Below are 57,671 nucleotides of genomic sequence, written 5' to 3'. Positions count from 1 at the left end.
AAACTCCCTGTGGTGGAATGTGTACTGGTCGATGTGCGTGAACGTGAACTGACAATCAAGGGCCAGGAAATTCTCACGGCTGACAAAGTGGCAATCCGCGTAAGCATTCTGGTGCAGTTTCGCGTGACTGACCCGAAATCAGCGATCCATACTGTGGATAACTTCGAGGATCGGCTTTATAGCGATGTGCAACTCGCCGCACGCCGTTCGCTTGCCTCGATGAACCTGGAAGAAATCCTGACGAACCGTAATCGACTCAGTGAAGACATTCTGTCGGATGTTACTGAATCAGCTGGCAGTTATGGAGTGACGATCCGACGTGCCGATGTGAAGGACTTGATCTTCCCGGGTAATCTGCAGGAGATCATGAATCGTGTACTGGCAGCAGAGCGTCATAGTCAGGCGCAGCTTGTCGAGGCACGAACTCGAGCCGAAGTAGAACTGATTGAAGCCAATTCTCGTGCCGAGATCACACGTCGTGGTGCGCAGGCGGAAGCCGAAGCGCGGCGTTTGCGTGAACAGATCGATGCAGAAGCGACGCGAACCCAGGCGGAAGCCGAGACGCAAGCTTATGCAGAACGAGTTAAAGTCGCCGAAGCCCTTGAAAAACATCCCGCACTGCTGCGACTTGCAGAACTCGAAACTTTGCGTGATCTAGCAAAGAACAGCAATGCAAGACTGTATCTCGGGATGGACAAGATAAGCCTCGCATCAGCCGCTCAAGGATAGCAGGAGTCGTATTGTTGAGCGATCTTCTGCTGTAGAATCTAGCAGCTGCAGGAGTGAAACACATTGACTTCCCTTCGATGAGGATGAGTGCATCCAACAGGTGGCAGGTACGCATCCTATGGGGAAATGAATCTCCTCAAATTCCTCATCAACACCAAGACAAACGATCGACTGCCGAGTTGGAGTACAGCCTGATAAGCCGGAAGTCGTGGGTTCGAATCCCACTGGCGCAACTTTGATGCAAATCATTGCGCCGTAGCTCAGTGGTAGAGCGCCGAAAACCCTCTGACACATCATTTCGTCGATCGTTTTGAAACAGCACTTGACTGCCGGTTCGGAGTACATGGTTTAGCAGGTTCGAATCCCGCCCGGTCCACTCGTTGTTGTCACAATGGGCCGGAACCTCGAAGGTCGCCTGGCGTCCGTCGAGGGAATATCTCTGGCCACAACCTCGTCAGGTGTTTTCGTAAAAGGAGGAGATTGTGATCGCTTGCGTCGACGTTAGATACCACATGCAATCGGCGCTGGCGGCGTGCGTCACAATCTCCGACTGGAAGGCAGAATTGCCACAGGGGAGTCACACGGTCGAGATCCCGAGCATCGAAGATTATGTTCCTGGAGAATTTTACAAACGCGAACTGCCATGCATAAAAGCAGTGCTGAATCAACTGATTGTCCGACCAAGCCTCATCGTTGTCGATGGATATGTATGGCTCGATACCCACGGAAAAAAGGGGTTGGGTGCTCACCTGTTCGAGTTACTTCATGGCGAAGTCCCGGTGATCGGCGTGGCTAAGACTTCCTTTGCGACAGCAACGAACGCTATTGAAGTTTATCGGGGGAAAAGTTTGAGACCACTTTGGGTAACAGCAGTTGGAACCAACGAAAACGAAGCGGCAAAGTGCGTGAGCGAGATGCACGGAAGTTACAGGATTCCCACGATTCTCGCACTTGTCGATCGTCTGAGCAGGAATGGACCCGAGCCGATTTCGCAAAGTCAGGATTCTCCATGAACCTCCGCCAGCGCTGGAGCTTCCTATGACGACGATTCCGCGTCTTGGGATCATCCCCTGGAACGACATTGCAGAGTCGTCGATCTCATGGATTGCCAGTTGTATGACTGAAGTGATTGTAGCCGAAAAGTGCCGGATCGCGATAAGCCATTCATTGGGTCGGCAGGCGAGTACATCCGTATCTCCGAGGTCATGGCCTTAGCCAGGATCGATGCGTTGCCGATGCAGACGGATCCCTTCAGCCGTAGAGACGCCTGCAGATTGCTATCGTCTCGGATATCGGTCGTCCCGCTGATCTGTTTCAATAGACCCTTGATTCCTTATTCTACAGGAATGTTCGCCTGGGAGCGGACTCGGCCTCCAAAACCGATGGACAGTGTTCGAATCACTGCGTTCCTGCTCGTAAACCAAAATGACTGCTCATCTTCCTTTACTCCAAATCTCAAAAAACATGCGAAAACTGGCAACCCTACAGACAATTTCAGCCATCGAACCAATCACAAATGCCGACTCGATTGAACTGGCAAGGATTTTGGGTTGGGCGGTTGTGGTCAAGCGCGGAGAGTATCGAGTCGGGGACAAAATCATCTATTGTGAAATTGACTCACTCCTTCCCGAGCGTCCAGAATTCGAGTTTCTCCGCAGCAATTGCTTCAAGCCCGCACAAATCGATGCGACCGGTCGCATTGCGGTACCAGCTGGTTTCCGAATTCGCACGATCAAACTCCGTGGACAATATTCACAAGGAATCTGTTTTCCCGTTTCCCTGCTGCCAAACGGCGATCACATTCCGATCGGCACTGAAGTCACTGCCGAACTCGGCATCGTGAAATGGGAGCCCCCTATACCTGCTGGTATGGTTGGAAAAATCAAAGGTCCGTTTCCTAGCTTTGTGCCCAAAACAGATGAAACTCGTGTTCAGTTGCTCGCAAACGCACTCGAGCGACACAAAGGAAAAGAGTTAATTGTCACCGAAAAGCTCGATGGAAGTTCCTTCACGGCATTCCATTATCAGTCTCAGTTCGGCATCTGCAGCCGCAATCAGTGGATCGACGAAATGGATGGCACATCGAAATATGTCGCCATTGCCGAGTCATTCCATTTAAAGGAAAAGCTGGCTGAGATGTCAAAGCAACTAGGCTTCGACCTGGCAGTTCAAGGAGAGATGATTGGCCCGGGAATCCAGGGCAATAAGTACCGGCTCGAATTTGTGACACTGAGAATTTTTAATGTCGTGAACTTAACGACCGGGATGCTGTTGGACTTCGATCAAATGCAAGAGGTGATTAAGTCGCTTGGTCTCGTGGCGGTACCATTCCTCGAAAAGGTGACACTGAACCATTCCATCGACGAACTGATTAAGCTCGCCGAAGGAAAAAGTGTTTTGAACTCATCCACCTTGCGCGAAGGCATCGTTCTCCGTCCCATATCGCAAACATTCGAGCCGGATACGGGTGGACGATTGAGCTTTAAAGCGATTAACCCGGCCTTTCTTGTGAAGTATGACGAGTGAGAAACATCGATGGCGCCATTCGCTTCAATAAAGAGTTTGTCGATATGGATCGGATAGGACCAGACGTCCATAAAATAAGTATCGACCCTGACGCGAATCCATCTTTCAACTCTAGTAACAGAACCACTCAAAAAATAGTATTTAGGAACTCGTCGATGCGAGCCTGAGCGGTATTCCCGCCTTTATCTCTTCAAAATCGCTGATAGTGAAATGAACCTTTCGTCTGATCAATGAGTCCAACAAGAACTGGAACTGACGGACAGGAGTCCATGACGGGCCTAAGGTAGCGATTGCGGGGTGACCCGCTAGTGAATGGCATGCGAGTCTTTTCAAAGATAAACATGCCTGTCAACGGTCAAGTCACCATGTGACGTGAAGTCGGACGTCCGTATTGCCGAAAGGCGACTCTTGTTCACACCTCGTTCCAGAATTTTACGGTCGAGACAATGATTGCCTGCTGATTCAGAGTACATGCTTCGAAGGTTATGGGTTCAATTCCCATCGCAGGCTCACCCGAGTCTACTTAGCTCAATTGGTAGAGCGTCGAAAGATTTCTGATCGAACACTTCGGCAATCATTTCAACTCCAAACAGTCGACTGCCGATTCGGAGTACATCCTCAATCCTTGCCACGATAGCGGGAGCTATCAAATGACGCACGTCGTCATGGCGCTCTGGTCATACCTCGTCGGCTGTTTTCTGCGAACCTGAGACAATGCACCCGCGTCTCTAAACGCAATCAAGAACTTACAGAATGAATGAGGGGAAGCAGATCAAGCAGTGTGCTTCATTCTGCTTTGCGATTCTCGTTCGACTGCCAGTTGGAATTACATCGTTTGCTAGACGAAGGCACAGAGTTACTGACTACTGGCCTTATTCTCAACAACCCTTCGTCGAACAGTTTTTAGTTGAGGAGATCACTCCTATGGTGAACATGTCTCTTTTCGCAAGCATGCTTGGACGACTCCCGAAGGCCAACACTGTCAACGAAGCCGGTGGCCTCGCATATCAACTCGAACCTAAACACGCGCTGGCCCAGGTGGCTGCTACCGGTACGTTTAACAATGCGTTCTATAGCACGGCTGAAACTCAGTTCGATGAAGTTCTGAAGTTGATCGCCACAGTCGATGACAACCAGTACCTGGCGAAGCTGGCTCTCTACGCTCGTGAGAAGGCGTTCATGAAAGACATGCCGGCTGCATTGCTGGTCGCGCTATCGGTTCGTGACACCGAGTTGATGCATCGCGTCTTCGATCGTGTGGTCGACAACGGTCGCGTTCTGCGAACTGTGTTCCAGATGATTCGCTCAGGTCAGTTCAAGAACAAGGCCGGTAAGAGTCGTGTTGGCTTGTCAAGCTCTGTGCAGCGAGCATTCCAGCGATGGTTGAACACGGCTTCGGTCGGAAAGCTGTTAAGCGCGTCGATCGGTAACGATCCAAGCCTGCGGGATATCCTGCGTATGGCTCGACCAACGCCGCAGGATAACGCTCGCCGAGCGATGTTCGGTTGGTTGACCGATAAGAGCATCGACAAGTGGGCACCGGCGACAGAAGCCGACTTGCCGGCTGAAGTTCAGTCGCTGATCGCATACCGCAAGTCCGAGAGCGAAGAAGCCCAGGCCTTGATCGCTGGTGGACTCGACAACGTCCGTTGGGACTTATTGTCCGATGCTGCGAAGGGACCAAAGGTTTGGACAGTACTGGCTCGAAAGATGGGTCCGCAGGCACTGCGTATGAACTTGAACACGTTGCTGCGACACGATGTGCTCGCCACAAGTGAGATGGTCGACTACGTGGCTGACCGGATCGCTGACGAGTCGGAGATTCGCCGATCGAAGCAGTTCCCGTACCAGTACTTTGCTGCGTACTTGAATGCAGATGACAACGTTCCCCAGAAGATCAAGTCGGCGCTGCACAAGGCCGCCGAGATCGCCTGTGGAAACGTACCGGAGTTGCCGGGGCCGGTGGTGATTGGTCTGGATACGTCTGGATCAATGAGCAGTGCGGTCACTGGACATCGCGGACGAGGTGCAACTTCGAAGATGCGCTGTATCGACGTGGCAGCACTGTTCGCCGCAGCAATCCTTAGACGTAACCCGGCCAGCGTTGTGATTCCGTTCGATACGTCGGCTTACGATGCGAAGATTGATCCTAACGACTCGATCCTGAGCATTGCTCAGCGGCTGGCCAAGTACGGTGGTGGTGGAACGGATTGTTCGCTGCCACTGGTTGTTGCCAACCAGAAGTACGCGAGACGAAAGTTCGCCGGCATGGTTCTCGTGAGCGATAACCAGAGCTGGGTCGGAACAGGACGGCACGGTTCAACGGGTGTGATGACGGCCTGGGAAGCTTTTTCATCGAACCAGCGAAAGCTGAGCCGAAAAGCTGCCCCACCGAAGTTGATTAACATCGACTTGCAGCCGTACCAGACAGTTCAGGCTTGTGAGCGAACTGACATCATGAACATCGGTGGCTTCAGTGACTCCGTGTTCAACGTGATCAGTGCATTCCTCGCTGACAACAACCAGCGATTCGTCGCTGAAGTGGAAGCGATCGAACTGTAAACGCGAATTGGACTCCGGTCCAATGGCCGTATACTTTAGCCAGCACCCGCGGGTCGAAATTCCGGCTCGCGGGTGTTGTTCTTTGATGGGGAGAGACGATCAATGGAAGAAGCCGAAGCCCCAAACATCAAACAGGTCATCGTCATGCGACATGACCTGAAGATGCGCCGTGGAAAGCAGATCGCACAAGGAGCACATGCGTCGATGGCATTCCTGACACGTCGGCTGCAGAGCTCCCCGATGCTGCGTCTGGATGATTTTTCGCCCAATACACGTGCCTGGATTGCCGGCGGCTTCGCGAAAGTCTGCGTTCGCTGCCATAGCGAAGCAGAATTGATGGCCATTCACGACAAAGCGATGGAAACTGGACTTGAGGTTCACCTCATTACGGATAGCGGCCGAACCGAGTTTCATGGCCAGCCAACACGTACCTGTCTCGCCATTGGTCCAGACGAAGGTTCGAAGATCGACCAGGTGACGGGACACCTCGAATTGCTTTGAACCGATTTCTGCAGATGTTCTGATGAAGCCACACGACAGCCTTCATTCCGAAAACTGCACGCCAAAAGCGCCTCCGTCAGACTCGTACAACAGCGAAACGACCCTTTCCGGGAGTAGATCTCGCATCAGCCTGCCGACATGCGTATTCTGTACAGAGAAATCCGTCTTCCCTCTGATGGAAAGTTCCTTGCATGCCATTTGAGATTATCTGCGGCTCCTGTCAAAACCCGATGATGGTGGAGGCCGAAGGAAATGTGGTTGTGGAGTGCCCTGAGTGCGGCGCCCATCTCGAAGTTCAATCAGACCTCTCTCTGGACACCGAGCCTGTCGCCCCGCTAAGTCCCGAAGCTGAGAGCATTGACTCGACATTTGATTTTTCTCAACTGGGAGCTCCTCCAAAGAATGTCCCTGGATCAGCATCAATCCCCGACTTTCTGTCATCCCTGCCTCAGCCTGATTTTTCAACCCACGCGTCTTCCGCCCGGGCCGCCTCAAAAGAGTTCTTGCCTCCATTCACACCTGCCATCGACACCCCGACAGGCTCAACATCGGCAGCGGGCGTCAACTTCGATTTTCTGCAGACGGTTCCCTCCTCGACAGCGGCCTCAGGCCCTGGCGAACATCACGAGGATTTGAAGTCCTTTGTATTTCCGAGCCCACAGCTTCCTGGCGCGGATGAGTTTCCAAATCCAGGTCTGGGATCCATCATCGAGGGAACAGTCCCGGCAGAATCTCTTCCCGGCATGCCGTCGATAGAACCAGCCTATGCCGAGACCGACGAGCCGGAAGAAGAGGTGGTGTTTGACTTCATACCAGACTCACAAACAGTACCTGCCACCAGCTTCAGTCCGCAGGACATCCATGAATCATTCCCTGCCATAACTGCAGAGACGCTGGATCCAACACTTACCAACGACAGCCCAGCCACCCCGGCTGGTCTACCAGGTCATTCCATAGCCACAACGATCGATCCATCCCACAGCAACGATCTTCATGCCAGCGATCTGGAAACAGATCACTTTTCCCAGTCATCACCACAACTGGCCGAACTCATTCGACAGACAGCCGGCGTTGGGCTCATGACGGCAGAGCCTGCCATGAATCTCACAGAACCTTCGATGCCTGTTGACGTAACGACGCAAGGTAAAGGAGATTCAGCAACACCCGATTTCTCAGCCATCGCCACATCGAATCTGCCATCGATCTCGGCCGGTACCGAAATTAATTCCACAGAAAATCATTCGCTCGCTTTTCTATCAAATCTTGATCAGCCGTCGGTGGGTGCACAAACCCCTGAAACAAATCTGGATGCCCAACAGCTATCCAGCTTTTCCCAACTGGCTCAACCTTTTCCAACCAGTGAAGATCTCACTCTGGTTTCCCATGGAGCACCTTCAGAAAAGCGATCAGCGGACAAAGTCCAGGAGGGTGATTTTCAGTTTTCGAGCCAGCCGGTGGCAGTCGGAAGTTTATCCACGCAAGCTGCGGATGCTTTCCAGGAGAATCCTGCAACTCTGCGAAAAGAAGACGTCGTCTCCCGGCAACTCTTTCTCCTGCTTGCAGGCTATGCCAGTGCCTCGACTCTCGCACTTCTCTTTTTCATCGTGCAGTACCTGAGGCAACCTTACCATCAATTGGAAAGCCTGCCGGATATCAAACCGCCAGCGACTGGTATCTCAGTCACACTTATCAATCCCGACAATCGTGTGGCCCCGCTGCATACCCTCCAACTGAATCAGACACGTCGCTTCGGCAACATTGAATTCACTCCGCTGAAAGTCACTCGCGGCCCGATCAGCATTGTGCAGAATGCCTCGAACTCCTCATCAGAAACAACGGAACCAGTTCTGAAGCTGCTTGTTCGATTCAAGAATGTCAGCCGGGATCAGACCATTATCCCTCTGGATCGAGAACTGGTTTTTTTTCGTGATCGACGAGTTAGCAGTCGTGCCAATCAGTTCATCAAATGGGCCGATCAACTGGCGTCAGATACCGGTGTGATCAATCTTTTTGAACTCCCTCTGCAAGATGAAGTGTCGATTGCCAACATGCCTCTGGGGATCGCGCTCGCACCGGGAGAATCGATCGAGACGTTTCTCCCTTCCGAGGCCGGAGGTATCGATGAACTCAACGGCAATCTCATCTGGCGTCTGCAGTTCCGCAAAGGCCAGAACCCCCGCAGTGGGTACCCAGTAACGACACTGGTCGATGTCCAGTTCAACTCCGAGGCCATCGAACGCGAAGCCACAGCCAGTTGATCAACTCTCACCCTCGGCCTGATCATCATCGCCAGTGCAGGATCAGAACATCACGCTGACAACAATCCTCATTTGTAACAGCTGCCCATCATGCCACCACTTTCCGAAGCTCTTGCGGGTCTCATGGGTGGATTGGGGCTTTCGGCGGCCAGTGGTTTAAACACCTACGTTTCTTTAATCACGCTGGGGCTGGCACATCGAAATGGCTGGATCACCTTAGCCGCGCCCTATGACTGGCTCGGCAACGAATATCTGCTGCTGGCGATCACTTTATTGGGGCTCATCGACCTGATTGGGGATAAGATTCCGGCAGTTGACCACGTGCTGCACACTGTTGGCATGTTTCTGGCTCCCATCGCCAGCGCCATTCTCTTTGCCAGCCAGACATCCTCAGTCATCCAGATTCACCCCGTGATTCTCCTCGCTGCCGGTTGCCTCGTCGGGAGCACTGTCCATCTTTCTCGCTCAGCGATCAGACCTGCAGTGAACGTAGCCACGGCCGGAACAGGAACCACTGTCGTTTCGGCGATTGAAGACCTTGTCGCGTTAATGCTTTCAATACTCGCAGTAGTACTGCCGATTCTGGCCGGAATGATCGCGATCGTGTTGCTCATCATGATGAGCTGGTTATTTTTTCGCGTATTGGGCTATGCAAAAGTTCGACTTCGGCAGCGATGGCTTCGCCAAACAGGCGATGCTGCCATTCACGTTGACGAACCTCGTCGAGACCAAGTTTCTGACATCCCTCCGCCAGCAGATCTGGACGGACAAAAATTCCCGCCGGAGTTGCATGACTGACGAGATCAGCCACACTGCGAAGCTCGACGGCCTCTGTCTTTGTCAAAGTGTGTGCTTCGCAAAGCTGAGTAAACAAACTCTGGGACGGCTCAACCCGATGTTCTCTGACCAGTTTGAGTTGATCAACCAGGTACAGCATGAGCCACAAAATCAAAATGGCAACAAGTGCTCCGCCAAACCAGTACAGCGGCATCGCGGCCTGCGTGAACCAGCCCTGTCTCAGCACATTCTCGATCATGTACTGACTTTCAAGCATCTTTACCGGAGCCTCTGAATTTAAAGACTGGTTTATTCAATTGATTGACCGGGTTTCATCAGATGGATCAGCCCATGCCAGAATTCCCGAATCGTCTGTTGGCGAGATAGAACGCTCGGCCGTTTCTGAGTGACTCGACAATTGACTTGCGAGGTTCAATTCTCCCATCGATCCTTTTAGCCGTTGGAAAGCAGCGACAGCCGCTTCTCTGACTCGCAGACTCTCATCACGAGTCAGGTATTGCAGTGCGAGTAAGGAATCCAGACTCGGTAACTTGGCAAGAATATCAACCAGTGTCCTTCTGACGAGCGGGTCGATATCCGTCAACATCTTCAGCAGAAAGGACTGTGTTTCGTGAATCAGTTCCATCCGGTCAATCGCCATTAATGCCCGGATTCTGCGATGACGAATCGCATGGTTTAACTCCAGTTCAATGGTCGCAAGCGCTGAATCGTCAATTTCCAGCAGTAAACGACCCGCATGACGCCCGATCTCGGGAGTCATTGCATCCTGCATTTCAAGCATACGTTCCGCATGAAACCATTCGAGTAACTCAGCCCGGGCGACTTCTCGAACCTCTCGATCGGCACAGCGGAGCTTCTCCAGCAGGAGTCGTGCAGCATCGGGAAACTGTTGCGTTTTCAATTGCGAACAGGCCCAGGCAGCGACAGCACTGTCCGCCGAGTTGAGACTGCTGCGAACGATCTCTTTGACCTTATCGCCATCATGCTGGGACGCACTTTGAACAGCGATTTCGCGGGCCTCCGAGCAACCGTACCTTAACAGCCATTCTTCCACATTCCGCCGGCAATCTCGTGATAGCCTGGTCAGATTAATCAAGTGAATAATCCCTGCCTGATACTCTCCAGGGATCCATGATAAATCGAGTGATTCTCGACTCAGCCAGTTGATCGAGCTGATCTGTCTCAGATTCTGCATCAGCTTTTGAGAGATTGGTTTCGAGATTGTCATCAATAATGAAACCACAAACTCAGGATCATCCCGCTCCTGAACGGCATCGAGTGCCCGGGGATGCGGATAATTGTGGCCAAGAGATCCAATAATCGACCGGAGTATCCCGGGGTGTGTGCCACTCATCATCAGATGACGCACAATTTCCCGGACACTCGGATTTGACGACCAGAGGACTCGTCGTACTTCGGGAGCATCATCCGGGCCGATGATCATAAGACACTCAATAAACAACTCACGAACATTGGCCTTCTGGGGTTCTAAATGGTCAACTTCCAGTTCCAGAGAGCGTGACAACGCTTCGATAATTGGCAGCCGATAGCGCGAAGCCAGTGCCGCTAGCGTCGGGTGTAACCGTTTTTCGCTGCCATGTTCTGTTAACTCGTGAAGCTTCCAGGCCATGCTCCGCAAGAGATTCTCGGCCCGATCCAGAACTGGCTGAGGAACATTAGCCCGAAGTAGCTCAATAACGACAGGGACAGGCTCAAATGTTTCCGTCAGCTCGATTGCATCCAGAGCTGCAATCGCCTGTGTGGGAGTACCGTGAATCAGAAGCTGCCTGAAAGCCACTGAGAGTGTGTCGGCATTCGCCCTGATCTTTTCGCCCAGGCAAACTGTTGGTCGAGCGGCCGCAGCAATCAGTGTGGCCTGAGCTGGTAAAGAGCCCTCAGCCAGCAGCATCTGGGCGCAGGCATCTTCAATCCGATCGACACCAGACCCCAGACCAATGGCCAGAAGATCCAACCTCTGATTTCCAGACGCCAGCTCCAAAGTCATCAAAGTTCGTAGAAATGGGTCTGGCATATCAGATCATGGCACCCACTCAAACTTGATGACTGAACTGTCCACACTCCCGCAACCCGGGCTGCTCGATCCCTTTGAACACAACAAAAGGTTCCGAAGTGACTCAAAAATGAACCCTATGTGCTATCCATGAAAAACAGCGTTGTGTGTGCCATGCTTGCAGTTCTGGGCAAACACATCTTCCCAATCAACAACGCGTAGTTGCTTTCCGGGACCCGCACTAGATGAGTTCACATCGGCACCTCAACAATTGCTTGGTCAATTCACCTTTGGCAACTTCTAACATCGTCATCATTGACCAGCACATCCAGAAATGCCCCGACTCTCGATACAACCGATAAAACAAGAAGACCTTGGCAACGGTGCCAAGGTCTTCAGAACATTTCAATGCGAAGCAAACCAGCCTAGACAGGATCAGCAGCGGGAGCTTCAGGAGAAGCAGTTTCAGTCGCAGGTGCCTCTTGCTTGACCACTGGAGCTGCGCGTCTCTGTCGTTTGAGGCGATCATTCTCACCGACGAATTCGATCAGTGCACGTCGCCCGGCATCGCCCAGACGGAATTCAGCGAGTCGAACAATCCGGAGATAACCACCGGGTCGATCAGCGAAACGAGGACCCAGATCATCGAACAGGATCTCTAAAGCTTCTTTATCACGCAGAGCGGCAAAAGCCCTGCGGCGAAGTGCGACAGCGGGGGCAATGGCATTCGACCACTTCTGCCACTGGTCAGACTTACGCCAGGCTCGCCACTCGTCGGAGTTCTTCTCAGCAGTCGTGGCAAAAGGAGCCGCCGCCTTTTCAGCCTCTTGAGCACGCTTAGCAAGCGTAATGAGCTTTTCCACATGCGGACGCAACTCTTTGGCCTTCTCAAGAGTTGTCACAATCCGTCCGGGAACTTTCGCCTCGCCGTCCTTCTTCTCGGAACGAACTGTCAAAATCAAACTGACAGACATATTCCGAAACATGGCATGACGATGTGATGCATTGCGTCCGAGCTGACGCCCGGCAACTTTATGTCGCATGATAAATCCTAATGTCTCTCACGGGCAGAGCCCGGCAATTCAGTAATGTCGAACAAAACTTACTGCCTGGAGGCAGATCAACAGCCAAAACTAAACACGTGCCGAGTTAGGCAACTTCATCCCTAACCGCAGGCCAATCAATCCCAGGCGCTCTCGAACTTCTGTGAGTGTTGTCTCACCGAAATTTCGCACCTGCAAGAGTTGATCTTCAGTTCGCGTAACAAGATCACGAACGAAATTGATTCCTTCAGATTCCAGACAGTTGGTGGCACGCACTGAAAGGTTCAGTTCAGCCAGACTCTGCCCCAGCTTCTCTTCCAGCTCAAGATCCACAGGAGCATACCCGGTGGCTTCGAGCATATTTCGGAGCCCACCTTCCGGGAACATTTCCGGGCCAGGCTCGCGATACGTAATAAACGGGTTGAGATGCTTCCGCAGAATCTTCGCAGACTCCACAAGTGCAGACTCAGGAGTGACTGTCCCGTTCGTCCAGATTTCGAGGATCAGACGGTCATAGTTCGTCCGCTGACCAACTCGAGTCTCCTCGATCAGATAACGGACACGAACCACAGGTGAAAAAATCGCATCTAGCGGAATGACTCCGAGCTCTTGCTCCGGACCATGATGGTCAGCCGCTGGGATATACCCACGACCATTTTCGACGGTCATTTCCAGATACAGGGGCACATCATCCGTCATCGTGGCGATCACGAGATCGCGATTCAGGATTTCCACCTGATCATCGGTAATAATATCACCAGCCGTCACAACTCCACGTGACGTCTTCTCGATCCGCAGAGTTTTGGTCGAAGGACTGTGATTCTTGACAACGATCGCCTTCAGATTCAGAACGATCTCAGTCACATCCTCGACAATCCCCGGGATCGTCGTGAATTCATGCTGGACACCTTGAATCTTGACCGAAGTCACAGAGCTACCTTCCAGACTGGAAAGCAGAATGCGACGCAAGCTGTTACCGATCGTCGAACCGAAACCACGCTCGAATGGCTCAACGGTAAACTTGCCGTAAGTCGAACTCAATGTCTCGCGCTCAGGAACAACCCGGCTCGGCAATTCCAGTCCACGCCAGCGAATCCGCATCTGTCAATCTCCAAAAGCCACAGGACTCAAACTTAACGTGTACGTCAGGTCAATCTCGTAGAAAGACAGCAGACTACATAGTTTCAACAAATCACCGTTCAGAAAGTGCTTGACCAGCCGTCACGCATCAGACGCGGCGCTTCTTTGGTGGCCGGCAGCCGTTGTGCGGCAGTGGCGTGACATCTTCGATCGAGCGGATGGAGATACCAGCACCCTGGAGGCCGGTGATAGCGCTCTCGCGGCCAGAACCAGGACCCTTAACGCGGATTTCCATTTCCCGAACACCGAACTTGGCAGCACGCTCGGCACATGTCTCAGCAGCACGCTGAGCGGCAAAAGGAGTACTCTTGCGACTCCCCTTAAAGCCCACTGTCCCAGCGGTGGCCCAGCAGAGCACATCGCCATTCGCGTCAGTGATAGTCACTGTCGTGTTATTGAAAGTCGCACGGATGTGTGCAATACCGCGATTCACGTTGCGACGAATCTTACGACGCTTAGTCTTTGCCACTGTCAAACCCTCAGGCGTCAACCGCCATCAAAAAACTTACAGAAATGCGAATAAGCCAAGAATACCCAGCACCAGCACAGACCACAGATAAGTGGCGGCTTAGTGCTTCATATCTTTGACGCCCTTCTTACCGGCGACTGTCTTCTTGATCCCCTTACGGGTACGAGCGTTGGTACGAGTACGCTGACCTCGGCAAGGCAGGCCTCGACGATGACGCAACCCGCGATACGACTGAATATCACGCAAACGCGAAATGTTCTGCTGAATGCTTCGCCTCAAGGACCCTTCCACGAGGTAATCCTTATCAAGCATTGCCGAGATACGAGCCAGCTCGTCATCGCTCAATTCACGAGCTTTTCGCTGAGGATCGATCTCCAGCTTGAAGCAAATCTCAAATGCGCGGAAATCACCCACACCGTAAAGGTATTGCAGCGAAATGTAAGTCGGCTTGTCATTGGGGATATCAACCCCCTGAATACGCGGCATAACGAGCTACTCTCTCAAGCTGTGACAATCGGCAAGTACTGCAATCACAAGCCAGCCCCGACAATCACTGGCGAAATCGATCGCGACAATCAAAAACTAGACGAACACATATGTTGCGGACACTTCCACCGAAATAGCCGCAAGAACCGCATTAACCCTGGCGCTGCTTGTGTCGAGGATTCATCGAACAGATCACATAGACGCGACCCTTCCTCTGCACCATCTTGCAATGCTCACAAATCCGCTTAACACTTGTCCTGACCTTCATAATCTGCCTTCACAAAGACCACTTCCGTTGAGGAAGCGGCATAGTCTATCTTTGAAATTCCCAACTCGCAATCGATACAGGAATTTGTCAATCTCAATTCCGCAAGATCGGCACTCAAGCCGACTTTCTGCCAGCACCACGTCAAATGTGAACAGATAACCAGGTACCGTCTCAGGCCGCGTTATCTGACTCCAGGAGACCGCGGTAATTTCTCATCACAAGGTGACTGTCGATTTTCTGGACCAGGTCAAGTGCGACGGAAACACAGATCAGCAAACCTGTACCACCGTAGAAACTGGCAACAAGTGGATCAATTCCCAGCGCGTTGGAAATCACAGTCGGGATGATCGAGATCAGACTCAGGAAGGCTGCACCCACAAATGTCACACGAACCATTACCGCTTCGAGATAGGCTGCGGTCCTCCCACCAGGCCGGTAGCCAGGGATAAAGCTGCCGTAATCCTTCAGGTTGTTGGCCATGTCTTTGGGGTTGAAAGTGATGGCTGTCCAGAAGTAACAGAAAAAGTAGATCAGTCCGATGTACAGAATGTTATAGATAAAGCCACCATGATTCTGCATGGTCGCCTCAGCCAAACGGAAGAAACCAATGGTCGGGAAGAACTGCGACAGGATCTGAAACAGAAACATCGGGAAAAGCAGCAGGCTCGACGCGAAGATAATCGGCATCACACCCGATTGATTGAGTCTCAGTGGCAGATAAGACCGCTGGCCACCCGCCACGGATCGCCCACGCACATGCTTCGCAGATTGTACAGGAATCTTTCGTTGAGCCTGCGTGATCGCCACGACACCCACGATTACGCCGACGAAGAGAATCCCCAGGAGAAGAAACTTTTCGATACCGGTTTGACTTCCCAGCTTAACCCCATTCTGGAAAGCAGGCTCAAGCAATGCCTGACCTGCCTGGGGCATACGCGCCAGAATACCAGCCATAATGATCAAGCTGATACCATTGCCGATACCATACTCATCAATCTGTTCGCCAATCCACATAAGGAGAAGCGTACCGGCAGTCATGGTCAAGGTGCAGATCAACTGGAAGAAGACTCCGCTGTAAGCGGCAATCAAGAGACTTCCCTCATTCCCCATGATCCCGCCAGAGACGGCAAGTTGTCGGATCCAGAAAAAGCTTTGTCCGAAGGCGATAAAGACTGTCGCAATGCGAGTGTATTCATTGATTTTCTTGCGACCGGCCTCACCTTCCTTCTGGAGCTTTTCCAAAGGTGGATAAACCGTCCCGAGCAACTGAAAGATGATTGAAGCCGAAATGTACGGCATGATCCCCAGACCGAAGATCGTACTCATGCCGATACTCGTCCCCGAGAACAGGGAAATCATACTCATAACCCGACCCATCCCGTCGCTGCCTTGCGACTGAAGGGTCTCAGCCAGTTTCATCTGATCGATAAATGGCAAGGGGATCAAACCGCCCATGCGATAGACGGCGAGCAACACGAGCGTCAACAGGATCTTCTGCCGCAACTCAGGAATGCGAAAAATCATGGCGAGTTGTGAGAACATCTGAGCGATTCCATACAATGATGCGACGCGTGCCCTGTTTCCAAGTCACGCGTCAGAGTCTACTTCAGAGCCTCTACAGTTAAGACAAGTGACATTTGGCAGCCAGAAATCTGAAAATCACAGAATCTCAGATGAACTCCGACGACGAAAAACGGCACTATACCAACTTAACTGTCGATCCACCGGCAGCCAGAATCTTCTCCTCAGCCGAGGCAGAAAACCGATGTGCTGTCACTGATAACGATTTGGTCAAATCGCCATCACCCAAAATCTTAACCTGATCGAAGCGTCCCTTAGCCAATCCACGAACTGAAAGCTGTTCAGGAGTGACGACTTCGCCCACTTCAAAAGCCTTCTCAATTGCGGAAAGATTGACTTCCGCAATCTTCAGAGCAAAGAAGTTATTGCTGAAGCCGCGCTTGGCGATTCGACGCATCAAAGGTTTCTGACCACCTTCGAATCCCAGACGGCGCTTGGTACCACTACGGCTGCCAGCTCCTTTGTGGCCTCGACCAGAGGTCTTACCATGTCCCGAGCCGGGACCACGTCCAACACGCTTGCGTGTCTTGTGGCCATTGATTCCGATGTTCACATCATGAAGCATCATAATTAAATCTTCACTCCCCGCAGACGAGCGACATCTTCGCGTGTCCGCAATTTCTCAAGAGCAGCGAAGGCAGCCTTAACGGCATTCAGCGGATTACTTGAGCCCCTGACCTTCGTCAGAATGTCTCTCATACCCAGTGACTCAGCAATCGCTCGCAGACTCGAACCGGCAATGATCCCGGTACCAGGGTTGGCCGGCATGAACATCACCTGACTTGTTCCATAATTCCCAATCACCTGGTGAGGAATTGTTCCATCAACCAGAGGGACTCGGACCATACGCTTATTGGCCTGCTTGACAGCCTTCTCGACTGCCAGAGGAACTTCAACAGCCTTCCCGTAACCGTAACCAATACGCCCATTCCCATCGCCAACGACGACGAGTGCGGTGAAGCTGAAACGACGGCCACCCTTGACCACGCAAGAACAGCGACGAATCTGGACAACTCGCTCTGGAGATGAATTCTGATTTTCCGAGCTCACACCTATTTCTCCGACTTATCAACTCACCAGAGCATTGAGACTTAACGCGGCCATCAGGAGATGTCACACGACACAAAACCACAGCCGGCTAAAACGACAGTCCAGCTTCACGTGCAGCATCAGCCAATGCAGCAAGACGACCATGATAACGATAGCTGCCACGGTCAAAGGCAATCTCAACGATTCCTTTCTCCTTGGCACGTGTCGCAAGGGCCTTGCCTACAGCAGCCGCAGCCGCGCAGTCGCTGCCATGCCCCTCAGGCAGAACAGACTTCTCGACTGTCGAAGCCGAGACAAGCGTCTGACCTGCGACATCATCCACGATCTGAGCGTAAATATGTTTGTTGCTGCGAAAAACCGTCAACCGGAGGCGTCCTGAAGACCGCACACGATTCTGCACGCGGAATCCACGTCGCTCCTTCTGCTTGGCAGCTCTCTTGATCAGCTTCATAACAAACTCACTTTTCAGACAGATACAAAATCAACAAGGAAGCGTACTGTTGTAACACGCAGACCCGGAAATTACTAACTCATGGCCTTGCCACTCTTGCGTCGAACTCGTTCGTCCGAGTATCGAACGCCCTTACCCTTGTAAGGCTCAGGTGGTCTGACGCGTCGAATGTTCGCTGCAAACTGCCCGACAGCCTGCCGATCAGCCCCACTCACCGTAATGTGTGTGGGGTCAGCGAGTACACAGGAAACACCTGTTGGGACATCCAGCTTGATGGCATTGGCGAAACCAACCTGAAGTGTCAGCACTTTACCAGAGAGTGCCGCCTGGTAACCCACTCCCTGAATCTCAAGCTTCTTTTCCCAGGGCTTATCCACGCCAACAACCATGTTGTTGACGAGAGCTCTCGTCAAACCATGAAGAGCACGACTCTCTCGAGTATCATCAGGACGCTCGACAAGCACCTGACCTGCGTCCACGCGGACGGTGATCTTAGGATGAACGGTGAGCGAAAGTTCGCCAACCTTCCCCTTGACGGAAAGCTTATCGCCAGCAACCTGAACTGTAACGCCAGCGGGAATAGCTACTGGCTTTTTACCGATACGAGACATAGTACACCCTGAGTTCCAACCTTAGCGGTCGGAAATTCTCTCTCTAATAAGCCAATACCAGCGATATGTCAAAACCAGCAGAAAGCGGGCAATAAGGCACTACCAGACTGTGCAAATCACCTCGCCACCAAGCCGTTGTTTGCGAGCTTCGCGGTTACTCAACACACCCTTACTTGTGGAAACAATCGCAATACCCAGGCCCTGGAGCACATTGGGGAGATCGTCGACGCCAGCATAAACTCGGCAACCTGGTTTGCTGATTCGCTTGATCTGCTGAACGACCCGCTCACCACTTGGACCGTACTTCAGACTGATCCTCAATGTCGAACGAGGCTGCCCTTCGATGACTTCCGATTCCCAAACATACCCCTCCCGCTGCAGCACAGCAGCGATGGCGGCCTTCTCGCGTGAATAAGGAATATCCACGAACGGACGCTCGCAAGCCACGGCATTGCGGATTCGAGTCAACATGTCAGCCACAGGATCGGTCATCATAGCAGAAGAAACCTTAACAGCTTCCAGACAAAGAACTTACCAGCTCGCCTTCTTGCAGCCGGGAATCAAACCATCGAGTGCCAGATTGCGGAAACAAATACGGCAGATCTTGAACTTACGATAAACTGCGCGGGGACGACCACAAAGCTGACAGCGATTTTCACTTCGCGTCGAGAACTTAGGGGTTCGCTTTGCCTTGGCAACGTGTGCTGATGTGGCCATATTCCAATCTCGGTCAACTTAAGGAGCTAAGCAGTACGACTCTTCAAACCTAATCTTTGCGGAATGGAATACCCAGCTTTTTCAGCAGGAGCCTTCCTTCATCATTATTACGAGCGGTAGTCACCATGGTAATGTTCATACCCTGGACAAAGTTCACCTTATCAGGATTGACTTCAGGAAACACCAGTTGCTCAGTCAGCCCCATGCTGTAATTCCCGTGACCATCAAATCCATTGGGATTCACGCCACGAAAGTCACGAACTCTGGGGAGGGCAAGAGAAATCAGACGATCCAGAAACTCATACATGCGACGACCACGCAAAGTCACCATACAACCAATTTCCATCCCTTCACGAAGACGGAAACCCGAGACGGCTTTGCGGGATTTTGTAATCAATGGCTTCTGGCCAGTGATCGATGCAAGGTGCTGCGCAGCCTCTTCCAATCGTTTTCGCTCACCAATAGCCTTACCCAGACCCATGCTGACGACAACTTTGGTCAATTTAGGCAATGACAGTTCGTTCTCACGACCCAACTCTGATTTGAGAGAGGGAAGAATCTCAGAACGATACCGTTCCATCAACCGTGCCATGAAACTAGCCTACCTTCCACACAAACATCACTGCGACTGCAGATTCAAACGTACCAGTTTCAATTAACCAGGGACCGTTGCACTCTTGGGAGCTGGACTGATCACACCAATCGATGCGTCACACTTCTTGCAAAAACGCTCTTTTCGACCGTCTGCCAGCAAACGCATTCCAATTCGAGTTGGCTTGCCACAGGCACTGCAGAAGTAAGCGACGTTGGAAGATGAAACTGGCATCTCGCGGGACAGACGACCACCCTGCTGGCTCTTGGGATGTCCACGACGTACGTGCTTAAATACACGGTTGACACCTTCAACAACCACCTTGTCGCCGGACTGAACGACTGACAGAACTTTGCGAGGCGTTGCACTCGCATCATCACCTGTCAGAACTACAACCATGTCACCCTTGCGAATTCGCATGTTAAACCACCTCCGACGCAAGACTGATAATCTTCATATATCGCTTCTCACGAAGCTCACGAGCCACTGCACCAAAAATGCGTGAGCCCTTAGGATTTCCATCATTATCGACAATTACGACAGCGTTCGAGTCGAAACGCACGTAGCTGCCGTCAACTCGGCGAGAGGGCTGACGAACCCTCACGACCACACCCTTAACGACACTGCCCGACTTGACCGAGGATCCTGGCAAGGCCTTCTGGACTGCCAGAACAATCACATCACCCAAAGTCGCAGTTCGCTTCCGTGAGCTGCCGAGAACTTTAATGCAGCGTGCAGTTTTTGCACCGGTGTTGTCAGCAACATCCAGCATAGTCTGCATTTGAATCATGACATCAACTCGCTTAAATCACACAGGCAGCCACAAAGATAAATCGCACAGCCATCCAACGTGTTCAGGAAGCATCGCTCGACGTCGGCAATGCAGTCTTGACCACCGAGACGAGAGCCCACCTTTTGAGGGCCGACATAGGTCGACTCTCAATAATTTCAACGGTATCACCGAGACGGGAAACATTGTTCTCGTCGTGAGCATGGCAAACAGTTCGACGACGAACAGTTTTCCCATACTTGGGATGCTTAAAAATCCTCTCAACTTCGACGCGGCGCGTTTTACTCGCCTTATCGCCTGTCACAACACCAATCACTGTCTTACGCATCTATCACTCCGTCTGCGAATCTGCAGGACAAAAATTTAGACCTTTGCCAGTTCCTGCAGACGCAGAACCGTCTTAATACGAGCAATCTCCCGCCGGGCTCGACGAACAAGACTGGGAGTTTCCAACTTTTCTGAAGCTGCCTTGCAACGCAGATCAAACAATGCCTTCTGCGCCTCATCCAACTGAAACTGTAATTGTTCAGCAGACATTCCACGAAGATTACGGGCACTTGTCATGATCTACATTCCACCTCAAACGAAACACTCAAACTCACTACTGTGCGAAGCAGCGCCTGAAATCCTCTGTGCAAAGCACAGCCTTACGAGCTAAACACAGTCTCAAACCTTAATCGTGCGGCCGACCAGCCTGACCTTCAAAGGAAGCTTGTAAGCCACGCGAGCGAAACACTCACGGGCAGCCTCCTCAGAAACCCCTGCCAGCTCAAACAGAATCTTCCCTGGTCGAACCACAGCCACCCAGTGGTCTGGCTCACCCTTACCTGTACCCATACGAGTCTCCAAAGGACGCGCAGTCACAGGCTTGTTCGGGAAAATTCGAATGTAAAGCTTGCCTTCACCACGAACATACTGCGTAGCAGCAATACGACAGGCCTCGATGGTTGTCCCGCGAATGTGACCAGGCTCAAGAACCTGCAAGCCCCAGTCGCCGAACGACACCTGGATACCACGAGTCGCATTACCTTTTACGCGACCTCTTTGCTCTTTGCGGTGCTTGACCCGCTTGGGCATCAGCGCCATAGCTCTCTTCCTCGTTACGATATTCGCCCAAGTCGATCCACACCTTAACGCCAATCACACCCATCGTGGTCTTCGCTACTGCTAAACCATAATCAATGTGCTTCTGCAGAGTTGAGAGAGGAATCGAGCCTCGGATCGCCTTCTCGGTACGGGACATTTCAGCCCCCCCAAGACGGCCATTCATCTCGATCTTAATCCCCTCAACACCTGACTCCATCACCTGATCCAGTGATCGCTTCATCACGCGACGAAAACTACCACGCTTCACAAGCTGCTGTGCAATATCTTCAGCCACCAGGACCGCACTGCGGTGCGGCTGATGAATTTCAACAATCTTGAGCTCCATCCGACGACCGGTCAGATCTTCAAGTTCAGCCTTCAAACGATCGACTTCCTGGCCCTTTTTACCAATGATGATACCAGGACGAGCCGTATGCAGGTGGACAATCACCTGGTCACGGGTTCGTTCGATTTCAATTCTTGGAATCCCGGCAAACTCATACTTTGTCTTGATGAAACGACGGATCTTCTGATCCTCGATGAGCAGATCACCAAATTCCTTCTTGGTCGCGTACCAACGACTTCGCCAGTCTTCGACGATCCCCACTCGAAAGCCTGTTGGCCGAACCTTCTGACCCATTGCTGGTCTACCCTTCTGATGGATGGAAACCATCCTGATGCTTCACCAAATCGGCAAATTACCCTGCAATTGATTCTTAAACAAACAATGCTCGCCACCACAAAGCTTAAAGCCTGAGGCGGAAATACTACTGACCAGCGACTGGACTTTCAATCGATCCAATAGCGATCGTTATATGAGAGAAACGCTTACGAATCACAAACCCCATTCCACGGGCATGAGGCTGGATCCGCTTAAACATCGGACCACCATCCACCTTGCACTCAATGATCCTGAGCGATTCGGGAAACCTTTCGTCACGGTCTTCGGCGTTGGCGATCGCGCTCCTCAAGACCTTCTCAAGCATTCTTGCACCACGATGAGGCATGTACCTGAGGGTTGTCAGGCCCTGACCAGCAACCTGCCCACGAATCAGATCCGCCAGATGACGAACCTTGGTTGGTGCAATACGAGCAAATTTGTGAACAGCCTGGTAACGCATGATCCACCTAAAAGACGAAAACCATCAACAATTCAAAGCAACAATTCTACTTGTTACCTTTACCACCATGACCACGGAAAATACGGGTCAGGGAGAATTCACCCAGCTTATGACCGACCATCTCTTCTGTCACGTAGACCGAAAGATGTTGCTTCCCGTTGTGAACAAGAAAGGTATGTCCCACAAATTCAGGACTGATTGTGGAGCGACGAGCCCAGGTCTTAATGGGTTCTTTCTTGCCGGCGACGACCAACTTCTCAATCTTCTTGAGAAGTTTCTCATCGACGTATGGGCCCTTTTTCGATGAACGACTCATTCACGTATACCCTATTGCACACAAACACAAACAATTAACTCAAACCGATCAAAATCATCAAAATCAAAGCTTCAACTGGCCATAACGCACTGACTTACGACGCCGAACAATGGCGTTACGGCTTGTCTTGCGTGGATTACGGGTCCGTCCACCCTTGGCCAATTTCCCAGTCGGACTGACGGGGTGACGACCACCAGAGCGACGGCCTTCACCACCACCCATCGGGTGAGCGATCGGGTTCATGGCACTGCCGCGAACATAGGGACGCTTGCCCATCCAGCGAACACGACCAGCCTTCCCGATCACAATGTTCATGTGCTCACCATTACCCAGCACACCAATGGTGGCCCGGCACGATGATGGCACTCGGCGAACTTCGCCTGATGGCAATGTAATCTGAGCCCAGCCTGACTCACGGGCATTCACAACGGCAGAAACACCCGCACTGCGACAGAGCTGTCCACCGCGACCAGGTTGCAATTCGATATTATGCACTGAAGTTCCCGTAGGGATCTTCTCCAGAGGCATGCAGTTACCAACAATCGGCTCCAAACCGTCGTTGGCACTCATAATCTTGGAACCGGCCGCCAAACCCTCGGGTGCGAGAATATATCTCTTTTCCCCATCTTCATACTGCACGAGAGCAATACGACAGGTCCTGTTTGGATCGTATTCGATGTGTGTCACCACGCCCGTGACGTTATCTTTGTTCCGCTTGAAATCAATCAGGCGGTACATCTTCTTATGGCCGCCACCGATATGACGACTGGTGATCTTGCCCTGGAAGTTGCGACCACCAGTCTTCTTGTAAGGAACAACAAGAGACTTCTCTGGCTTCTTCTTACGGTCAGTGATTTCGGAAAAATCGCTGACCATGCCACCGCGTCGACCGGCACTTGTGGGCTTGTAGAAACGGACACCCATAATTCAATTCCAACAGCTCAAATGAACGTGAGTCAGCGGGACAAAATCGACTCGATTTCAATCAACCACAAAAATCAATAACTAGAACCTAAAAGAAAGCAATTCGGTCGTCATCGTTGAGAGTCACAATGGCCTTCTTCCAGGCGGAGGTATAACCCAGCTTCATGCGGTGGCGACGGGGCTTACCAACTCGATTCTGAGTTCGAACCTTCTCAACCTTAACTGAAAAAAGCTCTTCAACAGCTTTCTTAATATCAAACTTTGTCGCCAGAGGATTCACCTGAAACGTATAAGCATTCCGCTTAGACGAAAGGTAAGTCCCCTTTTCTGTAATGAGCGGCTTGAGGATCACCTGATAGGATTCAAGCACTACGCCAGACTTAGGAACAATGGCCATAATAAACTTCCTTACCCGCCAGAACCGCCACCAGCCTCAACTCAACCGATACCTGATCTTCAATACTACTCTGCTGGCTTCCTCAGCAAATCCAACGCATCAGTCGTGACAACCAACTGCTTACGGAGCAGCAACTGATAAGCATTCAGCCCACTAGCGGGTGAAACGCCGACCTTAGGAATATTGCGGGCCGACTTCCAGACATTCGAATCATGTGTGGGAATACTGATAAGACAACTCTTCGACTCCAGACCCAGCTTATTCAGCAAACTTGCCACAACCTTGGTCTTAGGAGCCTCAAGAGCAAGCGATTCGATAATAGTGACTTCGTTATCCTGAAACTTACCGAGCAACGCCATGCGAGTTGCCAATTGCAAAGCCTTGCGAGGCAATCGATAGCTGAAATCGGTAGGACGCTTTGCGAAAGCATGTCCACCGCCACGACGGACTGGCTGCCGCTTATTGCCTTGGCGGGCCCGACCGGTCCCCTTCTGCTTGAACAACTTCTGCTTACTTCCCGCAATTTCAGCACGGCTCTTGGACTTAAAAGTCCCTTGCCGTAAATTGGCCTGGTACATCACCACAGCATCGTGAAGCAACTGCTTGTTGATACTATCTGCCAGCTCCGCTGGATCAAACTCGTAGTTGCGACCCGTCGCCTCACCCGTCGATGTATGAATTGGAAGACTGATCATAATTGAATGTCTTTACTAGGCAAAACAAAGGAGACACTGACTCAATCAGGCAAAGGCACGAGGGAAGAACCTACTTGCAGTTTGTCTTCCGCACTCGCACAAACCCGCCGCTATAACCAGGAACTGCGCCGCGGACCAGCAGCACATTATTTTCATCATCAGCTCTCACAACCTGGAGCCGACGGACAGTGACTTGTGCATCACCGTAATGCCCGGGCATCTTCGTCCCCTTGAAGACTTTACCCGGATCCGTGCTCTGACCAGTTGAACCACCAGAGCGATGCACCTTCTTAACACCGTGACTGGCGCAGGTACCATGAAAATTGTGCCGCTTCATGACACCGGCGAACCCGCGACCCTTTGAAGTCCCCACCACGTCAACGTGCTTGACTTCACCGAAAATCTGAGAAACCGTCAGCACCTGCCCCACAGTGAAAGCAGAGGCCTCTTCGGGAGTAACTCGAAACTCTCGAACAAACCGTTTCGGTTCGCAATCGGCTTTTTCAGCGACTGCCACACCAGCGGCAGCAAGTGACTTCCGCCTCTTGCTATCAATGGCAGCGACATGCCCTCGCTCCGATCGGGACGCCAGACGACGAGGCTTATCAGAAAAACCCAACTGAATAGCTGAGTAGCCATCACGCTCAACAGTGCGAATCTGGAGCACGACACAGGGGCCACACTCAATGACGGTCACTGGAATCGCTTCACCCTGAGGGGTAAAGACCTGAGTCATACCGACCTTGCGACCCAACAACCCGCACGACATATCGAACACCTTAAAACCTAGCGGACTGTTCATCGCCACCACCAGCGCCTGGGGATGCGGACATCATCCGAACAAATCATTCTACCAAACCAAACCTATCGCAAAGCAGCCAACAGCAAAACCTAGCTGGCCGTCGCTTTAATCTTCACATCCACACCAGCAGGGAGAGACAGCTTATTCAGCGCGTCAATCGTCTTGCCAGTCGGCTGAATAATATCAATCAAACGCTTGTGCGTACGAATCTCGAACTGTTCTCGAGACTTCCGGTCAATGTGCGGGGACCGCAACACTGTGTATCGCTCAATTCGAGTTGGAAGCGGAATCGGTCCATGAACGATGGCTCCGGTTCGCTTTGCGGTATCCACGATTTCGCTTGCCGACAGATCGAGAACCGAATGATCGTAGGCTTCCATTCGGATACGAATCTTTTCCTGCTTCTGACCAACCACTCGAACTTCCCTTCAGCCAGCAACTTACGCGTTTTTCAATGAGCGATCCAAGAAGCGAACTCATGGACGGAGCGAAGATTCTAAATTCGCCGCCCTCGAATGTCAATCAACCGGGATTGACAGTTCTTTTGCTTTGGTTCCAAACCCTCAAACAGCAAAGATAGAACAGAAACTTCATTCACCCAGCATCGTCTTAAGGACAGAATCAGGAGCGGGCGCAAATCGCAATGGCTCCATGGAATAGGAGGCTCGCCCCTGCGAAAGACTTCGCACCTGGGTCGAATAGCCAAACATTCCGGAGAGCGGAACCTCCGCCTCAATCACCACGAGATTACCTCGGAGCCCTGTGTTCAGAATCGAAGCACGTCGGGAGTTCAAGTCGGCCGTGACATTTCCGACAAAGTCATTTGGCGTAACGACTTCCAGCTTCATCACAGGTTCCAGAAGCATCACACCCGCATCATCCAGAACTCTTCTTACGGCACTGGCCGCTGCAGCCCGGACTGCAATTTCGTTGGTTTCCCCTTCGCGAAAACCGGCTCCCAGTACCTGCAATTTCATGTTCATCAGTGGATAACCGACGGTTCCTCCACTCTTGGATTCGTCATTCATGGCCTGGATTAAAACCTGCGTCAACTCGGCCGGGAATGCCCCGGGTTTCATTTTATTCTCAACCACGACCGATTGAGCACTTTCCAGAGGCTCAGCCCGAAGCTTGATCATCGCATAGAGCGATGTCGCGCCCGCCTGCCGCTCGAAGACTTCTTCAAACTCCACCGCTTTACAGATCGTTTCGCGATAGGTCACCCGAGGCTTATGAATTCTCATTTTCAGATGGAAGTCACGCTCCATCCGTTTGCTGATAATTTCGAGGTGCAATTCCCCCATGCCGCTGACAATTGTCTGGCCTGTCTCTTCACTGATTTTTGCACGGAATGTGGGATCCTGCTTGGCGAGCAGTTTGAGCGTCTCTTCGAGTTTTTTGCGATCCGCACTCGTTTCAGGCTCAATGGCCATCGAAATCACAGTCTCAGGGAATGTGATTGATTCCAGAAGAATCGGCTGATTCGCTTCACACAGCGTGTCGCCTGTGACAGAAGTCTTGGGTCCCACGACCCCCACGATATCGCCGGCACCGGCCTCATCGAGCTTCACCCGGGAATCGGCCTGCATTTTCCACAATTGACTGATCAGCTCTCTTTCGCCAGTCCGAGGATTGAGCATTCGCGAGCGACTCTTGAGCACTCCCGAATAGACTCGTACGAAGTACAACTCCGAATGCTCGTCGACCTGCACTTTGAAGACCAGACCAGCGAAAGGCTCATCTTCATTCGGCTTGCGAATTTCAACGCTCTCTTTTTTCGGATGCCGACCTTCCACCGGCGGGACATCCAGTGGACTGGGCAGATAATCCACCACAGCATCCAGAATCGGCTGCACGCCGATGTAGTCCAGCGAAGCCCCGCACAACAGAGGTTGAAACTGACCCGTGATCGTCCCCTCACGAATCAGGCGATTCAAATCGGCGAGTGGAATATCCCCGGTTTCGTCATACACCGCAAAAACGGCCTCATCGAGCATGGCCACACTCTCGATGAGCTGAGTCCGATAATCATCCGCCTGATCCTGGCAGGCGGCAGGGATTGGCTCACGGCGAATCTCCCTCCCCTTCGACTCTTTATCAAAGTAGACAGCCTCCATTCGTAACAAATCTACGATCCCCGTAAATCCGTCCGAATTCGTCGCTGGCCCGCTCCCGATAGGAATTGAGAGCACCAGCGGAACGCCCTGCAATCGATCGGTAATCTGACCAACCACACGCTCGAAGTTCGCCCCGATCCGATCCAGCTTGTTGATAAAACAGATACGCGGAACCTTAAATCCATCCGCTTGCCGCCAGACTGTCTCGCTTTGAGCCTCAACACCTTCCACCGCACTGAAGACAACCACGCCACCGTCAAGGACCCGCAGGCTGCGCTGGACTTCTGCAGTAAAGTCCACATGCCCGGGTGTATCGATGATGTTGATGGAACAACCACGCCAGGAGCAGCTGATGGCTGCCGAATAGATTGTGATCCCCCGCTGAGCTTCCTCGGGATCGAAATCCGTAACGGTATTTCCATCATCCACATTTCCGGGGTTATGAATTTCGCCCGCATAGAACAGGATTCGCTCGGTGGTGGTCGTTTTGCCCGCATCGATATGAGCAATAATGCCAATGTTGCGAATCGATGAAATGTCGCGAATCATGACCCGGTTTCCTCTCTCCAGCAGCCAGCGCGAGGTTCAAAACGAACCTCTAGCAGTCAGCTGCTTAGTTTGATCTGACAGACGCTCTCGAACAACTCACTGAGTGAAGACGATGGATCCGAAAAAAAAGTGCGGCGTGATCGATTATCACGCCGCACTTCAAAGTCAGCAGCCGGCTGGACAGACAGAGTGCAACACTTGGACTCAGCTTCCAACCAGTCACAGTCGGAAATTAGTTAGCAAAGTGAGCGAAAGCCTTGTTGGCATCGGCCATGCGGTGCACGTTTTCACGATAAGTTACAGCAGCACCCTCGCGACGGAAGGCAGCCATAAACTCCTCAGCAAGCTTACGATGCATGGGGCGGCCCTTCTTGCCACGGCAAGCAGCCAGAATCCAGCGAATTGCCAATGTCTGCTGCCGCTTAGGCTTCACCTGAGTTGGCACCTGGTAATTGGCACCACCCACGCGACGGGAGCGAACTTCAACGTTGGGTCGGCAGTTATCAACAGCCGTCGTGAAGATCTCGATCGGGCTGCGATCGGGAATCTTCTCGGCAATGATGTCCAGAGCATCATAAAAGACGCCCTCTGCCACACTCTTCTTACCATCGTGCATCAGGCAATTGATGAACTTGGAAGCCAGACGGGAACCATAACGGGTATCGGGCTTAAGCTGATCAGCACTGGCTGTAAATTTGCTGGCCATAAATCTCTCAAACGTTTAGCAAGACGAAAACAAGCTGATATTTACCGACTGCGATCTCTGATCACCAAGAAATTTCTGGCCACCACGACAAGACAGATACCTCTCACAGAAAACTGCGATGCCGACATCCGCCCCAATGATTGCCTACTTAGGCCGCTTGGTACCATAACGGCTGCGAGCCTGCTTACGATTGTTGACACCCAGAGTATCAAGCACACCACGGATGATCTTGTAGCGAACACCCGGCAAATCGCGAACACGACCACCGCGCACGAGCACAATCGAGTGCTCCTGCAGGTTGTGCCCTTCACCAGGGATATAGGCTGTAATTTCTTTTCCATTGGAGAGGCGAACACGAGCAATCTTCCGCAAAGCCGAGTTTGGCTTCTTGGGAGTCATCGTTTTCACCATCAGACACACACCACGCTTTTGCGGACAAGCCTCAAGCACCGGTGACTTGGTCCGGTTAGGTTGTTTCACGCGTGGTTTGCGAACGAGCTGGTTAATCGTAGGCATAAATCAATCTGTCCATCAGGCTGCAGACATCTGCCGCATCAACAAGAACTATTTGTATGTGCTTACCAGATAAGAACTTACAGACTCAAAAGACCAAAAAAGCTTGTCTGCGAGCGGATAAGTCTCTCTGGAAAGTCGAAAAGGATAACGTACGGCTGTTGAGAGTTCAACCTAACCGAGTCACGAACCCGACTTTCAGTTGGTTCTCACGCCTGGCTCTGTGCCAGTGCACATGAACCAGAATTAAAGCAGAGAGAGCCGACACATCGATTCTCTCTGCTTTAATTCACTAAAACTGTATCTGCGTCTTCTCAGGAACTTATTCGAGTCGCCCCAAACCACTGTTGGGCGAAATCTCTGGCTCGTTGAGCAGGTTGGCCCGGGCGGCCAAAATCCTGTCTCTTTCGGCAGTCAGCTCCGCGAGAGCTTCCGGCCGAATTCGAACCTCAGACTTCTGATGGAGCTTGAAGCCAGTTCCTGCAGGAATCAGGTGGCCAAGAATCACGTTTTCCTTCAAACCCACAAGGTAATCGGACTTGCCGGCAATGGCAGCCTCGGTGAGCACCTTGGTCGTTTCCTGGAAACTGGCTGCCGACAGGAAGCTTTCGCTCTGCACAGCGGCCTTCGTAATCCCCAGCAATTGCGTACTGGCAGAAGCTGGTCGCGGCTTGGCTGTCGCAATGGGCTGTCCGCCGGAAGCTTCAATTTCTTCGTTGACTTGAGCAATCGTTTCCAGCGGGACAATGTCGTCCTTATGGAATTCCGAGTCACCAGGATCGGTCACACGGCCGCACTGCTGAAGCTTCTGATTAATCTTGCGGAATTCAAACCGGTCAATCAGCACGCCTGGCAGCAATGTCGTATCGCCGACATCATCGACACGAACCTTTCGCAACATCTGGGCCACGACAAGTTCAATGTGCTTGTCGTCGATGACCACACGCTGAGAGCGGTACACGTTCTGGATTTCATGCAGTAAATAGGCATGGACTGCTTCTTCACCGCTGACTGCCAGAATGTCGTGAGGCACCAGCGGTCCACGAACGAGAGCATCCCCGGCTTTCACCTGCTCACCTGAGTGAACCAGCAGTTGTTTACCATGAGGAATAATGTGCTCGCGTTCGGTCCCGTCAACACCCTTGACCTTGATGATTCGCTTGCCGCGCTTCTTCTCGGCCACCAGTTCCACTTCACCATCAATCTCAGAGATAATGGCAGGTTCTTTAGGCTTACGGGCCTCGAACAGTTCAGTGACTCGGGGCAGACCACCGGTGATGTCCTGCGTACCCATCGATTCGCGGGGATTCTTCGCCAGAATCGAACCGGCAGCCACCTGCTGGCCTTCGAGAACTTCCACCGTGGCCCGTTCAGGCAGGTAGTAGAAGTCCAGAATTTTACCAGCACTGTCTTCCAGCACAATCTGCGGATGGCGATCACCCTTATGCTCGATGATCGTCTTACGAATGTTACCCATCCGATCGGTTTCAGAGCGAACTGTCTGACCCTCGATCAAATCTTCGAACCGCACCTTACCACCCACTTCGCAGAGGATAGGTACCGAGTGCGGATCCCACGAGCAGAGAATCTGGCCCGCTTCAATCACTTCGTTTTCAGCAACCTGCAGAGTCGCCCCGTTTGGAATCGTGTACTTCTCGAGTTCACGATCTTTGCTGTCCACAACGGTGACTTCACCATTGCGCCCCAGCACCACGGCTTTACCATCTGCATTGACAACGCTGCGAACGCGGGCAAAGCGAACTCGACCACCCTTGCGGCACTTAATTTCGCTGTCTTCCACGTCACGAGATGCCGTTCCACCCACGTGGAAGGTACGCATCGTCAACTGGGTTCCAGGCTCACCAATCGACTGGGCAGCAATCGTTCCGACTGCCAGGCCTTCTTCAACCAGTGCACCCGTGGAGAGATCCATCCCGTAGCAAAGCTGACAGATCCCCAGACCTGCCTCACAGGTCATGGGGCTGCGCACCTGAATTTTCTCCAGGCCCATCGCCTCAATCTTGCGGGCAATCTCGATAGTGATCAGTTCATCCTCACGAACGACCACTTCATCTGTCACAGGATTGACGATGTTCGTCCGGCTGACACGTCCACGAATGGCGTCTGCCAGACCAACTTCGACCTTTTCACCACGGTAAATCACGCCGCGGGTAATCCCCTTGGTCGTACCGCAATCACGCATGGTGATGACAAGGTTCTGACAGATATCTGCCAGCTTACGAGTCAGGTATCCCGAATCGGCTGTCTTGAGTGCGGTATCAGCCAGACCCTTACGAGCACCGTGCGTGGAGCTGAAATACTCCAGCACTGTCAGGCCTTCGCGGAAGTTGGCCTTAATCGGCGTTTCGATGATTTCGCCGCTTGGCTTAGCCATCAAACCACGCATACCAGCCAACTGCCGAATCTGTTCGACACCACCGCGTGCACCAGAATCTGCCATGAGGAAGATCGGGTTCACATAACGACCTTCATCGCGAACGTCGTTCTTGAACTCATCCATCATCGAAACGGTGATTGCTTCGCGGGCCTGAGTCCAGCGGTCCAGCGTCTGTTCATAGCGCTCTTTAGCCGTAATCACACCCTTCTCATAGTTCTTCTGGAACTTGAGAACGTGAGCTTCAGCTTCCGAAATCACCTTATCCTTATTGGGAGGAGTCTTCAGATCGCTGGCGGCAAAAGAAAGGCCCGAGCGTGTTGATTCGCGGAAACCAGTCTCCTTCATGCGATCCAGGAGAGCAATCGTTTCGCGACGTCCCATTTCGAGATAGCAATCGGAAATCACACCCGCCAGATCGCGGCCTTTCATGGTGTAATTATAGAAAGCCATCTTCGGCGAGATCATGTCGTTAAAGACCACTCGCCCGACGCTCGTCTCAACCAGGCCACCCTTCTTGTAGGTGTCAGCCCCTTCACCCTTAACTCGCTTGTCTTTCGGCAGGCGAACGCGGATCGAAGTATGCAGGCGCACCTTGCCATGCTGGAAAGCGGTGTAGACTTCCTGCGTTGAGGAGAATGTCATGCCATCGCCAATCAGGCCTGGCTTCTTCATGGTCACGTAGTAGCAACCCATCACAATGTCCTGTGACGGACTGATGATCGGTGCCCCGTTCGACGGGCTGAAGATGTTGTGTGTCGACATCATCAGCGTATGAGCCTCAACCTGTGCCTCAATCGAGAGCGGCAGGTGAACGGCCATCTGGTCACCGTCGAAGTCAGCGTTAAAACCACGGCAAACCAGCGGGTGAATACGAATCGCATTCCCTTCCACCAGTTGTGGCTCAAACGCCTGAATACCAATACGGTGCAGCGTGGGTGCGCGGTTGAGCAACACCGGGTGATTTGTGATCACCTCTTCAAGAATATCCCACACCTCTTCATCGCGACGCTCCAGCATACGCTTGGCCGACTTGATCGTGTCGGCGTGGCCAAGTTCCTTCAGACGACGAATGATGAACGGCTGGTACAACTCCAGAGCAATCTTCTTCGGCAAACCGCACTGGTGCAACTTGAGTGTCGGACCCACCACGATAACCGAACGAGCCGAGTAATCAACGCGCTTACCCAACAGGTTTTCGCGGAAACGACCCTGCTTGCCCTTGATCATATCTGTCAAGGACTTGAGGGGACGATTCGACGAGCCCAGCACTGGCCGCTTGCAGCGATTGTTGTCAAACAACGCATCGACCGACTGCTGCAACATGCGTTTTTCGTTGCGTACAATCACTTCCGGTGCATTGAGATCAACCAGCTTCTTCAACCGATTGTTTCGATTGATGATGCGGCGGTAGAGATCGTTCAGATCGCTCGTTGCGAAGTTGCCCGAGTCGAGCAGAACCAGCGGCCGCAGATCAGGTGGAATTACCGGCACACAGTCGAGCACCATCCACTCAGGGCGGTTGTCGCTGTCGCGGAGTGACTCCACAATCTTCAGACGCTTGATGAGCTCTTTCTTCTTCTGCTGGCTGTTCGTCTTCTTGAGCTCAACACGAAGCTGCTGGGAAATCTCGACGAGATTCAGATCGAGCAGCATCTTCTTAATGGCATCGGCACCCATGTCGGCGTCGAAGCTGCCTTCGCCGAACTTGGTTTTTGCCTGACGATACTCCTCTTCGGTGAGCAGTTGCCCCTTCTTCAGAGTCGTGTCACCGGGATCAATCACCAGGTAGTCCTGGAAGTAGATCACCTTCTCCAGTGACGTCGTCTTCACACTCAGCAGAGCACCCAATCGACTGGGCATACTCTTGAAGAACCAGATGTGCACGACAGGGGCTGCTAACTCAATGTGCCCCATTCGCTTACGGCGAACACGACTATGCGTGACCTTAACGCCGCAACGGTCGCAGATCATCCCCTTGTACTTCATCCCGCGGTACTTGCCGCAGGCGCATTCCCAGTCTTTTTCCGGACCGAAAATACGTTCACAGAACAAACCATCCCGCTCGGGACGATATGTTCGGTAGTTGATAGTCTCCGGCTTTTTCACCTCACCGAAGGACCAGCTCCGGATATCGTGAGGGCTGGCCAGATTGATCTTAATCGAGGAAAACTCATTGACGCGATCGTACGATGTTTCGCCGGTGCTCACCCAACACTCCTTGTGCGAATCGGTTTCGGCGCAGTCTGCGCAGCAACCGGTAAGACTAACATGATCCCGCCTCAACCTGCAACAAACTTGAGAATTTTCTTATTGACAGGTTCGCAAGAAAGCGAATTGAGGAGACCCAACCCCCAGGGACGCAGAGGCATGACCGCTGACGTGTTCCGATCGCTGGCCAGCAGTAATCAGCCGCAGGTCAATTAATAACATCGCAATGCCATACAGGCAAACACCTTGCGTCTCTTGAAAGAACTCTCTTTATTTCGTTGACCCACAACAAAACGCCACCTGGTTCAGGGGGCCACCTCTGAAAACGCCACCATTTTCTCAGGAGACGCTGGCTTACGCCTGGCCTGCGAAGTTTTTTCCGGTTGAGCCGTCGAGGGCTTCTCTTCGAGGTCAATAAAGACATCGATCTGCTGCCCGACGTAAATCTCAACCGGTTCATCATCTGTCAGGCTCTCAATTTCCAGTGGGCGTGAGTCCGACGAACCTTCTGCTGCCACTGGAGCGGAATTCTGGGTTTGTGATGGCGACGTGCCTTTGGTTCTCCAGTTGGGGTCAATGGCATAGATTACCTGCAGGACGCGGGTGTCCACACGCTCTTTACTATCACCAGTCAACGACTTTTTAGGCTGTGTATAGGGCTCAACTCGCACAAACGAAAGATTGATGGGAAACTTGGCATCTCCACGCAAAAAGCCCTTGGCCGGCAATCCGGGACGAAATCTCGGGATGTCCTGCTCGTCGATATCGACGCGCACATGGAGGGTCGATAGATCACCCATGATGATCAGCGGTTGTCCAGGTGGCGTTCCGACGAATTCTCCAGGCCGCAAATCGACCTTCAGCACCACGCCATTGATCGGAGATTTCACCACCAGCCGGTCAATTTCTGTCTGGGCCTGAGCCACCTGCTGTTCGGCCCTCAGAACAGCCGCCTTCTGCACATCAATTTCATAACTCCAGGCACCGGCCCGAAGTTTCTGATCCTGCGCCTCGGCATTCTCCAACCGTGCCCGGGCCATCGAGTAAGCCTGCTTTCTCTGGACGAGTTCTTCCTGCTGAATCACTCGTTTCGTCAGCAATTCTTCGGCACGGTTGAGCTGGTCTCTCTGCAACTCCAGATCCTCACGGGCTTCTGCCAGTTTTGCAGCACTGGGAGGCAGATCTTCGGGCCGAGGCAGTGCTTTCAATCGCTCCAACTCGGCTCTGGCCGACAGAAGTGCTGCCGTCTGAACTCCCAACTCGGAACGTTGCTTTCGATCATCCAGACGAAACAAAACCTGGCCCTTTTCGACCGGCTGGCCCACTCGAACGGCAATTTCCGCAACGACTCCGGCCGTCTCAGCAGCCACCGAGATGTTTTCCGACTTCGCTTCAATCAGACCTGACCCGGCCACCACCTGTCGATAGGGTGACCTCGCCGGTTCGACAGGCGGGAATTGTGCCGGTGGGCGCACATTTTCCAGACTCATATGGACCAGCGAAAACGCCAGGGCCACGGCAGCAAGAACGGGCAATATCCAGCGGCGCATCAGTGAGTTTCCTTTGACTTGAACTGACTGATCACTTGAGAATCGGTCATCGACGATGACGGAGAATTACTGATATTCGTTACTCGACCATCACTCATTTCAATCATGCGATCACCATAGGAATAGACCCGCGAGTCATGCGTGACGACAATCACCACGCGCCCCGGCTGAACTGACACTTCCCGGATCAGTTGCATCACTGTCCGGCCTGAATTTCCATCCAGTGCAGCTGTCGGTTCATCACAAACGAGTAAACGAGGTTCGTGCACAAGAGCGCGAGCAATCGCTACTCGCTGTTGCTGCCCCCCTGACAGCTCACGGGGATAAGCCCCCGCCCGCGTCGCAAGTCCGACGCGATCCAGCATTTCTTTGGCCTTAATCAACGCTTTGGATCTGGGAACTCCCTGTATCAGCAGCGGAACACAGACATTTTCCGTCGCTGTCAGAGCCGGCAGCAGATTGTATTGCTGAAACACAAAGCCCACATTCTGAGCTCGAAAACGAACCAGCTTGCCACCCTTCAACCGTGATTGAGGCGTTCCAAACAGTTCGACATCACCACTCGTGGGAAACAAAAGGCCGGCAATAATCGAAATCAGCGTTGTCTTGCCGCAACCACTGGGCCCTACCAGCAAGGTCAACTGATTCGAGTAAAAATCAATATCCAATTCGTGCAGCACGCGATTGCGATTCGCGCCGTCACCAAACTCTTTCACCAGCTTCACACAAGCCACACCCACCTTCAATGGGGACTGCGTGTTGATCGAGGATTCTGGCATGAGCAATGTATTCATCGACACCCCTCAAACAAACACGCAGATAAAGATCTTACACTGATTTGTATCTATCTAACCTACAACAATCGATTCGGAAGGCAGAATCTGACAATGATAAACCACACAGCTGACTTAGGTTCCATGTACTAACAATTTTATCGCCACCAGTCCGATGCCTTGTTATCGGAAAACCACGGCCGGCTCGAGCGTTAACACCTTTCGCAGACTTAATGCACTTGCCAGACAGATAATCAAAGTCACAGCCAGGCACGTCCCCCCGGCAATTTCCCACATCAGATGCAGACCACGCAAATCAGGCAGAAGCCTGGTCGTCGCTACAAAAAAGAGTGCCGTTAAGCCTAAACCAATCGAAAGACCAATTACCCCGACAACAGACGCCTGAAGGCAAATCATTCCGACAATTCCCCAGTTCGTGACTCCCATGGCTTTGAGCGCTCCAAACTGCTTCAGATTCTCAATGGTAAATAAGTAGAATGTCTGCCCTGCAATCGCCGTTCCGACAATAAACCCCAAGGTGATAGTGATTCCGAAATTCACAGGGATCCCGGTATTCTCCAGATAGTATTTGATATTGATCCAGACAAACTCACGATACGGCATGGCAATCAAACCCGACTTCTCGCCAATTGAGCGAGTTTGCTCATTAATCAGGCGACACACTTCATCAACCTGATACCCCTGCCGGGGAGCCGCCACGACAAATGACAACTGCTGGCGTTCGCTCGCCACAAACTGAACAGCCTGGGAGTATCGCGTGAACACGACTGGAAATGATTGAAATGGTGCGGAAACATCGCAAATCCCGACAATCACAGCCCGGCGATCATTCATTTCGACTTCACGACCGACCTGAAACGGCTCATTCGGCCATAGATACTTGTATCCATACTGATCCATCACGATGGCATCCGGCCGCTTGAGATCGCGAATATCTCCTTCAATCATTTTGACAGGGGCACCAATTAATGATTGATCGTCAACTCCCATCAGAATGACCTGGCGAAAGTTTCCCGTTTCGATTTTGGCCCGAGCCAGCCCTTTATAGATTTTGACGGCCCAGTCAACTCCCTCCACGCCACGGATCCGATAGAGATCACTATCGGAAAGGGGCTTAATTTCGTCTGCATTCTGCAGATAAGGATCCATGACCCAGATTTGAGCTTCTCGAACGTCTGCAATTGGATTCGCCGTGCGGAGAATAATGCCCACAAAGATCGAGCATTGCTGGGCAATCAGCAGGACGCCGAAGCCGACACCAAAAACGGTCCCGAGGTATTTCACGGGATCGCCATTGAGCATTTTCCAAGCCACCCAGTTCATAACTGGTGCTCCGTTATTTGTGTGTAGAAAACTGCCTGTAAAATCAATCCGCTTTTAAAAACTGATATTTATGAATCGATTTGACTAACCAGTTCCGGTCGGTTGGCAACTGTTGCTAATCCCGAGACTGAGAATCTATAGATATGACTGGCGATCTGCTCCACTGTGAGCTGATTGTATATAGTCTCCCCCGCCAATTGCCGGGCGATCGCCTGATGAACGTAGTAAAAAAGGACCTGTCCTACGATACTGAAGCCGCACTTCCAGATGGTTTCTTCAGGGATATCATCTCCCACAATCTGCATAAGAATTTTCTTGAGATACGTGGCCATCGGGCGGAGTTGCAACTCGATCACTTCTTTGCCCTCTGGAGTTGGCCTGGTCATTTCCCAGAGCATGATTTCCAGATGCCAGGCCGGCTTCTGACTAGCCAGATGCTCCTTGACCATTTCGAGAATGAAGTATTTCAACTGATGCAGTGGTGCCTGGGCCTGCCACTCCTCACTCGCCATGACCTGCCCCAGGTTTTCCTTGCAGACATGCACGTGTTCCAGAACGGCTTTGTAAAGACTGCGCTTATCACCAAAGTAGTACTTGATGGCCGCCACATTGGCCTTGGCTTCGTGACAGATCTCCCGGACACCCGCCGCATCAAATCCTTTGTCTGCAAACATGAGACCCGCGGCTTCCACCAGCCGGGTCCGGGTGTCATCCGAAGAGGGAGGCATCACTTTTCCCAACAAGTATAAACAAACGTTTGATTCATTCTAGTCAATCGGCCTAACATGTCAAACACTTGTTTTAAAATTTCGGCGAAGATTTTGTTTCGCCGTAACCCGTGCAGGAAATTCATCTTCCAAACCTTCACATTCAAGAACATGCACATATGCCCCCCTGAATACCTTGTGTCGCTGCATTGACCTCTGTTCGACAGGGATCTATCTCTTTGCTGGTTACTCGCATTACGCCGGTTACGCCATGCAGGCAGCCTTCATGCCAGTTGATGTGGTTTTGACTCGCGAATTCTGCGGGTCTTCACACTTGGCAAGTCGATAGTTGTTAAAGATCAGATTTTCTGGCAAATGAGAGAATCTGGAATGTTTGCAGTGATTGCGAAGAAAATCGCGATTACACTGGGACTGGTTTTCAAAAGTCGTAAGGACTCAGTCTTCACCTTGCCAGGCTGGCAGATATCAGTCTCTCGACCGAGCTGGTAACGCCCACCAGACAATCTCGAAGCTTTCGTTTCTCGTGTGCTTTTTTCGGAGTTAGTGACTATGGCAATGCTCATTTCTGGAATCGGGACTGCTGCTCCCGCATCGCGAATCCCGCAAATGGATGCTTATTCTGCCATGAGCAACACCTGTTGCGACTCCGATGAACATCGTCGTGTCATGGAAATGATTTATCAGGGATCAGGCGTCAAACATCGCGGCTCGGTTCTCGTCGGCGCTGAACCCGACGATTTCATTCGAGCGGATGATCGCGATGAATTCTTTTTCTATGAACGAGAAAACGAAGAAGATCACGGACCCTCCACACAGGAACGCATGCGGCAGTACGAGCAGCATGCCTTACCACTGGCCATCAAGTCTTCAGTCGCTGCACTCCGGGATGCAGGCCAGGATGCCAGAGAGATTACTCACATTGTGACGGTCTCCTGCAGCGGATTTAACTCTCCTGGCGTGGACATGGGCCTGATTGAAGAACTGGGCCTCAACCGTAATACCTCACGAACTCATGTCGGCTTCATGGGCTGCCACGGCTCATTTAACGGTCTGCGTGTCGCTCACGGATACACCGCTGCGGATCCTGATGCCGTCGTTCTGATGTGCTCTGTCGAACTCTGCAGTCTGCACCACCATTACGGCTGGACAACCGACAAGGTGATTGCCAATGCACTCTTTGCGGATGGTTCTGGAGCCGTCATTTGCCGATCCTCGAAGATTGAGGATCGAAAGCCAGCCTATCAACTGATTCGCAGTGGCTCGTTCCTGGTGCCCAACACCAAGTTCGCGATGAGCTGGCGGATTGGAAATCATGGCTTCGAGATGACTCTCTCACAAAAAGTTCCCGCACTGATTGAAGAACACCTTGTCGGTTGGCTGACTCCTTTCCTCGCTCGCGAAGGACTCACCATCAAGGATATCGCCGGCTGGGCCATTCATCCGGGCGGTCCGCGAATTCTCGATTCCTGCCTGGCTGCACTTTCGCTGTCAAACAGCCATGTCGCCCCTGCCCGCGAAGTCCTTGAAAAGCACGGCAACATGTCCTCTTCAACGATTCTGTTTGTACTCGACAGAATGCGTGAAGAAAAAATCAATGGCCCGGTTGTCGCCCTCGGTTTTGGCCCTGGACTGGCGATCGAAGCCATGCTTCTGAAAGCTGAAAACGTCTGATCTCTGGCGATTCCTGCCCCTTCCATCCCATCAGCATTCGTGCTGTCGGGGTTGAGGTGGGCTTGCTCGGATCAATCCGAATTTGCCGGTTGCATGCCTCATGACTGTTAAATCACGGTCATGAGGCAAACCATTGCCATCGACAGATCCCGGTCGATACGAACGGCATGAAATCCCATGTTTCTGTCGAACTCGTGGATCTTTTGGGCATGCCTTCCCAACTCATTGGCCAGCAGCCAGAGTTACGAAGGCTGCTTGAGTCTTATCAACCCCAAAAACTTGCCAACGGGGTGACCGAGACCTGGATCCCGCGGATCTCCATCCTTGAATGCATGGAGCCTGCTGCTCTGTCTGCCGGGCATGGGAAGTTGATCGCCTGGGGGCTCATTCGATTCGAACTTGCCGAAGCACAGCATGGTCTGCGCTATCAACTGACTCCCGAAGGTCGTCAGGCTCTGGGTTATGGCCTCTCGGTGGTTTCGTCAGAAACGGCCGATGACGAGTCACACGAAGAGTTGACTGACTCTGAATTGCTGGAGGTCTCCGGCAGTCGAGAAGGTTCCGAACTGGCTTCCGTCTGATCTTTTGATTTTGAATTGCTAACCTCGACTGCAGGCTGGCCTTGCAGTCGCCCGACCAGATCATCCAGCGCTCCTTCTTTTTCGATGAATTCCCGAAACCTGCCAATATCAACTGGCCGCATGAACAGAGACAGGCTCGGCTCCAGAAAAATCATGAGCTGAGCGGCGATTCCCGCGAGTGGTTGGCACGATTCAACCACCAGAATGGCGGGAACATCGAGTTTTCTCTGCCTGAGTTCCTGAGCGACCCAGGCCGATAGCGCCCGATCTTCTGCGGATAATGGAAGCTTTCGCGGTATGGCGAAAGCATTCGCCCAGAACGATCGCCAGGTCATCAGATGGCACCATCAGCGTTCACAATCGGCCCCGATCGATGTCTTTCGGTACTCGGGAGTGTTCACAATCCCACAGAAACGCATACCCCCACATACGGTTACAGGAGGCGTTCGTGACGATCATCCCAGATTGCGACGGTCACGACGAGTGCAGACTCGTCCGCAATCGCTTGGAAATTGGGAATTCTCTGCCCAACTTCACAAAATCCCGGTTGGTTCCTACAACCGGAGTTGATCGACAGATGAATTCCAGAAAGAGGCTTCCCACAGAGGATTCTGAGAGGTGCGTTGTCCCACTCAGGTCGTATAATGGCGTCCGCAAAGTCTACGCCAATTACCTGACAGGAACGCTCTGCTCAAAGCTTCCTGAGATGTTAAAGAGTGATTGACTGAGAGAAAGTCACTCTCTCTGGTGCTCGACTTCTGCGAATTTCACTGGCAGTCATGACGCCGCCAGATGTTCGTCACGGCTGACGTTGGATTGGTAATCGAGCGATACTCTGAAACTTCTCAGAGTTCGGTGGATACGAGAAGCATGACGACAACATCGGCTGGCCCAAGATCCTCGGCAGGAAATCCCTCTGCAGCCTGGGCCTCACCTCGTGAACCTCAAGCCGTGGCCCGGCTTCTGGGACAGCTCAACTGGCCATTGTCAGTAAGCGCCCATGAACGCGATTCTGCACCTCAGGACTATCGCATCGAGCCCTGGCAAGGATCCGCAAACGGACATCTACTCGGAATCATTCCGGCACTGCACCCTGACCAACTGGGCTCGGCCGCCTTCAGACAATATCACGGCGTCAGATATGCCTACATGTCTGGTGCCATGGCGGCAGGGATTGGTTCCGAATCCATTGTGGAAGAAATGGCTCAGTCGGGCATGCTGGGGATTTTTGGCGCAGCCGGGCTTTCGCCTGAACGTGTTGAGCAGGCCCTGACCAGACTGGAACAGAATTGTGCCGGGAAGTCATGGGGCGCAAATTTGATTCACAGCCCCAGTGAACCTCGTCTCGAAGCGGCTGTGACAGATCTGTATCTCCGGCGAAATGTCCGGCTGGTCGAGGCTTCTGCATTCCTGGATCTGACACCCAATATCATTCGATATCGGCTCTCTGGTGTGCATCAGCGTGGACACGAAATCGTGGTCCCCAACCGTGTCGTTGCTAAAGTTTCCCGCGTGGAAGTCGCTACGAAATTCATGTCCCCCGCACCTCCTAAGCTCGTGGCCCACATGGTCTCAACGGGAGTTCTGACTGAAGAACAGGGACGTCTGGCGGCCTACATTCCTGTCGCTCAGGATGTGACTGCGGAAGCCGATTCGGGTGGCCATACGGATAACCGCCCGCTGGTGTCGCTGCTCCCTTCGCTGATTGCCCTGCGCGATCGCCTTCAGGATGAATTCAAGTTTGCCGAACCAGTGCGAGTGGGTGCCGCCGGGGGGATTGCCACACCCCAATCGACAGCCGCTGCCTATCTGATGGGTGCCGCCTATGTGATGGTGGGCTCTGTTCATCAGGCATGTGTGGAATCCGGAACCAGCGATGTCGTGCGAAAACTGTTAGCCGAAGCTCAGCAGGCTGACTGCATTATGGCACCGGCTGCCGACATGTTCGAGATGGGCGTTAAGCTGCAGGTCTTGCGACGGGGCACCATGTTCGCCATGCGAGCCGCCAAGCTGCACGAACTCTATCGCACCTATGCTTCGGTTGATGAGATCCCAGTTGCTGAACGTCAGCAGATCGAAAAGACGATGTTCCAGACCACACTCGACCACGTGTGGCAACAGACCGTCGAATTCTTCACCAAGCGGGACCCACGTCAGCTTGAACGTGCTGAAAAAGAGCCAAAACATAAAATGGCGTTGATTTTCCGCTGGTATCTGGGCCAGTCCTCACGCTGGGCGAATCAAGGCTTGCCAGAACGCCGACTCGACTACCAGATCTGGTGCGGTCCTTCGATGGGAGCCTTTAATGAATGGACGAAGGGCACCTTCCTCGCGGAACCTGCCGCCAGAAAAGTGAGTACTGTCGCTTTGAATCTGCTCTACGGAGCAGCCTATGTGCAGCGAGCCAATGCCTTGCAATGGACAGGCTTTCCTGTTCATCCTGATTGGCAGAGAGTTGTTCCACAGGAGCGACAAACTCTTCTCGACTTGATCAACTGATGGTTGTGGTCACAATCGACAGTGCGCATCACGTCCTGATCCCCAAGAATAAATGACCGGCATGGCTCACTCGACAATGTCTCACCTGGCGACCACACCACAGCACGCTGCGCCTGCTCAAGAACCGATTGCAGTCATCGGTCTTTCATGTCTGTTTCCGGAAGCGGCCAGCGCAGAGGAGTTCTGGTCGAATATCCGGCGTGGTGTCGACTGCATTCGTGAGATCCCCCAGACACACTGGAATGTGAGCGACTATTTCCACGCCGACCCGAAGTCTCCTGATCGAACCTATGCCCGCAGGGGTGGATTTCTGAAGGCCGTCGATTTCGACCCGCTCGAATTCGGCATTTCACCAAACAATCTCGAAGCGATTGACACCTCCCAGTTATTGGGGTTGGTGGCTGCCAAAAGAGCACTGGAAAACGCAGGTTACGGGCAGGAACGAGCCTTTAACAGATCGCGGGTTTCGTGCATTCTCGGAGTCACTGGGACTCTCGAAATGGTCATTCCACTGGGTGCTCGACTGGGGCATCCGCACTGGAAACGGGCTCTCGAAGAAGCGGGAGTGGCTCCCTCGGTGGCACAGGATGTCATCGAGCGCATCTCGGCAGCGTATGTCCCCTGGCAGGAAAATTCGTTCCCGGGACTCCTGGGAAACGTCGTTGCCGGTCGGATTGCCAACAAGCTCGACTTGTGGGGCACAAACTGCGTGGTCGATGCTGCCTGCGCCAGCTCATTAAGCGCGTTACACCTGGCTCTGCTCGAACTGCAGGCGGGTCGGAGCGATATGGTGCTGACTGGAGGTGTCGATACCTTCAATGACATCTTCATGTATATGTGCTTCAGCAAAACTCCGGCGCTGTCTCCGACAGGAGATGCCCGGCCATTCAGCCAGAACTCAGACGGCACAATGCTGGGTGAAGGTGTCGGGCTGATTGTCCTCAAGCGACTGGCCGATGCAAAACGAGATGGCGATTGCGTGCTCGGTGTCATTCGAAGTGTAGGAACATCCAGCGATGGCAAAGGGACTGCAGTCTATGCTCCCAAAGCCGAGGGACAGATTCGCTGCCTGGAAGATGCCTATCAGCAGGGGGGGGTTTCTCCTCACGAAATCGATCTGGTGGAAGCTCACGGGACGGGCACGAGAGTTGGCGATGCCACCGAAATCAAAGGTCTGACGACGATCTTCGAAGCCGCTGCCAGAACAGTGGCCGGTGAGGAGAAGAATGCCTGGTGTGCTGTCGGCTCCGTCAAGTCGCAGGTCGGTCACACCAAAGCGGCTGCCGGCATTGCCAGTCTGATCAAAGTGCTCCTCGCACTGCACCACGAGGTCTTGCCTCCGACGATTAAAGTCGAGCAACCGGCGGATGCTCTGCGTTCACATCCTGGCGTTCGCCAAAGCCCGTTTTATGTCAACATCCAGAGCCGCCCCTGGCTGCCGGGCCTGAATCGCAAGCGCCGGGCGGGAGTCAGTGCGTTTGGCTTTGGAGGAAGTAACTTTCACTGTCTCATGGAAGAAGCACTGGCTGAATGCCGCCCGCCACGTCAACCAGGGTGGGATGGTCAGATTCAACTGCTCGCGTTCAGTGGCCCCGATGAAGATCAACTCATTCGAACGATCAATGAGTTTCTCGCGAAGGCTCGTCGTTTACCAAAAACCATTCGCAAGCTCGCCTCACAATTGCGAAGCCAGTTTCGCGCTCAGGATCTCTGCCGACTGGCCCTGGTGGCTGATCTTTCCTCGACCGACTGGCAAACACTGGCAACACGAGCGATTGAGCAGATCGGCCGCACGCGGCAGTCTCCTCTCGAAGCACCTGTGCAATGGACACTTCCCGAAGGAGTCGCCTATTCGCGAGGATTCGCCACTGGATCGATCGGACTTTTATTCCCCGGACAGGGATCACAGTATCCGGGAATGCTCCGCGATCTGGCCTGTCTCTTTCCCGAAATGCGGGATGTACTGACTGCTGCCAATCATGCGTTTGCAGATGCACCTCGAACTGGAAAACGGGCCTTTTCCTGGGCGTTGTCGGATGCGATTTACCCCGTCAACGTCTGGAATGACGAAGAGCGGGCTTTGGCCATGGCCCGGCTGAAGGCGACTGATGTGGCACAACCCGCCTTAGGTGCCGTCAGCCTGGGAGGATGGAGAGTTCTTCAACGGTTCGGAATTCGACCGACCGCTGTCGCCGGGCATAGCTATGGGGAATTGACCGCACTGTGTGCTGCGGGCCGATTTTCGCCGGAAGAACTCTATCGACTCAGTATGCTGCGTGGGCAACTCATGGCAGAAGGAGAACTTCAGCCTGGTGGCATGCTCGCAATCCATGCTTCAAGTGAAGTTGTCGAGCAGGCACTTCGCGAATTGAATCTCGAACTGGTGATTGCCAACCATAACAGCCCTTCACAAGTCGTAATCTCAGGTCGGCTGGATCAGATTACCCGGGCTGGTGAATTGCTGGGCAAGCGGAATCTGCGAGGAAAACAACTGGCCGTCGCTGCCGCATTTCATAGCCCGCTGGTCGCGCAGGCAGCTCACAAATTTCGTCCCGTACTCGAACAGATTCCCTTTCATGGCGGATCGATTCCTGTTTATGCCAACTCCTCTGCCAAAGTCTATCCACAGGAAGCACAGGCTGCCCGCGAACTGCTGGCCAGTCAGTTGGCCAAACCTGTCCATTTTGTGGATGAGATTCGTGCCATGTATCAGTCAGGGGTGCGCACTTTTATCGAAGTTGGCCCCGGCCATGTGTTGTCAGGGCTGGTCTCTTCGATCCTGAGTGGACAACCTCATCAGGCTCTGGCTCTGGACAGTTCCCAGGGACGTCGACGAGGTGAATGGGATCTGGCATGGCTTTTGGGCCAACTGGCTGTAAGTGGTCACGATCTTCAACTCGCCCACTGGGATGCCCCCACACTCTGGAGCAATCACCATCTTCCCGAACCGCGGGAAGGCACCATTCCTATCTGTGGTGCCAACTACACCAGACCCAAGCCACCTTTGCCTGTCAAAACGAAGGTGCCTGAGCCTGTTCAAAACCCGGCATCGAGCTCTGACCTGCCGAGAGCCAACCTAACCAATGTCATCCATCCGACAACCCAAGGTTCATCGGAAGTCGTGAATTCCCACGCTTCATTCACCTCATCAGCGATTGGATTGAACTCTTCCGAAGACCGTTTCCTCGTTAGTGCTCCGGCGCACTACGCTCAGACTACGCAAACGCTTCCGCTAAATTCTCCCGTTCAGATCAAGGATTCTTCCCCCGTGGCATCCTACCTTGAGACACTGCAGGCCATTCAGCAGCAGACCGCTCTGGCACATCAGACATTTCTCGCACAGCAGCAGCAGGCCTTGCAGTTGTTGACACAACTCATTCAGCATGTGCCAGCCGCCAGTCCCAATGGTTCAATGACCAGCCCTGCGACCCAGGCACTGGCAGCACCTCTGCCACCGGCAATGCCACCCATCGTGACACCTGCAGTGCCCCCCAGCGCTGCGGTTCCAGTGCTGGCACCAATGCCCGCAACAATGATCTCGGCTGTACCGCCAGTCGCAGTCTTGCCACCAGCCCCGCCCATGATCACATCCGCCCAACCTGTCGTCTCGGCGGCTGTTTCAGCGGCAGCACCCGTCCCTGTACAAGCTCCAGTGCCAGTTGTCGCACCACCAGCCGGAAAGACGAATTCCGAACTCGCAGCGTCACTGTTGGAAGTGGTCTCTGAAAAGACGGGTTATCCCAAGGAGATGCTGCAACTGCGAATGAGTCTTGATCATGATCTGGGAATCGATTCGATCAAGAGGGTCGAAATTCTCAGTGCCATGCAGGAACGATTTCCAAACCTGCCCGTCGTGTCTCCCGAACAACTCGGCTCACTTCAGACTCTGGCGGATGTCGTCGCCGCCTATCCGCAATCGACCACAGGGACTGCACCAGCAGTCGCAAAGATTCCCCAGGAACTGACTCCTCCACAACCGACTCAAAACCGATCACAGACGAGTCCTGTCAGCGAATTGAGCGGTCTGGCTGCCTCACTGTTAGAAGTAGTCGCAGAAAAGACGGGTTATCCCAAAGAAATGCTGCAACTGCGGATGAGTCTTGATCACGATCTGGGAATCGATTCGATCAAGCGGGTCGAAATTCTCAGTGCCATGCAGGAACGTTTTCCAAACCTGCCCGTCGTGTCTCCCGAACAGCTCGGCTCGCTCCAGACACTCGCTGATGTCGTCGCCGCCTACCCGGGCGAAACTATACCCTCCGCAGGCATCGCGGCTTCCTCGGCAGCGGATCAAAGTTCGGCTTCTCCATCCGTGAGCATGCCGGCAGCTTCCCATGGAACCAATGGTTCTAACGGACATTCTGGTGGATCTGATCTCGCTAATGCCTTGCTGCAGGTCGTCGCCGAAAAGACAGGTTATCCCAAGGAGATGCTGCAACTGCGGATGAGTCTTGATCATGACCTCGGAATTGATTCGATCAAGCGGGTCGAGATTCTCAGTGCCATGCAGGAACGATTTCCAAACCTGCCGGTTGTGTCTCCAGAACAGCTCGGCTCACTCCAGACACTCGCCGATGTCGTCGCGGCCTACCCCGAGACCACTCCAGCGGGCTATCCAGAAAACACGTACGAGTTAAAAAAAAACACTTCATCTGATGCACTAGGCTCAGCCGGACTCGTCGTTGAATCCGCCCACAAAGAGAATCAGCATCCCCCGACGGTCATTGCTGGTGACAATCAGACCACGCCTCGTGAGACTCGATTCCCGGAACCACACTCACTCCAGCGTGGCCTTCTGAAAACAGTGGCCATTGCTCCGGCTGGCGAACGCCGCACGAAGGATCTGCTCCGGCACGAAGTCTGGATCACTGACGATGGCCTCGGAGAGAGCGGCCTTTCCCGCGCACTCGCCAGTGCTCTGATCAGCCAGGGCATCGCCTCTCGAATTGTGCCTCAGACAGCCACCTTGCAAGGGGCGTCTGTGGTGAATATTCCCGATACTCTCAGCGGCTTGATCATACTCCCCGGTGCAACGGCCCAGGATCCTCTGATCAACCTGTGGCAGAACCTCGAATGGCTGCAGCAGGTCTCATCGGCACTTCGCAAAGACATCATGGCCGGTGAAAGACGATTCTTAGGCGGAGTTGTCCGTCTCAATGGCCACTTTGGTGTGTCGAATACCAAAGCTCTGCGCCACATCGTCTCTCCAGAATCGGGCGGATTGACCGGGTTGATCAAAACCGCCCGGCACGAATGGCCCGAAGTCACTGCGAGAGTGTTCGACATCGGACAACTCTCCCCCTCAGAGGCTGTACCGCAGCTTGTCGAGGAGTTTCTGGCCACAGGCCCCCTCGAAACGGGGATCGCGCAGTTTCCGGGAGAATCTCCCGTAGAAGTTCAGGTGGAATGGGACACGCTCAATGTGCAGGCCGCATCTGCCCAGGCGAACCCGGTCCTGGCTTCTGATGATATCGTCGTTGTCTCAGGTGGTGCGCGCGGCGTGACGATGGAAGCCGCCCTTGAATTTGGCAAAGCCCTGGGGGCAACCATGGTGCTTCTGGGGCGAACTCCACCTCCTGATCTTTCTTCGGCGACCAACGGGAATGATCGACCACTGACGGAAATCGAATTCCGTCAGCAGATCATGAGCGAAAACCCCGTCGGCTGGACACCTCGTATGGTCGCGGATGAAGCCCGTCAACGATTGGCGCAGCAGGAACTCCGTACCAATCTGCATCGTTTTGCCAAGGCTGGCGTGCGAGCCGTTTATCGACAACTGGATGTGTCGAATCCCTCCAGTGTCCGCCAGGTGTTGGCAGAAATCGTCGCTTCGATGGGCCCGATCCGGGGTTTGATTCACGGGGCGGGAGTGATTGCCGATGCACGCATTGAGCGTAAGACCCGCGAACAATTTGAAGATGTCATGCGTGTGAAGGTGCAGGGGCTGAAGCATCTCCTTGCCGCCATTGATCCATCTCAATTGCGCATGCTCGGGCTATTCTCATCATTCACAGGTCGATACGGCCGAACGGGACAGGCCGACTACGCGATTGCCAATGAAATTCTCAATAAGCAGGCACGGGCCTGGGCAGTGCAGCATCCCGAGTGTCACGTGACCTCGTGGAACTGGGGGCCGTGGGATGGCGGCATGGTGAATGATCAGTTGCGAGCCATCTTTGCCAGAGAACAGGTGGGATTGATTCCCCTTCGGGAAGGGGCTTCAATTTTTGCCAGTGAGTATTGCCAGGCGAGCGAGCGGCCGGTCGAAATCGTCGTTCTGGCTCCTGTTCAACCGACGGCTGCTGCATCACTCGTTGAGTCAGAAACGCCTATTGAAAAGACAAAGCCAGTCGTGGCCAGTCGTCAGGGGTTTGATCGATTACTGTCAGTCAATGACCATCCTTTTCTGGACGATCACGTGATTGGAGGAAAAGCGGTCCTTCCGCTGGCGATGATGCTCGAATGGATGGCTCACGGGGCAGCTCATCTTTCCCCGGGAATGGCACTGAGTGGTTTTGAGAACGTCAAAGTGATGAAAGGTGTCCGCCTCAGTTCTCATGAGCTCGCTCAACTCAAAGTTCAACTGGAGCCTTTAGCCGAAGCTGACAGCTCCCGCCATACCAGTGGATGGGTTCAACCATGGCAAGCCCGGCTGACCAGTGAAGCGGCTGGACGGACGTTGCTGCACGCCACAGCAGATGTCATTCTGAAGGGCCAGACCATCGATCCACCTCTCTTGAGCACCACCTACGATTTGCGAGGTGACTCGTTCGATCGTTCGATCCTTCCCGCCGATCTGTATCAGGAGTGGTTGTTTCATGGCCCTTTAATGCAGGGCATCGAGCAGGTTCTGGCCTGCAACGAACAACAAGTCAGTGTGATCTCACGCGTGGCTGAAGCCCCTCGGTTGTGGATGCATAAACCTCATCGCCACAGTTGGCTTATTGATCCCCTGGTCTTGGACGTTGTCTTTCAGATGGCGATTGTCTGGGCATGGCAACAGCGTGGCATGCCGTCGTTACCGACTGGAATTCGCCGCATTGAACTTCTGCAAAGAAAGTGGCCTGCTGACGGTGTGATCGTCATGTGCCGCATCAAAAAGGCAACAGCCCATGTTGTGAGTCTGGATGTGGAAATCCTGAATCGGCAAGGCCAGATCCTGGCACGTCTGGAAGGAGTGGACTCTCTGATGGATGCCTCTCTCAAGCCGGCCTTTGCAGCCCGCAGGCTGAGCCATGGACAACTCATCAATCAATAAGTCATCACATCACGACCACGATCTGCGGATCCGGCGAGAAAGACATCGCATGGGAGATGCAAGAGTCTGAGCCATACTCGATGATTTTTTTTGAAGCCGATAGAAGCGACTGTTCAACACTTGACTTGATTCAGTATCACTCTCCAGCACGTTCTGTGATCAGTGATGAGGCTTCAATGCAAGGGCAATTTCACTGGCTTTTCAACAGAAAAATCTTGGGAAATGTTGCGGTACTTCTTGACCTTTAGAAGGTTTACGGAACTATGCGCCAAGATGATTTTCCGACTTGTGCGAGTTGATGTCCCTCGGCAGAATGACCCCTCAATTGATGACATCACTCGGACGCGAAATGCCTGGCTCATACTCGCAGGTCGTGCGGAAGTGATACCGGAATACAACTGATGAGGTTCAGGATGCTTGAGTTTTCCCGAGCTGTGAACGAGTGTCTCATTGTCGGTGATGATACGATCATTCGTGTGATTGAGATTCAGCCAGCCTTCGTCAGGCTTGAGATTCTTCAGACTCGGCATCCGGAAACCCGACGCGTTGAGACGCTCTGGCTCAATCCTGAAGATGATTCGGCAAACGAATCATCGACTGAAGATGTTCCATTCGGTGACTCGATCGCGAGCGAGACTTTCTTTTCACAGCCTCACTTGAATGCCGGGTCGAATCATTTTTCATTGACGACCGATGAAGAAGAACTGGACGATGGTTTTCTTGACTTCAGTGACCTGGTCAACTGGAAGCCGCAGGAAGGCCGGGATGAAGATGATTCCCGCTTTGACCTCGAAACCGATCTGTTGCCATTACGCTAGACCGTGAAGTTCGACTGACAGGATCATGGAATCATCTGGTCAGAGTGTCGAAGGAAAGGCATGGCGATAGTGCCTGAGCTCACACTCCGGGCTTTCTGGCTCTCCGGTGATCGTGATCACATCGATCCTTGATTGTCGATGCAACCACCCGTTCGACTTCAAGAGCGCCATCGCCACTCTTGATAGCTGCTTTTGTTTACGCGGATGAATCGCCTCTTCCGGTCGACCGCGAGCATCCGACTTGCGGGTTTTCACCTCGATGAAGACGATCGTTTCGCCTTCGAGGGCCAAAAGATCAATCTCACCCAGCCGGGTTCGTAGATTTCTGGCGAGAATCTGATATCCCAACCCCTTGAGGTACATCTCGGCCCTCGCTTCGCCCTGCTCCCCGATCTTCAGTGCTCGTTGAGATGATGGCGAAAGAGATGCCCGCCAGAAATCGAAACGCCAGCGGCATGCGCTGACACGTTGCCACCAGCCGGAAAGCCACTGCTTTAATGAGTGGTGGCTGACCTTCAACTCTGCCGGTTGATGGGGCTCGTTTTCGATTTTGCGTTTCTGTTGATGTTCGTCCGGCATCACACAGCTTCCATGACTTCCATTAAAAAGATCGCTTTTCAGAAAAAGACGTATGGATTCTCGCTGCGAACTTTCACAGGTCGTCAGGTGTCAATCCCTGGTGTTGATTGCCTGGAGCATTTCGACTCCACCTGACCCTCTGATCACAACGGAGCACTGCGTTTTGTGTCAGAAGGATTCTGCAGGACAAACTCACCTGACAAATTTGTTTGCTGAAAGGGTTTTCCCTCCCAGACGGTAGAGCCTCTCAGAAATGAGCTCTCGTGAGTACCGGAATTCTCTTTCAACAACTCCATTTTCGCCGACGAATCGCTTTCGCTGACTCTTTTCGCTATTTGAATTGTGCACATAATGATCGACATCTATCGACCTGACACCGACGATTTTCTTCAAAGTAATGGCAGTACTGACCCGTTGCCCGCGCGGCACAGGAGTCAGGAGGTACTCCGCTCGTGGTCATTTCATGGGGCTCATCTCCCGTTCGCAAGAAGTGGTCAGTCAACAACAGACGCAACATCACCAGCTATTCGCAATTCTGGTGAGACCAGTATTCGTCCTCTTGAGCAGGGATTTTCTCACAGGTCACTTGCTGGAACAGGATCTTCCAAGCGAAAATCCTTAAGGCAGGTGATTCATTCGCGAGGAGGTCAAATGATCAATACAGAAACCGTTGGCCGCCCGATGGAGATCCTGTTGGTCGAAGACAGCCTGATGTTCTCGCGTATTGCCATTGGTGCTTTGAAGAACAGTCACCTGCGACATCGACTCACCTGGGTGACTGATGGTGAGCAGGCCCTGGAGTTTCTCCATCAGCGGGGGATTTATCAACGAGCCCCCCGGCCGGATCTCATCTTTCTGGATCTGGGTTTACCCGGTATTGATGGTCGAGATGTTCTGGCGGAACTGCGTGCCGAAGAACAGATCAAATCGATCCCGGTCGTCATCATGACGGCTTCGACAGACGAAGCCACGTTCGTCGAAACAGAGAAGTTACAGGTGCAAGGTTACCTGACGAAGCCGCTCGATATCGAGAAGTTCAATCGGTTGATGATCGATCTGAATCAGTTCTGGCACCAGGACATGATCCTGCCACGAACTGCAAATTGACCGTTTTCCATTTCGAGTCCGCGATTTGCATAGAACGCGAGCCTTCGCCGTTTTTCCCTTTTTCAGCCAGATTTTCCTTGCGGTCGGCATCGACTGGCGGCAAATATGCGATAAGTGTGTTCAGTGATTATCGCAGCATGAGCACATTTTGCCGCTACGCTCGACCGGCAACAGGATCTGCGAGACGCTCATTGATCATGGGGAAATTGAGTATGCGTCGAGTTACCGGTCTCATGCGACTGACGGGCGGAGTGCTCCTGAGTGGGGCTGTCCTGAGTGGAGTCCTCTGGAATCACGAGGGACGATCGACTTTATCGTTCGCCTCAGAAACCCTGCCACTAAGCTCTGAACAGCAACCTGCTCATACAGAAACCACCGCCCTGGGTATTCGTTCTACCCCCGGTACTTATCTGCTGGCTCAGGCCGACGGCGCGAAAAAAGCCATGACTCCCAAAACCGAAGCCGGTGCCAAACCAGCGAACGATAAAGAAGATTCTCCGCGTCTACCCAATAATTTTGGCAAACTCGAACTTTCGGGCGAGCAGAAAGAGCAAGTCTATACCATCCAGAAGAAGTATGCAGACGAAATTGAGAGCCTGGAAAAGCAACTGGCAGCTCTCAAAGCCAAACGCGATGCAGAACTTCAAGGTGTCTTGACCGCGGCCCAGAAAGAAAAGCTCAAGTCGATTCAGTCAACACCCAAAACCAAGAAGGCGAAAACTGCCGAAACCAAACCGGCGGCTTAAGTTCAGAAGGTCACATCAGCAAAGCCCAGGCACGATGCGAGCGTCTAATGCCTGAGACTTTGCAACAACACGTTTCGCTGTGTGTCCGTGTCTGATTTCATTTCAGGCACGGACACTTTTTGTTTATCACGCTGAAGTGTCACAGCCCTGTGTCGCCAGCCGACTGCATGCTCGCATGCGTTCATTGAAGAGGGTGACCGGGCAAGCCCCAAAGACATCGCCATCGATGAACTGCCGGCCATCTTCTCGAGGATTCTTCCCTCAGGCCGCATCGCTCGTTGATTGTCCGAATCGCTCCAGAATGCGATCGCTTTCAACACGTCCAATAAGTCGCTGGCAACAGAAGCCAGGCTCTCTGCAACTCGCAGGTCATCCGCCAGTCACGGGCTTTATGAATTTTACTGGCAGAATTTGCGGTTCGATCCAGAGATCGAGTGCGAAACATCGCCGGATTCTACTCTTCTCCCTCCCTTACAGCCTGAAAAACCCTCAGGTACGGTTCAACCGTATTCAAGATCAGAATCGTTACAGACCGAATATTCACGATAACTCGACGGAGTGGCTGTACGGAACGTGTGGGCACGAATTGAGTTGTCCATGGTTTCGAGTCGGCAAAAAGGGCCGCTCTGCAGCCAATTTCGCAGCATGAGGGCCTCGGCCTGCCAGATCGCAGGCTATGCGTATCAAGTAAACTGGAGAGATCGTTCAATGCCACTTACAAAACCCAGCCTGGCGTCCGCTCTTCTCTTGGCAATGGCCGCTCCTGCTGTCGCGCAATCTGTAGAAGACGAACTCGGCGTGGCCACCATGCAGGATTTCAGTGGTGGTGGCATGCTCAATGGCACCTACTTCGATGTTCGCAATCAGTCGAACAGCGGGGTTGGTTACCAGCATGGATTTACGCAGATTGGTGCTCTGACACCACTGCTCAATGACGGGCAGTTCCTGATTGCTCCACAGGCCAGATTACTGATTACCGACACCAGTAAGATCGGCGTGAATGTAGGTTTGATCGGCCGTGTTTACGATGCTGGTCGAGATCGCATCTGGGGTGCCAACGTTTACTACGACAATGACGAAACGACCTATTCGAATCGCTACAGCCAGATTGGTTTTGGTTTCGAATCGTTGGGTCAGAACCTTGATCTGCGGGCCAACGCCTATCTGCCGACAGGCAGCAGCGACAAAGTCATTGGACCCAATGGTCTTTCCAATACACTGTTTTACACTGGAAATCAGCTCAATTTCACCGGTAGCTACCTGAGTGAAGAAGCTCTTCGCGGGGCCGATTTCGAACTGGGCGTTCCTGTTTCGCAGAACATGTCATGGCTGCGCGCTTATGGCGGTGGTTATTTCTATGATGCGACACAGAACAACGTCTCTGGTGTGCGCGGCCGCCTCGATGCGCAGTTGTCGACAGACCTGACAGCCGGTGTGATTGCAACTCACGACAGCACATTTAAAACCCGCGTGAACGCTTATGTCGAATGGCGTTTCGCCGGTTTTGTCCCCACTGTCTGGTTCCCACGCCTGAATACTCAGGATCGCATGCTGACTTCTGTGCAGCGTAACTGGCGTGTCTCAACCACAACTTACAGTACGAGCATTGCCATTCCGGTGATCAATCCTCGGGATGATCAAGCCTACTTCATCACGTGGGTTGATAGTGCCAATCCCAATGGTGGAACCGGTACTGGAACTTATGAAGATCCGTTGACCCAGCTTCCCGCCAACTCACCACCTGCCGATCTGATTCTTGTAAGGCAAGGAAACAGCGGCGTCACTCCTTACAACAATTCGATCACCCTCACAGACTTCCAGCGATTGCTGGGTGAAGGCAAGGTTCATCAGATCGAGGGCTATGCCAACTATGGCCCCTTCTCGATCCCACAGCAGACATTCACTCTGCCAGAGTTTGATTTCAACGACCCCAGTCGTTATCCCACACTCACCAGCACGGGTGGCAATGTCGTCACGCTGGCCAGCAACAACGAAGTCTCGGCATTTAACATTCAGGACGCACTTGGCAGCGGCATCACCAATACTCCTGGCGGTTCGACCAACTTCCTGCTGCAGAACCTGAATATCACAAACAACAACACAGCCGGCTCCGCCACTGCCGGTGGGATCTATCTGTCGAATGTCGATGGTACAGGGACAATTCGGACAGTTACGACATCCAACAACCAGGGCTTTGGTACCCGCATTGCCGCAGATGCTGATCTCGACCTGCTGCTCGATGGTCTGGCCAGCACTGGCAACCAACTGGATAACCTGAACATCTCTGGTGCATCCGGTGCTGATATTGATGTCGCTCTCACCTCCACCGGTGGTGCCAATGCCTTTACCGGCAGCACGGCAGGCTCTGGTATTGTCATGTCGATTGACAATGCGACCGGTACCTTCGCTTCGACCACACCGATCGATGCTTCAGGCAACGCTCTGGATGGTATCAGGCTGGAATCGACCAGTGGCATCGTGGGAACAGTATTGAACCCCGTGTTACTCAACGGGGCCGACCTGTCGAACAATGGCCGAGATGCACTGAGCCTGATCGGTACAGGTGCAGGAGCCAACATTTCGGTGGCCGGTGCCAATATCGACGGCACCAGCGCCGGCCGTCACGGTTTCAACATCGATGCGACGGCAGGTGCGAACGTCACAGCCAACCTCTCCAACTCGCAATTCGGCGGTGCCGGTGCGAACGGCCTGAATGCAGTTCTGGATGCAGCCACAGGGACAGTTCTGCTCACAAATGTTGATGTTTCCAACAACGGGCAAGCTACAGGCGGAACAGGTCTGCAAGACGCGATCAATCTCGATCTTGCCAATGCTTCTTCGCTCGGCCTCGGCTTGACAGATGTCATCGGCGATGGTGGTGCCACCCAGGAACGCGGTCTTGTTTACAACGTTGCTTCAGGCAGTTCGCTGACTGTCAACGGTCTTCGCGGATCCTTCGACAACAACCTCGTCAACGCCATTAATGGCGTGGCGACCGGTGCGGGATCGATCGCGAATGTCTCACTTGATGGGTTTACTGGCAATAATGCCGGTGCCGACGCAGTCGTCGTCTCCTCGCTGCTCGGAGCGACACAGAATTTCGAACTTCTGAACGGCACTTTCAACCTTGCGACCGGCAACGGATTGAACTTCACCGCCTCAGGTGCCTCGACTCTGAACACCGTGCTCGAAGATGTCACTGTCAACGGCTCCGGTGCTGATGGCATGCTAGTTTCCTCGACAGGTGGTTCGACCTTTACCGGTGTGATCCAGGATTCGTTCCTCACGGGTTCAACGCTCAGTGGCTTGAACGTTACTGTGAGCGATGCCAACTCCGTCGCCACCTTCGGTGCCATCGATTCGCAGTTCAACGGCAATGGAGAAGAAGGACTCGTGGCCTCTGCGACTGCAGGTGGTGAGTTGAACTTCCGCAGTGTCGGCAGCCAGTTTAACGGAAACGGAACTTCGGGTGTCTTTGACGGCGTGAATGTCACTGCTGACGGTGCGAATACCATCGCCCGCACACTCTTCGCCGATTCGGAATCGAACAACAATACCGGCGATGGCTACGACTTCGCTGCATCGAACGGGGCCTACATGAC

Annotated in this window: 51 protein-coding genes (2 of these 51 running past the window's edge); 15 read left to right on the top strand and 36 right to left on the bottom strand. The window is 53.0% G+C overall.

Annotated features, from left to right (window positions below):
• From A6X21_RS13465 to A6X21_RS13435, 7 genes are all read left to right on the top strand, one after another.
• Positions 1-729, top strand: partial view of a slipin family protein gene (locus A6X21_RS13465; RefSeq protein ID WP_068848663.1) — the 3' portion only. It extends 135 nt beyond the left edge of the window; the window shows 729 of its 864 coding nt (coding positions 136-864); its start codon lies beyond the left edge, outside the window; its stop codon occupies positions 727-729.
• A 482-nt stretch (positions 730-1,211) separates the two neighbouring features.
• The gene (locus A6X21_RS13460; protein ID WP_110766461.1) at positions 1,212-1,742 is read left to right on the top strand and encodes an endonuclease V; all 531 of its coding nucleotides are present in this window, start codon (positions 1,212-1,214) and stop codon (positions 1,740-1,742) included.
• Between the two features lie 451 nt (positions 1,743-2,193).
• Positions 2,194-3,255, top strand: a complete 1,062-nt coding sequence (locus tag A6X21_RS13455; RefSeq protein WP_068848661.1) for an RNA ligase (ATP) — start codon at positions 2,194-2,196, stop codon at positions 3,253-3,255.
• A 924-nt stretch (positions 3,256-4,179) separates the two neighbouring features.
• Positions 4,180-5,817, top strand: a complete 1,638-nt coding sequence (locus tag A6X21_RS13450; RefSeq protein ID WP_068848659.1) for a TROVE domain-containing protein — start codon at positions 4,180-4,182, stop codon at positions 5,815-5,817.
• 102 nt (positions 5,818-5,919) lie between these two features.
• Positions 5,920-6,318: an aminoacyl-tRNA hydrolase gene (gene pth2 / locus A6X21_RS13445; protein ID WP_068848657.1), complete on the top strand. Its 399-nt coding sequence runs from the start codon at positions 5,920-5,922 to the stop codon at positions 6,316-6,318.
• Positions 6,319-6,509: 191 nt separating this feature from the next.
• Positions 6,510-8,576, top strand: coding sequence for a hypothetical protein (locus A6X21_RS13440; RefSeq protein ID WP_068848656.1), 2,067 nt, complete (start codon positions 6,510-6,512; stop codon positions 8,574-8,576).
• A gap of 90 nt (positions 8,577-8,666) precedes the next feature.
• Positions 8,667-9,374, top strand: coding sequence for a DUF4126 domain-containing protein (locus tag A6X21_RS13435; protein WP_068848654.1), 708 nt, complete (start codon positions 8,667-8,669; stop codon positions 9,372-9,374).
• A gap of 292 nt (positions 9,375-9,666) precedes the next feature.
• On the opposite strand, the gene A6X21_RS13425 is transcribed toward A6X21_RS13435, so the two are convergent.
• The 35 genes from A6X21_RS13425 to A6X21_RS13260 form a co-directional block, all read right to left on the bottom strand.
• Positions 9,667-11,406, bottom strand: coding sequence for a HEAT repeat domain-containing protein (locus tag A6X21_RS13425; protein ID WP_131818333.1), 1,740 nt, complete (start codon positions 11,404-11,406; stop codon positions 9,667-9,669).
• 404 nt (positions 11,407-11,810) lie between these two features.
• On the bottom strand, positions 11,811-12,428 hold the full coding sequence (rplQ, locus tag A6X21_RS13420) for a 50S ribosomal protein L17 (RefSeq protein ID WP_068848648.1): 618 nt from the start codon (positions 12,426-12,428) through the stop codon (positions 11,811-11,813).
• A gap of 90 nt (positions 12,429-12,518) precedes the next feature.
• Positions 12,519-13,529 (bottom strand): DNA-directed RNA polymerase subunit alpha, encoded by a 1,011-nt coding sequence (locus tag A6X21_RS13415; RefSeq protein WP_068848646.1) that lies wholly within the window; start codon positions 13,527-13,529, stop codon positions 12,519-12,521.
• Positions 13,530-13,656: 127 nt separating this feature from the next.
• Positions 13,657-14,037, bottom strand: a complete 381-nt coding sequence (gene rpsK / locus A6X21_RS13410) for a 30S ribosomal protein S11 (RefSeq protein WP_013108778.1) — start codon at positions 14,035-14,037, stop codon at positions 13,657-13,659.
• A 99-nt stretch (positions 14,038-14,136) separates the two neighbouring features.
• Positions 14,137-14,523, bottom strand: coding sequence for a 30S ribosomal protein S13 (gene rpsM / locus A6X21_RS13405; protein WP_013108777.1), 387 nt, complete (start codon positions 14,521-14,523; stop codon positions 14,137-14,139).
• Positions 14,524-14,674: 151 nt separating this feature from the next.
• A complete protein-coding gene (gene rpmJ, locus A6X21_RS23730; protein ID WP_081440180.1) occupies positions 14,675-14,791 on the bottom strand; it encodes a 50S ribosomal protein L36 in 117 nt (38 codons plus the stop codon).
• A gap of 171 nt (positions 14,792-14,962) precedes the next feature.
• Positions 14,963-16,333, bottom strand: a complete 1,371-nt coding sequence (gene secY / locus A6X21_RS13400) for a preprotein translocase subunit SecY (RefSeq protein ID WP_068848645.1) — start codon at positions 16,331-16,333, stop codon at positions 14,963-14,965.
• A gap of 157 nt (positions 16,334-16,490) precedes the next feature.
• The gene (rplO, locus tag A6X21_RS13395) at positions 16,491-16,940 is read right to left on the bottom strand and encodes a 50S ribosomal protein L15 (protein ID WP_013108775.1); all 450 of its coding nucleotides are present in this window, start codon (positions 16,938-16,940) and stop codon (positions 16,491-16,493) included.
• A 2-nt stretch (positions 16,941-16,942) separates the two neighbouring features.
• Complete coding sequence (rpsE, locus tag A6X21_RS13390) at positions 16,943-17,422, bottom strand: 30S ribosomal protein S5 (protein WP_013108774.1); 480 nt, start codon at positions 17,420-17,422, stop codon at positions 16,943-16,945.
• Between the two features lie 88 nt (positions 17,423-17,510).
• Positions 17,511-17,873, bottom strand: coding sequence for a 50S ribosomal protein L18 (gene rplR / locus A6X21_RS13385; protein WP_068848643.1), 363 nt, complete (start codon positions 17,871-17,873; stop codon positions 17,511-17,513).
• A gap of 74 nt (positions 17,874-17,947) precedes the next feature.
• Positions 17,948-18,484, bottom strand: coding sequence for a 50S ribosomal protein L6 (gene rplF / locus A6X21_RS13380; RefSeq protein WP_068848641.1), 537 nt, complete (start codon positions 18,482-18,484; stop codon positions 17,948-17,950).
• A 99-nt stretch (positions 18,485-18,583) separates the two neighbouring features.
• Positions 18,584-18,979: a 30S ribosomal protein S8 gene (gene rpsH, locus A6X21_RS13375; protein ID WP_013108771.1), complete on the bottom strand. Its 396-nt coding sequence runs from the start codon at positions 18,977-18,979 to the stop codon at positions 18,584-18,586.
• Positions 18,980-19,015: 36 nt separating this feature from the next.
• Positions 19,016-19,201 (bottom strand): type Z 30S ribosomal protein S14, encoded by a 186-nt coding sequence (locus A6X21_RS13370; RefSeq protein ID WP_013108770.1) that lies wholly within the window; start codon positions 19,199-19,201, stop codon positions 19,016-19,018.
• A 49-nt stretch (positions 19,202-19,250) separates the two neighbouring features.
• On the bottom strand, positions 19,251-19,793 hold the full coding sequence (rplE, locus tag A6X21_RS13365; protein WP_013108769.1) for a 50S ribosomal protein L5: 543 nt from the start codon (positions 19,791-19,793) through the stop codon (positions 19,251-19,253).
• A gap of 63 nt (positions 19,794-19,856) precedes the next feature.
• On the bottom strand, positions 19,857-20,213 hold the full coding sequence (rplX, locus tag A6X21_RS13360; protein WP_068848639.1) for a 50S ribosomal protein L24: 357 nt from the start codon (positions 20,211-20,213) through the stop codon (positions 19,857-19,859).
• A 1-nt stretch (position 20,214) separates the two neighbouring features.
• Positions 20,215-20,583, bottom strand: a complete 369-nt coding sequence (gene rplN / locus A6X21_RS13355; protein ID WP_013108767.1) for a 50S ribosomal protein L14 — start codon at positions 20,581-20,583, stop codon at positions 20,215-20,217.
• A 64-nt stretch (positions 20,584-20,647) separates the two neighbouring features.
• Positions 20,648-20,911 carry a 30S ribosomal protein S17 gene (rpsQ, locus tag A6X21_RS13350; RefSeq protein WP_013108766.1) on the bottom strand — a complete coding sequence of 88 codons (264 nt, stop codon included), beginning with the start codon at positions 20,909-20,911 and terminating at the stop codon, positions 20,648-20,650.
• 35 nt (positions 20,912-20,946) lie between these two features.
• Positions 20,947-21,147 carry a 50S ribosomal protein L29 gene (rpmC, locus tag A6X21_RS13345; RefSeq protein ID WP_068848637.1) on the bottom strand — a complete coding sequence of 67 codons (201 nt, stop codon included), beginning with the start codon at positions 21,145-21,147 and terminating at the stop codon, positions 20,947-20,949.
• A gap of 102 nt (positions 21,148-21,249) precedes the next feature.
• Positions 21,250-21,669, bottom strand: coding sequence for a 50S ribosomal protein L16 (rplP, locus tag A6X21_RS13340; RefSeq protein WP_068848635.1), 420 nt, complete (start codon positions 21,667-21,669; stop codon positions 21,250-21,252).
• Positions 21,608-22,309, bottom strand: a complete 702-nt coding sequence (gene rpsC / locus A6X21_RS13335) for a 30S ribosomal protein S3 (protein WP_068848633.1) — start codon at positions 22,307-22,309, stop codon at positions 21,608-21,610. The genes rplP and rpsC overlap by 62 nt, the downstream gene beginning before the upstream one ends.
• A gap of 127 nt (positions 22,310-22,436) precedes the next feature.
• Positions 22,437-22,790: a 50S ribosomal protein L22 gene (rplV, locus tag A6X21_RS13330; RefSeq protein ID WP_068848631.1), complete on the bottom strand. Its 354-nt coding sequence runs from the start codon at positions 22,788-22,790 to the stop codon at positions 22,437-22,439.
• Between the two features lie 46 nt (positions 22,791-22,836).
• A complete protein-coding gene (gene rpsS, locus A6X21_RS13325; protein WP_013108761.1) occupies positions 22,837-23,106 on the bottom strand; it encodes a 30S ribosomal protein S19 in 270 nt (89 codons plus the stop codon).
• A gap of 63 nt (positions 23,107-23,169) precedes the next feature.
• Positions 23,170-24,030: a 50S ribosomal protein L2 gene (gene rplB / locus A6X21_RS13320; RefSeq protein WP_068848628.1), complete on the bottom strand. Its 861-nt coding sequence runs from the start codon at positions 24,028-24,030 to the stop codon at positions 23,170-23,172.
• Between the two features lie 88 nt (positions 24,031-24,118).
• Positions 24,119-24,427: a 50S ribosomal protein L23 gene (gene rplW, locus A6X21_RS13315; protein ID WP_068848626.1), complete on the bottom strand. Its 309-nt coding sequence runs from the start codon at positions 24,425-24,427 to the stop codon at positions 24,119-24,121.
• A 65-nt stretch (positions 24,428-24,492) separates the two neighbouring features.
• Positions 24,493-25,122 carry a 50S ribosomal protein L4 gene (rplD, locus tag A6X21_RS13310; RefSeq protein WP_068848624.1) on the bottom strand — a complete coding sequence of 210 codons (630 nt, stop codon included), beginning with the start codon at positions 25,120-25,122 and terminating at the stop codon, positions 24,493-24,495.
• A 70-nt stretch (positions 25,123-25,192) separates the two neighbouring features.
• Positions 25,193-25,891 (bottom strand): 50S ribosomal protein L3, encoded by a 699-nt coding sequence (gene rplC / locus A6X21_RS13305; RefSeq protein ID WP_083233599.1) that lies wholly within the window; start codon positions 25,889-25,891, stop codon positions 25,193-25,195.
• Between the two features lie 122 nt (positions 25,892-26,013).
• Entirely contained in the window at positions 26,014-26,340 is a 327-nt protein-coding gene (gene rpsJ, locus A6X21_RS13300; protein ID WP_013108756.1) for a 30S ribosomal protein S10, read from the bottom strand.
• Positions 26,341-26,514: 174 nt separating this feature from the next.
• A complete protein-coding gene (gene fusA, locus A6X21_RS13295; protein WP_068848620.1) occupies positions 26,515-28,590 on the bottom strand; it encodes an elongation factor G in 2,076 nt (691 codons plus the stop codon).
• 232 nt (positions 28,591-28,822) lie between these two features.
• Positions 28,823-29,296: a 30S ribosomal protein S7 gene (gene rpsG, locus A6X21_RS13290; protein ID WP_013108754.1), complete on the bottom strand. Its 474-nt coding sequence runs from the start codon at positions 29,294-29,296 to the stop codon at positions 28,823-28,825.
• A gap of 144 nt (positions 29,297-29,440) precedes the next feature.
• Positions 29,441-29,812 carry a 30S ribosomal protein S12 gene (gene rpsL, locus A6X21_RS13285; RefSeq protein ID WP_013108753.1) on the bottom strand — a complete coding sequence of 124 codons (372 nt, stop codon included), beginning with the start codon at positions 29,810-29,812 and terminating at the stop codon, positions 29,441-29,443.
• Between the two features lie 319 nt (positions 29,813-30,131).
• Complete coding sequence (rpoC, locus tag A6X21_RS13280; protein WP_068848618.1) at positions 30,132-34,415, bottom strand: DNA-directed RNA polymerase subunit beta'; 4,284 nt, start codon at positions 34,413-34,415, stop codon at positions 30,132-30,134.
• A gap of 305 nt (positions 34,416-34,720) precedes the next feature.
• Positions 34,721-35,965, bottom strand: coding sequence for an HlyD family secretion protein (locus tag A6X21_RS13275; protein ID WP_068848616.1), 1,245 nt, complete (start codon positions 35,963-35,965; stop codon positions 34,721-34,723).
• Positions 35,965-36,759 carry an ABC transporter ATP-binding protein gene (locus A6X21_RS13270; protein WP_068848614.1) on the bottom strand — a complete coding sequence of 265 codons (795 nt, stop codon included), beginning with the start codon at positions 36,757-36,759 and terminating at the stop codon, positions 35,965-35,967. The genes A6X21_RS13275 and A6X21_RS13270 overlap by 1 nt, the downstream gene beginning before the upstream one ends.
• A 162-nt stretch (positions 36,760-36,921) precedes the next feature.
• Positions 36,922-38,082: an ABC transporter permease gene (locus A6X21_RS13265; RefSeq protein ID WP_013108749.1), complete on the bottom strand. Its 1,161-nt coding sequence runs from the start codon at positions 38,080-38,082 to the stop codon at positions 36,922-36,924.
• A 68-nt stretch (positions 38,083-38,150) separates the two neighbouring features.
• Positions 38,151-38,810 carry a TetR/AcrR family transcriptional regulator gene (locus A6X21_RS13260; protein WP_068848612.1) on the bottom strand — a complete coding sequence of 220 codons (660 nt, stop codon included), beginning with the start codon at positions 38,808-38,810 and terminating at the stop codon, positions 38,151-38,153.
• 549 nt (positions 38,811-39,359) lie between these two features.
• On the opposite strand from A6X21_RS13260, the gene A6X21_RS13255 reads away from it, so the two are divergent.
• The 5 genes from A6X21_RS13255 to A6X21_RS13230 all read left to right on the top strand — a co-directional run bounded on the left by A6X21_RS13255 (position 39,360) and on the right by A6X21_RS13230 (position 51,637).
• Positions 39,360-40,481: a type III polyketide synthase gene (locus A6X21_RS13255; RefSeq protein ID WP_068848610.1), complete on the top strand. Its 1,122-nt coding sequence runs from the start codon at positions 39,360-39,362 to the stop codon at positions 40,479-40,481.
• Between the two features lie 209 nt (positions 40,482-40,690).
• The gene (locus tag A6X21_RS13250; RefSeq protein WP_131818332.1) at positions 40,691-41,062 is read left to right on the top strand and encodes a hypothetical protein; all 372 of its coding nucleotides are present in this window, start codon (positions 40,691-40,693) and stop codon (positions 41,060-41,062) included.
• 870 nt (positions 41,063-41,932) lie between these two features.
• The gene (locus A6X21_RS13240; protein WP_068848699.1) at positions 41,933-43,561 is read left to right on the top strand and encodes a PfaD family polyunsaturated fatty acid/polyketide biosynthesis protein; all 1,629 of its coding nucleotides are present in this window, start codon (positions 41,933-41,935) and stop codon (positions 43,559-43,561) included.
• Between the two features lie 61 nt (positions 43,562-43,622).
• Positions 43,623-50,819, top strand: coding sequence for a type I polyketide synthase (locus A6X21_RS13235; protein WP_165603795.1), 7,197 nt, complete (start codon positions 43,623-43,625; stop codon positions 50,817-50,819).
• Positions 50,820-51,232: 413 nt separating this feature from the next.
• A complete protein-coding gene (locus A6X21_RS13230) occupies positions 51,233-51,637 on the top strand; it encodes a carbon storage regulator (RefSeq protein WP_068848604.1) in 405 nt (134 codons plus the stop codon).
• Between the two features lie 39 nt (positions 51,638-51,676).
• Here A6X21_RS13230 and A6X21_RS13225 read toward each other — a convergent pair whose 3' ends face one another.
• Positions 51,677-52,216, bottom strand: coding sequence for a YraN family protein (locus tag A6X21_RS13225; protein WP_083233597.1), 540 nt, complete (start codon positions 52,214-52,216; stop codon positions 51,677-51,679).
• Between the two features lie 651 nt (positions 52,217-52,867).
• Between A6X21_RS13225 and A6X21_RS13215 the strand changes: the two genes are divergently transcribed.
• The 3 genes from A6X21_RS13215 to A6X21_RS13200 form a co-directional block, all read left to right on the top strand.
• Positions 52,868-53,323: a response regulator gene (locus A6X21_RS13215; RefSeq protein WP_068848600.1), complete on the top strand. Its 456-nt coding sequence runs from the start codon at positions 52,868-52,870 to the stop codon at positions 53,321-53,323.
• A 212-nt stretch (positions 53,324-53,535) separates the two neighbouring features.
• A complete protein-coding gene (locus tag A6X21_RS13210) occupies positions 53,536-54,069 on the top strand; it encodes a hypothetical protein (RefSeq protein WP_131818331.1) in 534 nt (177 codons plus the stop codon).
• 708 nt (positions 54,070-54,777) lie between these two features.
• On the top strand, positions 54,778-57,671 hold the start of the coding sequence (locus A6X21_RS13200; protein WP_068848594.1) for a right-handed parallel beta-helix repeat-containing protein. Its footprint extends 4,930 nt past the window's final position; 2,894 of the gene's 7,824 nt are visible here — the first part of the coding sequence; the start codon lies at positions 54,778-54,780; the stop codon falls past the right edge of the window.

This window comes from Planctopirus hydrillae (genome assembly GCF_001707835.1).
Classification (GTDB): Bacteria; Planctomycetota; Planctomycetia; order Planctomycetales; family Planctomycetaceae; genus Planctopirus; species Planctopirus hydrillae.
This window is presented reverse-complemented; position numbering and strand designations above follow the sequence as displayed.

Bases quoted from the DNA above. Each gene is read 5' to 3' on its own strand.
- rpsM (WP_013108777.1), bottom strand. From the start codon at position 14,523: ATGCCGCGTATTCAGGGGGTTGATATCCCCAATGACAAGCCGACTTAC.
- A6X21_RS13270 (WP_068848614.1), bottom strand. From the start codon at position 36,759: ATGAATACATTGCTCATGCCAGAATCCTCGATCAACACGCAGTCCCCA.
- rplN (WP_013108767.1), bottom strand. From the start codon at position 20,583: ATGATTCAAATGCAGACTATGCTGGATGTTGCTGACAACACCGGTGCA.
- rplE (WP_013108769.1), bottom strand. From the start codon at position 19,793: ATGGCACGGTTGATGGAACGGTATCGTTCTGAGATTCTTCCCTCTCTC.
- A6X21_RS13260 (WP_068848612.1), bottom strand. From the start codon at position 38,810: ATGCCTCCCTCTTCGGATGACACCCGGACCCGGCTGGTGGAAGCCGCG.
- A6X21_RS13275 (WP_068848616.1), bottom strand. From the start codon at position 35,965: ATGCGCCGCTGGATATTGCCCGTTCTTGCTGCCGTGGCCCTGGCGTTT.
- A6X21_RS13455 (WP_068848661.1), top strand. From the start codon at position 2,194: ATGCGAAAACTGGCAACCCTACAGACAATTTCAGCCATCGAACCAATC.
- rplP (WP_068848635.1), bottom strand. From the start codon at position 21,669: ATGGCGCTGATGCCCAAGCGGGTCAAGCACCGCAAAGAGCAAAGAGGT.
- rpmC (WP_068848637.1), bottom strand. From the start codon at position 21,147: ATGACAAGTGCCCGTAATCTTCGTGGAATGTCTGCTGAACAATTACAG.
- rplF (WP_068848641.1), bottom strand. From the start codon at position 18,484: ATGTCTCGTATCGGTAAAAAGCCAGTAGCTATTCCCGCTGGCGTTACA.
- A6X21_RS13425 (WP_131818333.1), bottom strand. From the start codon at position 11,406: ATGCCAGACCCATTTCTACGAACTTTGATGACTTTGGAGCTGGCGTCT.
- rpsL (WP_013108753.1), bottom strand. From the start codon at position 29,812: ATGCCTACGATTAACCAGCTCGTTCGCAAACCACGCGTGAAACAACCT.
- rplX (WP_068848639.1), bottom strand. From the start codon at position 20,213: ATGCGAATTCGCAAGGGTGACATGGTTGTAGTTCTGACAGGTGATGAT.
- pth2 (WP_068848657.1), top strand. From the start codon at position 5,920: ATGGAAGAAGCCGAAGCCCCAAACATCAAACAGGTCATCGTCATGCGA.
- A6X21_RS13440 (WP_068848656.1), top strand. From the start codon at position 6,510: ATGCCATTTGAGATTATCTGCGGCTCCTGTCAAAACCCGATGATGGTG.
- rplW (WP_068848626.1), bottom strand. From the start codon at position 24,427: ATGGCCATTGTTCCTAAGTCTGGCGTAGTGCTTGAATCCTATCAGGTG.
- A6X21_RS13435 (WP_068848654.1), top strand. From the start codon at position 8,667: ATGCCACCACTTTCCGAAGCTCTTGCGGGTCTCATGGGTGGATTGGGG.
- rplQ (WP_068848648.1), bottom strand. From the start codon at position 12,428: ATGCGACATAAAGTTGCCGGGCGTCAGCTCGGACGCAATGCATCACAT.
- rpsG (WP_013108754.1), bottom strand. From the start codon at position 29,296: ATGGCCAGCAAATTTACAGCCAGTGCTGATCAGCTTAAGCCCGATACC.
- fusA (WP_068848620.1), bottom strand. From the start codon at position 28,590: ATGATTCGCGACATTTCATCGATTCGCAACATTGGCATTATTGCTCAT.
- rpsQ (WP_013108766.1), bottom strand. From the start codon at position 20,911: ATGCGTAAGACAGTGATTGGTGTTGTGACAGGCGATAAGGCGAGTAAA.
- rpmJ (WP_081440180.1), bottom strand. From the start codon at position 14,791: ATGAAGGTCAGGACAAGTGTTAAGCGGATTTGTGAGCATTGCAAGATG.
- rplC (WP_083233599.1), bottom strand. From the start codon at position 25,891: ATGTCGTGCGGGTTGTTGGGTCGCAAGGTCGGTATGACTCAGGTCTTT.
- rplV (WP_068848631.1), bottom strand. From the start codon at position 22,790: ATGCGTTACCAGGCTGTTCACAAATTTGCTCGTATTGCACCAACCAAG.
- A6X21_RS13215 (WP_068848600.1), top strand. From the start codon at position 52,868: ATGATCAATACAGAAACCGTTGGCCGCCCGATGGAGATCCTGTTGGTC.
- A6X21_RS13370 (WP_013108770.1), bottom strand. From the start codon at position 19,201: ATGGCCACATCAGCACACGTTGCCAAGGCAAAGCGAACCCCTAAGTTC.
- rplD (WP_068848624.1), bottom strand. From the start codon at position 25,122: ATGATCAGTCTTCCAATTCATACATCGACGGGTGAGGCGACGGGTCGC.
- A6X21_RS13265 (WP_013108749.1), bottom strand. From the start codon at position 38,082: ATGAACTGGGTGGCTTGGAAAATGCTCAATGGCGATCCCGTGAAATAC.
- A6X21_RS13240 (WP_068848699.1), top strand. From the start codon at position 41,933: ATGACGACAACATCGGCTGGCCCAAGATCCTCGGCAGGAAATCCCTCT.
- rplR (WP_068848643.1), bottom strand. From the start codon at position 17,873: ATGAAGCTGATCAAGAGAGCTGCCAAGCAGAAGGAGCGACGTGGATTC.
- A6X21_RS13255 (WP_068848610.1), top strand. From the start codon at position 39,360: ATGGCAATGCTCATTTCTGGAATCGGGACTGCTGCTCCCGCATCGCGA.
- rplB (WP_068848628.1), bottom strand. From the start codon at position 24,030: ATGGGTGTCCGTTTCTACAAGCCCACAAGTGCCGGTCGACGCGGTGGC.
- A6X21_RS13235 (WP_165603795.1), top strand. From the start codon at position 43,623: ATGGCTCACTCGACAATGTCTCACCTGGCGACCACACCACAGCACGCT.
- rplO (WP_013108775.1), bottom strand. From the start codon at position 16,940: ATGATGCTTCATGATGTGAACATCGGAATCAATGGCCACAAGACACGC.
- A6X21_RS13225 (WP_083233597.1), bottom strand. From the start codon at position 52,216: ATGCCGGACGAACATCAACAGAAACGCAAAATCGAAAACGAGCCCCAT.
- A6X21_RS13450 (WP_068848659.1), top strand. From the start codon at position 4,180: ATGGTGAACATGTCTCTTTTCGCAAGCATGCTTGGACGACTCCCGAAG.
- rpsC (WP_068848633.1), bottom strand. From the start codon at position 22,309: ATGGGTCAGAAGGTTCGGCCAACAGGCTTTCGAGTGGGGATCGTCGAA.
- A6X21_RS13210 (WP_131818331.1), top strand. From the start codon at position 53,536: ATGCGTCGAGTTACCGGTCTCATGCGACTGACGGGCGGAGTGCTCCTG.
- rpsH (WP_013108771.1), bottom strand. From the start codon at position 18,979: ATGATGACCGATCCTGTGGCTGACATGTTGACTCGAATCCGCAATGCC.
- A6X21_RS13250 (WP_131818332.1), top strand. From the start codon at position 40,691: ATGCCTTCCCAACTCATTGGCCAGCAGCCAGAGTTACGAAGGCTGCTT.
- A6X21_RS13415 (WP_068848646.1), bottom strand. From the start codon at position 13,529: ATGCGGATTCGCTGGCGTGGACTGGAATTGCCGAGCCGGGTTGTTCCT.
- secY (WP_068848645.1), bottom strand. From the start codon at position 16,333: ATGTTCTCACAACTCGCCATGATTTTTCGCATTCCTGAGTTGCGGCAG.
- rpsS (WP_013108761.1), bottom strand. From the start codon at position 23,106: ATGAGTCGTTCATCGAAAAAGGGCCCATACGTCGATGAGAAACTTCTC.
- A6X21_RS13230 (WP_068848604.1), top strand. From the start codon at position 51,233: ATGCTTGAGTTTTCCCGAGCTGTGAACGAGTGTCTCATTGTCGGTGAT.